Genomic DNA, 40676 nt, shown 5'->3' with positions numbered 1-40676 from the left:
TTTCTGCTCATTCTTAAAAATACGAAATTCTTCAAAAAAATGCAAAAAAAAAGACTGCCTTTTCAGACAGCCTCTTTCTTATGTGACTGCGAAGGGATTCGAACCCCCAACCCTCAGAGCCGAAATCTGATATTCTATCCAGTTGAACTACGCAGCCTAAATTATTTTTATATAAAATTCTGAAAACAAGTTCAGAATGACCTAATTTAAATTAGGTCAAATGCTTTTTAACTAGCATAGAAATTGTTTTGCCATCTGCTTGTCCTGTTAGTTTTTTAGATACCATTCCCATCACTTTTCCCATATCTTGCATTCCTGTAGCACCTAAACTATCTATCGTAGAAATTACAACAGCTTCTATTTCTTCCTCTGTTAAAGCTTCTGGCAAAAATTCTTCTAAGACAGCAATTTCTGCCAATTCTGGTTCCGCTAAATCTTGTCTTCCTTGTTTTAGAAAAATTGCAGCACTATCTTTTCTTTGTTTTACTTGCTTCTGAATAATCTTTACTTCTTGATCTTCTGACAATTCTTCTTTTATGCCAGTTTCTGTTTTTGCTAATAAAAAAGCAGCTTTAACAGCTCTTAAAGCTTGTAAAGCAACAGTATCTTTTGCCTTCATTGCTGCTTTCATCTTATCCATTACTTGGGTTTGCAAACTCATAATTTTATTTTTAATTAATTCTTAAACTACTTTTTCTTTTTCTTCAACTTTTTTAAATATAAAACATTATTATTATAATCTATAAATGCTTTTCCTTTTCGCAAAATATCTGCACCAATAATACCATCTACTTCTTTCGCATTATGTTGGGTTAACGCGGTATTCACATGAGATAAATCGAAAAGTACTAAATTACATTTATTGGTTTCCCAAGTTACAATTTTTAATAAATTATTTTCAGAAAGTTGTGTTTCCATATCTGTTGCTCCAGCACCAGCGGCTTTTGTTTCACTTTCTTCTGCAATCAAATTAAAATGTTCAATTGAATTTAAACCTACACAAGAATTAGATGCGCCAGTATCTAAAATAAAACGCCCCTTAACGCCATTTATTTTCGCCTTTAATTCTAAGTGATTTGTCGCAATCTTTTTTAGTGAAATTTTAATGTATTTTTTTTTTTTTAAAATCTTCTCTAAACGTTTCATATAAATTTATAAGATTTCAAAAATACAATTTATAAAATTTAGAAAATACTATCGTTCTAAAATTTCTTTTAATTTTTGTTTGTACAAATTATGTTCTCTACTATTATGATGCGTTCCATTCTCTATTTCTATAAAACAGTTTTGTCTCGATCTATTTAATGCTAATAATTTTTTAGCATCTTTAAAAGAAGTAATTTTATCTTTATTACCATGAAAAACAGTAATTGGCGCGGTTACTTTTACAATGTCTCTGTTTGTTTTAAATTGATACTTCAATAAAAAAGTGGGTGCAAGTATCGAATAATATTGAACTGCTTTTTTAAAACTGTAAAAAGGTGCTTCTAAAATAAGTTCTTTTGGTTTATTTTGAGCCGCAATTCTTGTTGCAAACGTACCTCCTAAAGAAAAACCATATACTACTATTTTATCTTCTTTAACAGTTCTTTTTATGTGTTTGTATACTAACAAAGCATCAGTAAACATTTTTTCTTCATTAAAATTTCCAGAACTCTTTCCGTAATTTCTATAATCAAAAACGAAAACGTCGTAATTATACTTTAATAAATAGGATATTCTTTTCCCCCATTTTGTAAGATTTCCGTTGTTTCCATGGCAAAATAAAAGAACTCCTTTTGGATTTTCTGTTTTGAAATGAAGCGCATTTATTTTTTTTTCATCTTTGGTTGTTAAGAAAATTTCTTCAAATTTATTTGAAAATTGGTATTGGTAATTTTTCTCTAATTTTTTTCCATTCTGAAATATCAGCTTTTCTTGAAAAGAATAAATGAGCGTAAAAATAATGGTCAATAAAGCTATAAAAAAAAAGAGGATGTAAATCATTTTAAAAATTGACGGTACGAAACTACTCATTTTTAAACATTCTAAATAAAAACTTTAACATTTATAGATTTGACTTCTATTTGAATTATTACTATTTTTAAATAATTTGTAAAAATAACGTATGAATACTCCAAAAAGACTCGAAAACGCACTTATAAAATTGTACAACGCCTTTCATAACAATAAATTAAATCCTGAAGATTGTACTGCTTGTGCTGTAGGTAATATTTTAGACAATCATGATAGCTGGAAACACCTTTCTGATCAACATGGCTCTCTGCAATTGAACTATGTTGGTACAGTGCATCAAAATTTAGGAAGGCGTTTTAATGGGTATTCTCCTTTAGAAATATTACAAATTGAAAAAATATTTTTAGAAGCTTGTGGTTTTAAAACTCCTTTGTGTCATTATAACTCTAAGCCTCGAAATTCTAAAAACAAAGAAGTTTTATTTACTGGCTTGTGTGATGTTGTTTCTTTTTTGTGTGAATTAGAAGGTATCGCAAATGTGATGGATTATTCGAAGTTATTTGAACACGAAAACGGGCAACCTGTTTACCATATAGAAACACTTTTAACCTAAAAATAAATATTTTTTATAGATTGAATAACGGAGGCATCAAAAGTGATTTCAAAATAATTTTACCAATTAATTTTAGTAATACGCAGTTGATACCTAAAAAGACTGTGCTTCTAAATAAACTAATTAATTAGCTTGCTTTTATAAAAAGGGTTAGATTGCAAAAATCTTAAACATCATATATGAAAAAATTAGTATTTGTGGCTTTTTGCCTAGCATTATCATTTACTTCTTGTAGAGAAGACAAGAAAAAAGAAACTACCGTAAAAACAGAAGCAGAAGCTAAGCGCAAGGTAGAAATTGAAACTTCTAAAGGTACCGTGAAAGCTGATGACAAAGGAAATGTTGACGTTAAAATTAAAGACAACAAATAAACATCATTACTACTCATTTTATAACAAAAAGAGTTTTTTAACCAACTTGATAGGTATTATTTCTTATAATAATACTTTGTTCTAACAAAAAAACCGATTCATTGCTGAATCGGTTTCTATTTTTAAGATTCCTGCCTTTAACCAATCAAGTTGGGCACAGGAGCAGGAATGACAAGTGGAAGATTATCCTCCAAAATCATCAAAACGAATGTTTTCATCTGGCATACCAAAATCTTCGCCCATTTTTTGAACTGCTTTGTTCATTAATGGTGGTCCACAGAAGTACAATTCTATATCTTCTGGTGCCTCATGATGATTTAAGTAGTTATCTATTACACAATTATGTATAAAGCCTACAAAACCATCACCTTCGGTATCATGAATATCTTTCTTCACTTTCCAATTGTCACTTTCTAAAGGATCTGACAATGCAATGTAAAAGTTGAAATTTGGAAAATCTTTTTCTAAAGCTCTAAAATGATCTATATAAAACAATTCGGCTTTAGAACGTCCACCATACCAATACGTTACTTTTCTACCCGTTTTTAGAGTTCTAAATAATTCATATAAGTGAGATCGCATTGGCGCCATACCTGCACCACCACCAACATATAACATTTCTGATTCAGATTCGTTGATGAAAAATTCACCATAAGGTCCAGAAATAATACATTTGTCTCCTTTTTTCAAACCGAAAATATAAGAAGAGGCAACACCAGGATTTACATCCATCCAGCCACCTTTTGCTCTATCAAATGGCGGAGTTGCAATACGTACGTTTAACATGATTTCTCTTCCTTCTGCAGGATAAGAAGCCATAGAATAGGCTCTTTCTACAGTTTCATTATTTTTCATTACCAATGGTCTCAATTTAAATTTGTCCCATTCTGCTTCAAACTTATCTGGACTATCGTGTTCTTCAGGGTGTGCTGTAATATCCATATCAGCAAACTTTACTTCACAAGGAGGAATTTCTATTTGAATATACCCACCTGCTTTGTATCCCATATCTTCTGGAATCTCCACAACAAATTCTTTAATAAATGAAGCAACATTGTAATTTCTTACAACTACTGCATCCCATTTCTTGATTCCAAATACTTCTTCAGGAATAGAAATGTTCATGTCTTGCTTTACCTTTACTTGGCAAGCCAAACGTGCACCTTCTTTTAATTCTTTTCTAGAAAAATGAGGAACTTCTGTTGGTAAAGCTTCTCCTCCACCTTCTAACACATGACATTCACATTGAATACATGTTCCACCACCACCACAGGCAGATGGTAAGAAAATTTTATTGCTCCCTAAGGTAGTTAATAAAGAATCTCCTGAAGCTACTTCTATTTCTCTTTCACCATTAATCATAATCTTTACAGGACCAGATGGTGATAATTTTTGTTTTACTACTAACAATAAAGTTATTAATAATAAAGCTATTATTAAAAATGCGACAACTGTTGCAATAACAGTTCCTGTTGTTCCTGCTGCTAAAATCATGTTACTTTATCGTTTTTATGTTTTTTGCTAATTCTTTTTTTGTTTCTTTCTGTTGTACTTTTTCAACAGTAACTTCTGGTTCTGTAGAAGGTTCTCCTTCTTCATCTCCTCCTGTTAACATGCCTCCAAAACTCAAGAAACCAATACCCATTAAACCTGTAATAATAAAAGTAATTCCTAAACCTCTTAATGCAGGTGGTACACTAGAATATCTAATTTTCTCACGAATCGCGGCAATGGCTAAAATTGCTAAAAACCAACCAATTCCAGAAGATACTCCATAATTTAAAGCCAGTCCTAAAGATTCTATCTCTCTGGCTTGCATGAATAAAGAACCTCCTAAAATGGCACAGTTTACTGCAATTAGCGGTAAGAAAATACCTAAAGAGTTGTATAATGATGGTGAAAATTTCTCTACAATGATCTCAACTAACTGAACCATGGTTGCAATGGTTGCAATAAACATGATAAAAGAAAGAAAACTTAAGTCGTATGCTGCATATTCATCACCCAACCAAACCAATGCACCTGGTTGTAATAAATATTGGTCTAACAGCCAGTTTAAAGGAACTGTAATTGCCAATACAAAAATTACTGCCGCTCCTAAACCTACTGCAGTTGTTACTTTTTTAGATACAGCTAAGTATGAACACATTCCAAGGAATACGGCAAATACCATGTTGTCTATAAAAATAGATTTGAAAAATAATTCTATATGTTCCATATTTTTTTTAAACTTTTAATACTGAACTTGTTTCAGTATCTTATTTAATTATTTCATTTCTGACAAAAACATCCTGAAATCAATTCAGGATAATCATACTGCGTATTGTTAATCTTCAATTAATGCTTTGTTTCTACTACGTTGTACCCAGATTAATAAACCCACTACAATTAGAGCCATTGGAGGCATTAACATAAATCCGTTATTTTCATAGCCTGTTGCATACAGTCCTGTTTTTTCAATTGGGTCTCCTAATACTGGAATTCCGAATAAAGTACCTGAACCTAATAATTCTCTAAAGAACCCTACAATTATTAAAATTACGGCATATCCTAAAGCATTTCCTATGCCATCTAAGAAAGATTTCCAAGGTCCGTTTGCCAGTGCAAAAGCTTCAAAACGCCCCATTATGATACAATTCGTAATAATTAAACCAACAAATACTGCTAGCGTTTTACTTAACTCATAAGCATACGCTTTTAAAACTTGATCTACAATAATTACTAAAGATGCAACCACAATAAGCTGCACAATAATTCTAATTTTAGAAGGAATGATATTTCTCATTAAAGAAATAACCACATTACCAACTCCTAATACAAATAGTACTGCAATACCCATTACTAGAGAAGCTTTTAATTCTGCAGTAATTGCTAATGCAGAACAAATTCCTAATACTTGTATTGTAATTGGATTGTTATCTGCTAAAGGATCTATGATTAACTTTGCGTCTTTTTTTGAAAGTAGTCCCATCTTAGTTTTTATTTTTTAAGTTTTGGAAGTATGGTAAATACAACTTTAAATCTTTTTTAATCATTGCAGCAACACCATCGCCAGTAATTGTTGCACCAGCCAAAGCATCTACTTCATAATCGTCTTTATCTTTATTTAAAGGATCGTTATTACCTTTAGCAACAGTAATTCCTTTAAAGACACCTGCTTCTGTTAGTAATTTTTCACCGTAAAAATCGTCCATAAAATAACGTTGCTTAATGTTTGCCCCTAAGCCAGGAGTTTCACCAGCATGATCAAAAAAGGTTCCTTTTACAACCATATCTGTATCTAACGCAACATACCCCCAAATAGCATCCCAAAGACCTTTACCTCTTATTGGAGCTACATACACCGTTTGTCCTTCTTGTTTGCCTTTAAATAAAGGTAAAAAACGAGACTCACCGTTTTTAGCTCTGGTTTGTTGTTTTTTAATATCTATTAAATAAGGCTCTTTGTTATTATTAGCAGCCATGAATTCTTGGCGATTCATTTCTTTAATAATGTTTCCATCCTTTACTTCTAAAACAATTTGTTCAGAAATTTTTGTAGCAAATGCTTCTGCTACTTTATCTGTAGAGATAAAGGTGATGCTTCCTTCTTCATTTTCATTAACACCCATTGCATACAAAATATTTTGCTGCGTTTCCATTCTTTCATTTTCCTTGATAGCAGGTTTTAATGAAGATGCTGTAAATGCTAATAATGAACCCACAACAAATACCATTACAATGGCAAATATGATGGTATAACTATTACTATCTGTTCTCTTACTCATAATTTAGGCAGTTTTAACTTTAGCACGCTTTAATCTTTTCTTGACGTTTCCTTGAACCACATAGTGGTCTATTGTTGGAGCAAATACATTCATTAACAGAATTGCTAAAAACACTCCTTCTGGATAGGCAGGGTTAAATACACGAATCATAATTGAAAAGAAACCAATTAAGAAACCGTAAATCCATTTTCCTTTATTTGTTTGAGATCCAGTTACTGGATCAGTCGCCATAAATACAGCTCCAAATGCCAAACCTCCAATGGTTAAATGTTCCCACCAAACGGTATTCATTAAGCCGTAAAACTTGCTAGATTCTGTAATCATATCTGCAGCAACCACTTGATTGAATATCAAACCCATAACGGCTGCTCCTACAAATGCTGAGAGAATAATTCTCCAACTTCCAATTTTTGTAAAAATTAAAATTGCGGCTCCTATAAGGATTAAAAATGTAGATGTTTCACCCACAGAACCTGGTATGAAGCCCATAAACTTATCAAAAGTAGAATACACTACTTCTTGATTTTGTGCATAACTTCCTAAAATCGTTTCACCAGAAATTGCATCTGCAGTTCCAGTTCTTTCTACAGCATCGTATACCCAAACTTTATCTCCAGACATCCAGGTTGGATATGCAAAAAATAAGAATGCTCTAATGGTTAATGCAGGATTTAAAATATTCATTCCTGTACCACCAAATACTTCTTTACCAATTACAACTCCAAAAACCACCGCAACAGATAACATCCATAATGGAGTATCTACAGGCACAATTAATGGCACTAACATTCCTGTTACTAAATACCCTTCTTCTACTTCATGTCCTTTAATAACTGCGAAGATAAATTCGACTAAAAGCCCAACTCCGTAAGAAACAATTACTAATGGTAATACTTTTATAATTCCAATCCAAAGATTATCAAACGTAAAAAAGTTAGCCAAAACATCTGCTCTTAAAGAGTTGTCTATAGCTGCATAATGTTGATAACCTGCATTGAACATTCCAAACAATAAACAAGGAACTAAAGCCATAATTACAATATTCATTGTACGCTTTAAATCGTCTGCTGCTTTGATGTGGGTTCCTCCTGCGTGAGTAACTTCGTTCGGTAAATATAAAAAAGTATGGATTGCATTAAACGCAGGTGCCATCTTGGTTCCTTTATATTTCTCTTTTAAATTGTGTAAGTTTTGTTTTAAGCTCATAACCTTATCCTAATTCTTCTCTCATTAAATCTAAACCTTCACGAATTATCTTTTGGTGCGGTTGTTTAGATACACAAATAAATTCTGTTAGTGCAAAATCTTCAGGAGCAACTTCATACCCTCCTAAAGCTTCCATCTCATCTAAATCTTTATACATAAATGCTTTTAATAATTGCATCGGATAAATATCTAAAGGAAACACTTCTTCATAAGCACCTGTTACTACAAAAGCTCTGTGTTCACCATTTGTGTTGGTGTTTAAGTCATATTTTTTCTTTGGATTTAACCAAGAAAAAGTCAAGGCTCTAGAAGTAGAAACTTTATTGAAAATTGGTTTGTTCCAACCAAAAAATTCATAATCATCTCCTTCTGGAATGGCTGTTATTTGATTGTCATAATAGCCTAAAAAACCATCTTCTTTTACTTCCTTTCCAGAAAGTACGTTTCCGCTGATTATTCTCGTATTGTCATCATTCAAATTATTTGCAGTTACATCTGCAACAGCAGCACCTGCAATTGCAGTTACATATTGCGGCTTGCTAAAGTGAGAACCTGTTAAAGCAACCGTTCTTGTTAATTTTAGTTTTCCCGTTAGCAATAATTCACCAATAACCACTAAATCTTGAGGAGTGATTACCCAAACAACTTCCCCTTTATTGATAGGATCTATTTTTGCAATTTGAGTTCCCACATTTCCTGAAGGGTGTGGTCCTGAAACCTTATGAATTTCTACGCCAGATAAATTTGCCAAAGCAGAGCTAGAATTTGCGCCAACTGAAACATGTACTTTTCCTTCAGTTAATTTAGAAACTGCTGTAATTGCAGCTTGTAATTCTGCTTCTTTTCCCGCCAAGGTGTAATCTAAATCTGCCGCTAAAGGTGCACTTGCATAAGCAGATACAAAAATAGCTTTTGGAGTTTGATTTGGGTTTGCAACCACGTCAAAAGGACGTTGTTTTATAAAGGGCCAGCAACCTGCAGCAAATAAATGATTTTTAACCTCTTCTGCAGACATTGTACTTGCAACTTTGGTTCCAAAATCTTTAAATCCTTGTATTGCATCGGCAACAATTTTAATTGCTAATACTTTTCTTCTTTCTCCACGTATGACCTCTGTAACTTTACCAGAAACAGGACTTGGAAATAAAATACGTTCGTCACTTTTCGAATGAAAAAGTGCTTCCCCTGCTTTTACTTCGGCGCCTTGCTTGGCTATAAGTTTAGGTATTATTCCGTGAAAATCTTCTGGCTTTACTGCATAAATACTACTTTGAACACTCTTAGTAGTTATTTTCTCCGCAACGCCAACCAGCTTAATATCTAAGCCTTTTTTAATACGAATGTCTTTTGACATAGTAAATTGGAATATTTAGTTATCTAAAAAAATCAAGCAAATTTAAAGATTTTGAGGATGAGGACTGATATATTTTTGTGTTAATCTTGCTTCATTTCACTTATTTATACTAATTCTAAATAAAGCTAAAGATAAAATATTTGTGCCTATTTACTTCACAAATAAAAACTTCATATCTAATTAAATGTGAGGTAAAAGCTAAAAAGAAGCTGAGAAAGTATAGGAAGTCAAAAAAATCACTTTCTGAAGATTGCTAAATAAAAAAATATTATATAAAATTTAATAATTTATTTAAAAGGAACAGTATTTGATATTATATTTACAATATAAGATTCAGTATTTATAAGACGCTTAAAATAAAGGTATGTACAAAAGGTTAATACTTGTTTTTTTACTTTTTTCAACTAGTTTTTATGCTCAAAACATAAAAACCATTCAGCTTAGACCTTTACAAGAAAATAATTTTTCTGCTATGGTTCCTTTAGGTACTGTTTTAGAATTATCTTTTGATGATTTAGACGCAGATAGTAAAGAGTATCAGTACAAAATTGAACACATGACCCACGATTGGCAAAAAAGCAGATTGCTTTCTAGCCAGTTTATTAATGGTTTTGACCAGAATACTATAATTAACGTAACGAATTCATTCAATACTCTACAAAATTACACACACTATTCCGTAAGAATTCCCAATGTAAATACTGTTCTTACAAAAAGTGGCAATTATCTATTATCTGTCTTAGACAGTTATGATGAGGTTGTTTTTACAAGAAAATTTGTGCTTTATGAGAATTTAGCAACGGTGCCTGTTTCTGTGGCAAGAAGTAGAAATACAAAGACTTTAAATACACAACAAACCATTCAGTTTGCAATAAATCACCCTGGAATTCAAATTAACAATCCTGGACAAGAAATACATGTTACCATTATAAAAAATAATAATTGGAATGAAATAATTACAGGTTTACAACCTACATTTTTTAAACCGAATCAATTATTATACACGTACACCAACAAAACTAATTTTTGGGGAGGAAACGAATATTTAAATTTTGATAGTAAAATTATCAGAAATAAAAGTTTGAATATTGTAAAGATTACTAAAGAAGATGTCTTTAACCATTATCTATATCCTTTTACTTATAATGAGTTTAGAGCGTATACCTACAACCCAGATATCAATGGGCAATTTGTAGTGAGAACTCTAGAAGGAAATGATAATAATACAGAAGCAGATTATGCTTTAATGCATTTTTCAGTTGAAGTAGCTGACATGATTGAGGAAAAAGAAATGTATGTATATGGTGCTTTTAACGATTTTTCTATTACTGATGAAAACAGGATGTATTACAATCCAGAAACCAAAACATACACCGCGAGCATTTTACTAAAACAAGGTTTTTACAATTATACCTTTGCCACTATTGGCACTGATAATTTTGTAAACACCCACGAAATAAATGGTACTTTTTTTGAAACCGAGAACGAATATACCGTAATTGTTTACTACAAACCTTTTGGTAGTTTATACGATAGAGTTATTGGTATTGGAAACGGTTTTTTTAACCAAAATAGGTAATTCTAAATTTGATTTGTAAAAACAAATCAAAAAAACTACTTTTACCTGAGTATGATTCAACAAATTACAAAGGGTATAAAAATTTCTGTAGAAACAAACTATAATGGCACCAATTATAGAGGTAACAAGTTGTACCATCTTTTTTCCTATACCATTACTATAGAAAATACCAGTTTAGATATAGTGAAACTAACAGACAGGTTCTGGACAATTTACGACTCTTTAAACGGAACAGAAATTGTAAGCGGAGAAGGCGTTGTTGGCCAAACACCTACATTATATCCAAACCAAAAATACACCTACAATTCTGGTTGTTTTTTAGCCTCTAATTTAGGCGCTATGAAAGGCTTTTATACCATGATTAATTTAGAAACTTTCGAACAATTTAAAGTATTCATTCCAACTTTTCAACTAACAACACCTGTATTATCAAACTAACAAAAACCAAAAAGAAAGTTGCTATAATTAAAGATCCAGCATGTTTAAATTGCGGACATCCTTTTAGCGGACAAGAAAAATATTGTCCAGATTGTGGACAAGCGAACAAAGGCGACAAAATAACTTTTGGAAGTTTTGTTCATGAAATGTTTAACGGATTTTTCTCTTTTGATGCGAAATTCTGGCGAACCATCATTCCGCTTTTAACAAGTCCCGGAAAAGTTTCTATCGATTATGTAGAAGGCAAAAGAAGCAGGTATTCGAATCCTTTTCGTTTTTATTTAACGGTTTCTATTTTCTTTTTTTTGTTGGTTGGTTTGTCTATCAGTAAAAATAAATTTGACGAACTCACTTCAGAAAGCAAAGCAGATATTGTTGAAACTTTTAAAGAAAGTTCTCATAAAAACACCAAAGACTTTACTAAAAAAGATATTGATTCTATAAAAAAGGAAGTAAAAGATAAAATGGAAAATTCGTATATTCCAATTCCAAAAATCGCACAAGAGAAAATTTTAGAAGATTTAGAAAAAGAAGTCAAAGACTCAACAGCCATAAAAATCTCTAGAGGAAATAGAATTTCTTTTGGAGGCGATAGCAGGTTAGATAAATTTATAGCTTATGAAAAAGAGTATCCAGACTCTAAGATAGACATTGCTTTAGATTCTTTGGGGTATGATAAAAATTTTACGAATAGATTTTTGTATACAAGGGCAAAAACCGCAAATTCTTTAGTAAAAAAAGACAGTCGAGATAAATATTTTAATGATTTGTTATCTTATGGCTCTGTTTCTTTATTTGTATTCTTACCCTTTTTTACACTATTCTTAAAGTTATTTTATATCCGAAGAAAATTTAATTATGTAGATCACTTAGTGTTTGTTTTTCATACGCAAACCGTATTTTTTATGCTATTAACTATTTTGTATTTAATTTCCTTTTTTACAGATGTAAAACATGCTTGGATCTTTATAATACTATTCTTACTGTATTTATTTATAGCCATGAAAAAATTCTACAAGCAAGGGTATTTTAAGACATTTATAAAATTCTTAATGCTAAATTTTGTCTATGTATTAATGGGAGGAATTGGAGTTGTAATTGTAGGGCTTATCTCTTTTGCATTTTATTGAAAGTAATTATTTCTTTAGCTATTTGGTTGTTCAAAAGATCATCATATATCAGACAAATATCATCTTCTTTTTTGATGGAAGTAATACTTACCGTTTCTACAAACTTTCGTTTCATTTTGGGCGAAGTTTCAGGAGTCCCCAAACTGTCATTTTGGTGAAATGCTATAATTTCTTTTTGATGGAATTCTTTGTGTTCTAAAACCCAAGTTGCAAACCAATCTTTTCGTACCATTTTCATCTCTTCTGTATACAAGGTAGATGAAGACCAGATCTTAGGTTCTTGAGGCAATTCTACAAAATGTTTTTTTAATCCATCCCAAACCAATTCATAGGTTTTTAATTCCTCTTTAAAATCAACAAAAATAAGTGTAAAAGGTTCTATCCCTTTAAAATCAAATGCTCTAATAAAAGCAACCGCATCTTTGTCTGTAAGAATTTTTTTTACAATAATACCTCTACTCATTTTGTAATATGCATTTCTTGTATGCTTTGTAAAGCCGCCGTTTAGCAAACAGACCAAACGTTTTTTACTACTAGTACCAATCCAAGTTCCACCAGCCAATGCATCTTTTGGGTAGACTAATTCTACACCATTTTCTAAATACCTTTTAGGTGGAATCGTTTTTCTTAATGGAGTTTCGTCTCTATTAGAAGTTAAAATAAAATTGTTTTTCCCTAAAGGAAGATAGGTAACTGTACACATGCATTTATCAAATAAAATTCATTTTAAAAGTCACAAAATCGATTGATAAAAATTGTAACTTTACATCTTCAAAATTAGTAGATTAATTTTTAAAAACGAACAAAATGACAAGAGGATTTTTTAATGTTCCAACTGCAGTAAATGAACCTGTAAAAGAGTATGCTCCTGGATCTCCAGAAAGAAAAGAGTTATTGGCAACCTATAAGTCTATGTACAATAGCAATATAGACATTCCGATGCATATAAATGGTGAAGAAATTAAAACAGGAAACACAAAAAATATTAGACCTCCTCATGATCATAAACACATTGTTGGGCAATACCATACCGCAGATAAATCTCATATAGATACTGCTATTTCTACAGCATTAGCTGCAAGACAAGCTTGGTCTAGTGTAAGTTGGATGGAACGTGCTTCTATTTTCTTAAAGGCTGCAGAATTATTAGCAGGACCTTACAGAGCAAAAATGAATGCTGCCACAATGATTGCACAATCTAAAAACGTACATCAAGCAGAAATAGATGCTTCTTGTGAAATGATCGATTTTTTCCGTTTTAATGTACAATATATGACGGATATTTTTAAAGATCAGCCAGCATCTGCACCAGGAATCTGGAACAGAGTTGAGTACAGACCTTTAGAAGGTTTTGTATATGCCATTTCTCCTTTTAACTTTACTTCTATTGCAGCAAATTTACCCGCAGCAGCAGCTTTAATGGGTAATGTTGTTGTTTGGAAACCTTCAGATCATCAAGCCTATTCTGCACAAGTAATTGTAGATTTATTTAAAGAAGCTGGTTTGCCAGATGGTGTTATAAATGTGGTTTATGGAGATCCGGTAATGATTTCCGATACTGTTTTAGCTTCACCAGATTTTTCTGGTTTGCATTTTACAGGTTCTACAACCGTTTTCAAAAATTTATGGAAACAAATAGGAAACAATATTCATAATTATAAAACATATCCAAGAATTGTAGGAGAAACAGGTGGTAAAGATTTTATTTGGGTGCACAATTCATCAAACCCATTACAAGTTGCAACTGCCATTACAAGAGGTGCTTTTGAATATCAAGGTCAGAAATGTTCTGCAGCTTCACGTGCATATATTCCTGCTTCTCTTTGGGAAGAAGTAAAAAGTCATTTAGAGAAGCAAGCGAATGAGTTAAAAATGGGTTCTCCAGAAGATCCATCGAACTTTGTAAACGCTGTTATTCACGAAGGTTCTTTTGATAAAATTGCAAAATATATAGATGCTGCAAAAGCAGATACAAATGCAGAGGTTATTATTGGTGGAAATCATGATAAATCTGTTGGATATTTTATTGAACCAACAATTATTTTAGCAAAATCACCAACATACGCAACAATGACTACAGAGTTATTTGGCCCTGTAATGACCATTTTTGTATATGAAGATGCAGCATGGGAAGCTTCTTTAAAATTAGTTGATGAATCTACGGAATACGCATTAACAGGAGCTATTTTCTCTACAGATAGATATATTGTTGAAAAAGCTTCTAAAGCTTTAGAAAACGCAGCAGGAAACTTCTATATTAATGACAAACCAACAGGTGCGGTTGTAGGTCAGCAACCTTTTGGAGGAGGAAGAGCTTCTGGAACAAATGACAAAGCAGGTTCTGCGCAAAATTTATTACGTTGGACTTCTGTAAGATTGATTAAAGAAACATTTGTAACTCCAACAGATTACAAATATCCATTTTTAGGATAATCACAACATTCTTATTTTATAAAAAAAGCCTCATTATAGTTACTGAAATAAATTCAGCTTACATAATGAGGTTTTTACTTTTATAAAACTATTTTCTAATTTACTGTAAAACTAAAAGTTTGTCCAATAGACTTCGCACCAGCATCGTCTATGACATTTACTTTCCAAGAATAGGTTTTGCCAGATGCTACAGCTACCGTATAGGTCTCTACGGAAAGAGCATCATCAACCAAGTTTAAGGTAGTATTTTCGCCAAAATATAATTCATAAGTTAATGTATCACTAGCATTTACATCTTCTCCTTTCCATATCAAATCTAAATTTCCAGCGCTTACACTTGTAGTATTTTCGGGACTTATTATCGTTGCCATAAAGGGTGCATAATTTGTTATCGCATCTCCTTTTGTATAGAAAGCAAATATTGATGAAGCAACTCCTTGATTATTATTTACATCTAAGGCATTCACCTTCCAGTAATAAGCCATAGATTTCTCTAAAATTATACTTAGCTGACTCTTAGTAACAGTTCTATTTTCTACGATATCAGTTAATTGTCTATCTTTTGCAATGATAATAGTATATTCTAAATCATCATTTTCAGGATCCGTTGCATCACTCCAATCAAAAGTAATTGTAGTATCTATACATAAAAGGTTTTCTGAAGGAAATAGTAGTTGCACAGCCGTTGGTGGCTGATTTACTGGATCTTCTTTTGAACACTGTAGACTTAGAAAACAGAAACTAAATAAGCTACATATAATTGCTATTTTTCTCATTGCTTCAATATTTTAATGGGTTTAGAGTCTATTGGTAGTTTTAAAATATAAAGCCCTTTTGCGTAATTCTGGAAAGGAATCGACATTTTGTTGTCTTCTACATCAACCATTTTTTTAAAGACTAATTTTCCATTAATATCGAAAATGATTGCTTCCATTTTAGAACTTTCTGTTCCTAGAGGAAGTAATAATTCTATTGAATTTACTACTGGATTTTTTAATACTAAAACATTTTCTATGGTTGTTTTATAAACTCCTTCACAATCTTTAGCCGTTTTTATTTCTAATTTACCTGTTTCTCTAACTTCAATTTCAAAAATATTTTCATTGGTAGTTCTCAATAAGTTATTATTTAGGTAGACACTATAAGGGGCGGTACCTTTTTCAATATTGAAAGCATATGTTTTTTTACTTTTATTCGCTATAGCTTTTAGAGCTATTGGTTGAGAGGCAATAATTTCTACTTCAAAACATTGTGTAAAGTTCAATTGTACTGTTTCTACACAGACTTCATACATACCAGGATCTAGGTTTATAAAAGAAGTGTTTGTTCCACTAATTTGCCTTGTAGAATTTGTTGAGTCCCCTGTTACTGTAACGTTATAATCAAAAGAAGTTTGTTGAATATTTACAGTAATAATTCCATCATTTTCATCTACACAAGTCTCTGAAATTGTTTCCACAGAAATATTGTTAGGATCTATTAATAGTTCTGTAACAGTTATTGAATAGTCTTCTGTTTCACCCCATTCTGTTAAATGATCCGCATCACAAGGGCCATCACCAAAGCCATCGTCTGGATCATCATATTCTAAAACAACTCGCATCGTGGTTTTTCCAAATCTTGCATCTGAAGGCACATTGATACTGAAAGTTGCAGTAGCAACATCCTCTATTTTTGATCCTAAATCATATCTTTCAGTATTCTTATCAAAAACATAATCTTGATTCCAATCTATAAAAACATAACAATGGTCTTGAAAACCACCAGTATCAAAAGTTACGCTAACTGTGTAATTTGATTCTTTAAATATGTTTGTGTTTATAGTAGTAAAATCTTGATAACCGTCTATTAAATCATTATCAGAATCATTATTTATAGAATTAAAAGTTACGTTTGTAATATGTTCTGAACCACCAGATTCATCTGTAAATGTTGATGTACAATAGGATGGCGTTTCTGTTGTAAAACTAAAAATATTAGAAAAAGAACCTTCATTGCAATTATTCTTTGGTTTTACCCTCCAAAAATAAGTTTCATCTATATCTAAGTTTGTGACTTTATAAGAATTTGTAGATGTTGTTCCGCTAGAAACAATGGTAGCAAATGTAGCATCGCTTGCAATTTCAACGTCATAAGAACTGGCATTTGTGTCTTCTTCCCAAAAAAGTGTTTCTATCAATGAAACATCAGTTGCACCGTTTGAAGGAGATGTTAATGTTACGGTTCCTAAATTTGAGTCTGTTACCATTAATAATACATCTATATTTTGAGTTACACTCGCAGAATTTCCTTGAATGTTTATGGTGTACTCTTGGGCGGTTATTCCATCTAAATTAGAAACGGTCATGGTTACACTTCCATCAGCATTTATTGAATTTGGACTAAATAAAACAGTAGCACCTGCTGGCTGTCCTGTTGTTGAAAAGCTTACCGATTCAGAAAATCCGTTGATAAAATCTAAATTCAAATTATAATTCACGGTTTGGTTTCCTGAGTTACAGGCAGACAAATTACCACTTGTATTTTCTAATATAAATGAGGGTACTGTAGATCTTATTTCAAAATTAATTGCATTTACATTGTAAAATATGTTTTCAACAGCTGCTACCATAATTCTAGCTTCTGTTGTTACATTATCTGGTACAATAATAGCTTCTGAACCGTCATTTGGTGTGCTTGCTAATAATGTAATTGGAAAAGTAATTCCACCGTCTTCAGACAGTTTAATGGTTACATTTTCACAATTTATTGGAGCTATATCTGTAGTTCCTTTGTTCCAAGTGATGGTTTGCGAACTGCCTGCATCCCAAATTGTAGCTGTATTTTGAGATGTAATTGTAAAAGCATCGGCTTCTGTTACTGTCACCGTCATGTTGTCTCTAAAAGTAGCTCCTCCAGTAACATTATTATCTCTAACCAATAAAGAAAAATTCATTTCTCTTGCAGTGCTTGGTATAACTTCCCAAGTAGAAGATGTACTTCCAGAAACAACTGTAGCGAGTTCTGGCATAAATCTATTAGGAGAAATATTTGAGGGTAAAGATCTAAACATGGGTCCTACAGCATTGGTTGCTGATGGAGGCATCGATCCAACCTCATTGTCTGTCTGTTCCCAATTATAAGTTAATGAAGAAACGCCGTCTGTATCTGTGCCAGTTCCTTTTAAAACAAAAGGTGTCGATTTTGGAATGCTATAATCTAAACCCGCGTTTGCAACAGGTGCATTGTTTCCGTTGCTTGTTAAGGTTGCACAGCTTGCAGAAGATTGTATAATTTGTTGCATTTGAGCAATACTTACGGCATGAAAATAATCATCACTTTGTCCTTGAACATTAGGCGAACAAATGCCTGCATATCCCATTAAAGTAGATGCACTTCCTGGTTCTACTGCTGATGGGTTTGATCTATTACAATCATTATTTTGTGTATGTGTGGCACCAAATTGATGCCCCATTTCATGCACTACAAAATCGATATCATAAGGATCTCCAATAGGCGAACTTCTCCCTGTAACTCCTCTTGCTTTTTGTCCTGTAAGACAAACCACACCCAAACCAGCAACACCATCTCCGCCAATACTAAAAATATGACCAATATCATAATTTGCGTTTCCTATTTGAGCATCTGCAATGGTTTGCACTTCATCAAGCATTTCATCAGGATCACCATCTGTAATATTATCTGTATCAGGATCTAAAAAAATTATTTTGTCATTGTCATCAACAATTACCATTTTAACAGCCAAATCTCTTTCAAACAAACCGTTAACTCTTGTCATTGATGTATTCATCGCAGATAAAACCGCTGCTTTTTTCTCTGCATCACTTGCGCTAGCAGAAATATTTTGATTATTTAAGTGAAACTGGGCATATTCTCCACTACAAACCAAAGCCAATCTATAGGTTCTAAGATTGCCATCGTTTACAACTTTTGCTTTGGTATTGGTAAATGCTTGTTTTCTTACGGTTTCTTCCACTTCACATTTAAAATTTACATCTTCTTCTTTTAAATCTGAAGTTTTATAAACAATGTATTCTTTATTGTCTTTTGAATACGGATCTATATAAACCGTTTTTCCTTTTGCAGAAAATATAACTGCATGAAAGCCATCTGTACCAATACTAATTTTTACATATGAAGTTGGGTTTTCTATTCCTACTGCTGTATACGATTTTATGGATGGATATTTTTTGGCTAACTTCTCACTAAGATTAGAAGATTCTCTAATTTTAAAAGACTCTAAAACACCTTCAGCATTTGGGAGTTGAATACTATTATTTATTGATTTTGATTGTTTATTTAAAGTAGTGTTCAGAACATGAGTATCTAAATGAAACAAGGTGTGTTTTGTAGGAAAATTTTTTATTCTCCTTACTTCTTTCTTTTGTAAAGAGTAGTTTTCTTTACTCAATTTTTTCCATAATTCCTGCGAATTACTTTTTAAAGAAAAAATAATTACAAAGACCAAAATAGAAAAACGAAATTGCTTTATTTTCATAGTAACATTTTAGGAGTATAAACGATTCCAAATATAACGAAATATTTATCTTTGTAGTCTATAAGATGAACAGAAACATACTACTAAAAGACTTAAAAGTTAAAGATTACAAAGATACTTGGGATTATCAATCTAAATTATTGCAAGAAATTGTTGATGTAAAGATTGAAAACCGAAGAAACGAGGCGAACAAAAAAACAGAAAATCATTTTTTATTTGTTGAACATCCGCATGTATATACCTTGGGAAAAAGTGGTGATTTGAGTAATTTATTACTAACCGAAAAACAACTTTCAGAAAAAGGGGCTACTTTTTACAAAATAAATCGTGGTGGAGATATTACCTATCATGGTCCTGGACAAATTGTAGGATATCCAATATTAGATTTAGAAAATTTCTTTACAGACATTCACAAATACTTACGTTTGTTAGAGGAAAGTATTATTTTAACCATTGCTGAATATGGTTTAAAAGGAGAAAGAAGTGACGGCGAAACGGGTGTTTGGTTAGATGTTGGCACTCCATTTGCAAGAAAAATCTGTGCTTTAGGAATTCGTTCTTCTCGTTGGGTCACAATGCATGGTTTTGCATTAAACGTAAATACCAACTTAGGCTATTTTGACCATATCATTCCCTGTGGAATTAAAGGAAAAGCTGTGGCTTCTATGGAATCTGAATTAGGTAAAAAATTAGACTTAGAAGAAGTAAAAGGAAAAATTTTAAAGCATTTTAAAACCCTTTTTGAGGTTGAAGAATTTGTAACTTCTTAATTTTAGATTTCTTTTTAAAATAAAACAATATAAATATCGTCATTGCGAAGCATGAAGCAATCTCTTTAAATACTTAAATAATAAAACAGTTTGCCACGTCCTGCGTCCTTGCAGTGACGCTTAATTTTATTTCTCTTCGTTAAAATACACTTTATAAAACTTCATTTTTTTCTCTTCATCATAACCTCTTTCTAAATATTCTGAAGCGGCTTCTGGTGCATCTACATCTAATTTTATATTGATGTTGGTATCTAATTTTATTTCAGTTTTAAGTTTGCTTTTTTCCTTCTTTAAAACCACTCCAGAAACATCAAAATTATTTCTAATTAACACATCATTTAAAGTTTCGAAGTGTTTTTTATATTCATCAAATTGTTCTTTGTGTTTTTCTTCCTCAAAAACCTCATCTTTAAAAGTAGCATAATCTACAGATTCGTTTTCTTTAAAATAATCTACCGTGCTTGCCAAGAAACTTCCTTGTTCTTGCATGCCCAATTCTGGCTTTATTACTTCTTCAGAGAATTCTTTACACATTTCTAAATAACTCTGAGTATGCGAATTATGATCGTCTGCTAATTTTATACTTAAGAAATTTTTAATCCAATATTGTGCATCGTAATTGTTATTATCTACAGACAAAACAACGGTTCCTTCTGTGTCTGAAGTATTTAAAATTAAACAGCCTTTGTCTATTTTTTTGGTTGAAATTCCTTTTTGAACCACTACGTCAAAACTTTCATTGTCATCTAAATAGGTTTGGAAAAAATCAATTTTATTTTCAATTTTAAAAACCCCAACAGCTTCTGTTAACACATCTTTGTATTCTATTCCTTCGATAAAAACCACAATAACATCACCTGTTTTTATTTGCGCAGAATTTGATTGCTCGTATAAGTGATTGACAATGTTTTTAGAATATTCTATAAATGAACCTTCTTCTTTAAACACTTCTGAAGCATAATTATTCAATTCATTTAAACGCACATCTGCATGATGAGAAAAACGATAGCTTTGTGTTAAACCTCCAAATGGTTTTAGTAGAAAATTTTTCATTAAGTCATACCCTTCTTGATCGAAACGAATTAAATCTTCAGAAAACACATTATGTCCGCTGTTAAATTTATTGGCTACTTTATGAAGAATGCATTTGGTAATTTCTGCGCGTGTTTTTTTAATCATCTTATAAAATTGAGAGCGTAAAAATAGTTGAACTTTTTAAATAAACGAATTAGTTTCTAAAATTAAAATGCTAAAAGCTCATAAATATGTTTCCCCATAGTTGAATCTTTCGACTACGCTCAAGACAGACTAATTGTTTGAGCTCTTTTTTATTTTTTTCTATAAAAAAAGCGAGTAGTGAAACCAGAAAACCTAACTACCAAAGGCAGGTAGCTTCTATAACAAAATACTTTATTTGATCTTCAAATCGAATTTTAGCTGTTCTGGCAACAATCTAAATGTTTTTCTATGGTACTCTGTAGTGCCAAATTCTCGAATGGCATTTCTATGTTCTTTGGTTGGATAGCCTTTATTTCTTGCCCAATTGTACATCGGGAATTCTTGATGAATCTTAGCCATATATTCATCTCTATAGGTTTTTGCTAAAACGGAAGCCGCTGCAATACTCAAATACTTTGCATCACCTTTTACAATGGTTTTATGCGGAATATCTTTAAAATCTCTAAATTTATTTCCGTCTACAATAATATATTCTGGAATTACATTTAAAGCATCAATAGAACGATGCATTCCTGTAATAGAAGCTTGTAAAACATTTATTTCATCTACTTCTTGCTGCCAAACAAAAGAAACCGCAAAAGCCAATGCATTCTCTTCTATAAAAGGTCTTAGCTCGTCTCTTTTCTTTTCTGATAATTGTTTAGAATCATTTAAAAAAGGATGGGTAAAATCTTTTGGAAGTATTACAGCAGCAGCTACCACAGGTCCAGACAAACAACCTCTACCGGCTTCGTCTGTGCCTACTTCTAAAGAAAAACCACTATAATTAAGTTTTAGCATCTTGCAAAGAAAAGAAAAATTCTACTACATTTCTCTTGTTTTATTCAGTTGAAAAAAATGAATAAAACAAGAATCTACAATTAACAATTTTCAGCATACTTATTAACAATAATTTTCGTTTAATTATTTTACATTTGTTCACGAAGAAATTCTATATGAAAAGTAAAATACTATTCACTTTCTTAATTGCTATTTTAATAGGAACAAATACGTTTTCACAGCAAATTCGTGGTCAAGGTGGATTTGGAAACGCAAGCGATATCCAAAGAGATTCCATCAATACTTCTGGAGAAGTAAATGTAACTTTATCTGGTAAAACGAAATATACAGATTATAAAGTGTTTTCTCACAAAAGAGATACAACTTACATAGACACAACTCTTTCACTTAAGAAAGACTATAAATTTAACTACCTAAGAAAAGATTTATTCGAATTTTTAGAATTTCATAATCAAGGGCAAACCTTAAACAATTTAGGCTACAGTTTTAATACTATTTCCAGATTTCCAGATATTGGTTTTTCTGCAAAACAAGTAAGTTATTTAGATGTTGAAGATGTAAAATATTACGAAGTACCAACACCCACTACAGAAATATTATACAGAACTGGTTTGCAACAAGGGCAAGTTTTAGATGCTTTGTTTACATTAAATTTTTCTAAAAGGCTAAATGTTTCACTTTCTTATAAAGGAATTCGTTCTTTAGGGGCTTACAGACAAGCCTTGGTGAGTAATGGTAATTTTAGAGGTGCTTTTCATTACAGAACAGAAAACAATCAGTACGAAGTTAGAGGCCATTTAACAACGCAAGACTTTTTTCACCAAGAAAATGGCGGTTTAACCGAAGAATCTTTGATTAATTTTATTGAAGATGACCCAAATTTTCAAACAAGAGCACGTTTAGATGTAAATTTAGACAATTCTGAAAGTCAGTTTGATGGCAACAGGGTTTATCTAGAACATAGTTATAAGCTGTTATCTAGCAAAGACACCATTAATAACAAAGATTTTAGCAATCTAAAAATTGGGCATGTTTTTACAAACGAGAATAAGTCTTATGAATTTTTTCAATCGAGTTTAACGACAGATTTCTTCGGAAGTGCAAATTCTTCCAACCCGAGAGATCAGAAAGCAAAAAGCAAAATTACCAACAACGAGCTAAACGTAGAATTTAACTCTAAATATGTTTTAGGTAAATTTAAAGCCAAAACTAATTTTACAAATTACACGTATGGTTATGATACTATTTTAAATAGTAAAAGTGCTATTAACAAATTAACAATTGAAGGAAATGCCATTTCTTTTGGTGCAGATTGGAATGCTAAAATAAAAAACTTTCAACTAAATGCAGCAGCTAATATTACTCCAGGAAGCGGCAGACTTTCTGGAAACTATTTAAAAGGGGAAGCTGTATTTAAAAAAGACAGTATTTTTAGCGTAAAAGGTACTTTGCTAATTAGTTCTAAATCGCCAAATTTTAATACGTTATTACACCAAAGTGAATATGATGATTACAATTGGCAAAATAATTTCAGCAATGTAAACACTAGAGATTTAGGCTTTGATTTTGCTTCTAAATGGCTGAATGCATCTTTAAACTTTACCAATCTAGACAATTACACTTATTTTGATGAAGATAGCCAACCACAACAATTTGCAGATCAGATTACCTATTTAAAGGTAAAAGCAAGCAGAGAATTTAAATTAGGTAAATTCGCTTTAGACAATACTTTTATGTACCAAAATGTGAGTAGTGGAAGTTCTGTTTTTAGAGTGCCAGAATTTGTGACGAGAAACACCTTTTATTACACAGATTATTGGTTTAAAGGCAAACCAATGTTGGTGAATATTGGCGTTACTTTTAAGTATTTTACAAAATACAATGCCAATGCTTACAATCCTCTTTTAGCTGAGTTTAGAATTCAAAATGATGAGCAAATAGGTTTCCCTGCTTTTGATGTTTTCTTTAATGCACAAGTGCGAAGAACACGTTTGTATTTAAAAGTAGACAATGCTACTTCTGGATTTACTGATAAAAATTATTTTTCTGCGCCCAATTATCCTTACAGAGATTTAACCATTCGTTTTGGTTTGGTATGGAATTGGTTTATTTAAAGGAGATATAAGTGCCTCTCAAAGAAAAGGTTTTTAGAAGTTAGTAAATATAAGCTACTGAAACTCATTCTCATTCTCGATTTTATGTGTTTGGATCTTTTTTAAAGACTTTTAATAAATTTAGTATCAGGATGCAAAAAATCACCCAAATAAAACCAGCAATAAAACCACCAGCAATATCTGAAGGAAAATGCACACCCAAATAAACTCTACTAATTCCAATACTTAAAATAAGCACTATTAGTAATGCAATAATGCTAAATTTTAAAATTTTACGGATTCTAAATGTGAATATCAAATAAATTAAAAAACCATAAAAAGCCATGGCTGTCATTGCATGTCCGCTAGGATAACTAAGCGTTTTTACGGTCACCAAATGCTCTAAAGTTGGTCTTGCTCTGTTTATGATTTGTTTTAAAAGAAGGTTAGAACTTAATGCCAAAAGTAATATCAATGTTATTTGAACCACATATTTCCATCTTTTAAACAATACGTAAAAAAGCAATGCGCAAAGAGTAAAAACAATAAGATAACCCCAAATATCTCCTACATCAGTTACAAATAAAAAATATTCAGTCAAAAAAGGAGATCTAAAGGAAGTAATATACTGGCTAATTGTAGTATCAAACTCTGCCAACAAATCTGTTTTTAAACTTTCGGTAAGTTCTACAAAAAGTTTTATACCAAAAATTACAATGAATAAACTTAGAAAAACGATAATAATATAAGGTAATTTATGATCGTATTTTTTGAATTTCTGAGATAAAAACTGGGTGAATTTATCTATAATTATTTTTAACTCTTTCTGCATATATTAATAAAAAAATGACTGCTTTTAGTGTCTTTAAAATGAAGGTCTAAAGCTAAAAATAATTTTAGCTGATACCAACTAGCTGCTTTTGTCTTTATTATTTTTTAACCAACTGTCTAATTTTAATATTTAAAGCTGCAAATAACAATGTTGTAAACGGACTTAAATAATTAAAAACTGCGTATACAAAATAATCTGCAACAGAAACGCCTAACACTCCAGATTGATAAGCTCCACAAGTATTCCAAGGAATTAAAACAGAGGTTACTGTACCAGAATCTTCTAAAGTTCTACTTAAATTTTCTGGTGCTAAACCTTTATCCTCGTAAGCTTTTTTAAACATTTTTCCAGGAATTACAATGGCCAAATATTGATCGGAAGCAATTGCATTTAAACCCAAACAACTAATTACTGTACTTGCAAACAAACCAAAAACAGAACTTGCAATTGCCAATAAACTTTTTGTGATTTTTGCTAAGGCACCAATGGCATCCATGATGCCTCCAAAGACCATGGCACAAACAATTAAAAAGATGGTCCATAGCATTCCATTCATTCCTCCTGCCGAAAATAATTCTGATAATTTATCATTATCTGTTTCAATATTGGTATCTGTTAAAACTGAATTTATAATTGATTGTAACTTAGAATCTGATAAACTTTCTAAAACATCACTTTGAAAAATAAAGGCAAAAACGGCAGCTAAAACAACCCCTGTTCCCAAAGCAATTAATGGTTTTGTTTTCATTAAAATCAATGCTATTACAATTCCTGGCACTAAAAATAACCAAAGAGAAATATTGAATGTATTGTCTATAGATGCTAATAAATTACTTATGTCTGTACTACCAGTAGTGTCTATGGTTCCGCTTAAAACGGCAAATACAATCAATGTTATTATAATTGTTGGTACCGTTGTATACGCCATGTATTTTATATGTGTAAATAAATCTGTTCCTGCCATTGCTGGTGCTAGATTTGTAGTATCAGAAAGTGGCGACATTTTATCGCCAAAATAGGCTCCAGAAATTACGGCGCCGGCAATCATTCCTGTAGGAATTCCTAGTGCGCTTCCAATACCAACCAAAGCAATACCAACGGTTGCAGAAGTTGTCCAAGAACTTCCTGTAGCAATAGAAATAATGGCTGCAATTATTACAGAGGCTGGTAAAAATATTTCAGGACTTAGCACTTGTAAGCCATAATAAACCATCGCAGGAATAATACCACTAACCAACCAAGTTCCTGCCAATGCACCCACTAAAAACAAAATCATTATAGGCACAAAAACACTTTTCCAGTTTTCCCAAACTTCAGAAATCATTCTTAAAAAAGAAACTTTGTTGAAAAAACCAACTGCTGCGGCAACCAAACCTCCCATTAATAAAATATATTGATTTGTATAAGCTCCAAACCATTCTTGTCCCTCAACAAAAAAGATGTTATATGCCAATAAGCACATTAAAATTACTACGGGAATTAAAGATTCTAATAAGTTTAATTCTTTATTGTCTGTGATTTTTTGATCTTCAATATGTATTTCTGATAGATTATTTTCGTCTTGCATTCTATAAGTTTAGTTATGTAATGTTACGATTTTAGGAGAAGTTATGCAAATTGATTTGGTTGACTTACTTTTGCCCTCATGGATTCATTAACACAAATTGTTTTAGGTGCTGCTTGTGGCGAAATTGCGCTTGGTAAAAAAATTGGAAATAGGGCAATATTGTTTGGTGCAATTGGTGGAACAATACCAGATTTAGACGTTTTTATGGGTCGCTTTTTATATAGTAATGAAATTCAAGCGATGGCTTTTCATCGCGGTTTTATGCATTCTATTTTATTTGCCGTTTTAGGAAGTTTTATTTTTGGTTACTTCGTTTACACTATTTATAATACAGGAAAGAGAAAAGAATCTACCACTCCAAAAGATTGGATCTGGCTTTTCTTTTTATCGATATTTACACATCCTATTTTAGATTGTTTTACGCCTTACGGCACACAATTGTTTGCGCCTTTTTCTGATTACAGAATAGCTTTTAATAACATTTCTGTTGTAGACCCTTTATATACGTTGCCTTTTTTAATTTGTATGATTGTGGTTTTATTCTTCAAAAGAACAAATTCAAAAAGATTAAAATGGACAAAAGCAGGAATTTATATCAGTGCTACTTATATGCTATTTACCATTGGAAATAAATTTTATATCGATACTGTTTTCAGAAAATCTTTTAAAAAAGCAGGAATTTCTATCGATCGTTTTTCGGCACAACCTTCAATATTGAATACTATTTTATGGTATGCAGTTGCAGAAACTAAAGATAAATATCATCTTACTTTTTATTCGCTATTAGATAAAAGTGCAACCGCAGATAAGATTATAACCATAGATAAAAATCACGATTTAATTGATATGCGTGATGAAAACTTAAAAACTTTGGCGTGGTTTAGCAACAACTATTATCGAATTTCTAAACAAGAAAAAATAGGCACTTATACCTATACAGATTTACGGTATCCGATGTTAAATCCTGAAGATATAAACACTTCGGTTTTTAATTTTACAATCTTCTTTGAAAATGGCGCTTGGGATATTTTGCCTTTTGATGGAAACCCGCCAAGTAAAGAAGATTTTGCTTTGTTTGTAAACCGTTTGAAGGGAATATAATTGTGGTTATTGGTTATTGGTTATTGGTTATTGGTTATTAAAGCTAAAAAAACTAACGAATCTTGAAAAGAGCTTTTAAATCTTTCATAAACTTCGTTTAATACTTTCAATCAAAAAGCATTTTAATTTCAGTAATGCTCAAGATAAACTAAATAGAAATCTCATAATTAAGATTCTTTCTCATGCTTCGTCAGAATGACATTCATTAAAGTCGTTTAAATTTGAAACTCTAAAGCTGAACTAAAAATCACAAAATATCAACCTCTTTCATACAAGATTTCATCATCTTATAAGTTCTTTCAATATCGTTATCTAAACCAATAGAAAACCTGATTAATCCATCACTTAAACCCATTGCTGTTTGTTCATCTTCTGGTATTTCTGACGATGTTGAACTTCCTGGAGCAGAAAATAAGGTTTTATAAAAACCCAAACTTACGGCTAAATAACCCAAGTTTTTATGCTGCATCAACTCCATCAACTCGTTTGCTTTTTCTAGAGTGCCAACATCAATAGTAAGCATACCTCCAAAACCATACTCAGTATTCATCATCGTTTTAAATAGTTGATGAGAAGGATGTGAAACCAATCCTGGATACACCGTTTTTAAACCATCAGCTTCAAATTTATTAGCTAAAAAAACAGCATTTTTACTGTGCTGTTTCATTCTAATATGCAAAGTTCTCATATTTTTTAAGATAGAGGAAGCTCGTAAACTATCCATCGTGGCACCTAACAACATACTTGCACCATCATTCACGTTTCGTAAATCATTGATAAATTCTTGAGTACCACAAACTACGCCACCAACCGTATCTGAAGAACCATTTATAAATTTTGTTAAACTATGAATTACAATATCTGCCCCTAATTTTGCTGGCGAAACAGAAAGTGGAGAAAATGTATTGTCTACCACTAATTTTAAATTGTATTTTTTTGCCAAAGCTGACAAACCAGCAATATCAGCAACTTCTAGTAACGGATTACTCACAGATTCACAATACAAAACTTTTGTTTTCTCTGTAATTGATGCCGCTACAAGATCTAATCTTGTGATGTCTACAAACGTTGTTTCAATGCCTAATCTTGGTGTGAAATTTTTTAAAAAAGCATAGGTTCCACCATAAATTGTTCTACTAGAAACAATATGATCTCCAGCGCCACACAATTGTAATAAAACGGGCGTAATTGCACCCATTCCAGATGCAGAAACATTTGCCGTTTCTGTACCTTCCATGGCTGCCAGTGCTTCACCCAAATACAAATTTGAAGGTATTGAATGACGTGAATACAAATAACAACCATCTGCGTTTCCTTCAAAAGTATCGAACATGGTTTTTGCCGAAATAAATGTATACGTAGATGAATCTGAAATTGATGGATTTACACCGCCAAACTCGCCAAAATATTGTAAATCTTGAATATTATTTGCTGGATTGAATTTCATGATAGTAGCTTTTTAGATATACAAAGAGACTACTAATTAGAAATAAAATCAATATATTATTTAAAATATAGATTATTTTTCTAAATTTGATTTGATTATTAGTTTTAAAAACTAAAACACCTTCTTTAAACTCCAATTTATAGAAAATTTATATGTTAGATTCCACAGATAAAAAACTCATTAATTTATTACAAAGAGATAGCAAACAAACTACAAAGCAATTGAGCCTTCAACTTAATTTGTCTGTAACAGCAGTGTATGAGCGTATTAAAAAGTTAGAACATCAAAAAGTGATTGAAAAGTATGTGGCCATCATCAATAAGAATAAAATAGAAAAATCGTTTTTAGTTTTTTGTCATGTGAAATTAATTCAGCATTCTAAAGAATATGTAACTACTTTTGAACGTGAAATCTTAAAATTAGAGGAAGTTTCTGAATGTTTTCATGTAAGTGGTGACTATGACTATATTTTAAAAATATATGTAAAAGATATGGAAGAATATAGAAGTTTTATGGTCACTAAACTAACTGCTATAAAGTACATTGGTAGTACACACAGTACTTTTGCCATTGAACAAGTTAAAAATACTACTGCAATTAGAGTTTGACAATATGCGATCTAAAAATTATAAAATTACTGAATTAATGATCATCTTTATCTTGATTCCTTTGAGCTATCTTTTTGAGTATTCATTGGTGATAAAACTAGTAATAGGAATCTTAGGTTTTGGATATATTCTTTTTGTTTTAGTAAGAGTTGAAAAAAACAGGTTCAAAATTGGAAAGCATCTTAAATGGAGACTTTTTTGGAAAAGAATTCTCATCAACTTATTAATTATCGCAATTGTAACTTCAGCTTTTGTCTGGTTTACAAATAAAGAGAGTCTTTTTGCAATAGTTCTTAACAAACCAAAAATATGGATTTTAATTTTATTTTTCTACTCCTTTTTTTCTGTGTATCCTCAAGAACTTATTTATAGAACGTTCTTCTTTCAACGTTATAAAAAGCTATTTAAAAATGATATTTTGTTTATTTTAATAAATGCTTTGCTATTTTCTTTAGCTCATATTTTTTTCAAAAACGCTTTGGTACTATTACTTACTTTTATTGGTGGAATTTTATTTGCACTTACGTACAGAAAAACAAAATCTACACTTTTAGTTGCAATTGAACACAGTATTTATGGTTGCTGGCTGTTTACTGTTGGTATGGGAAGTATGCTTGGGTTTCCTTCTTAGGAATTAATATTATAATATTTTATTTTGCAGAAATTTTAAATAAAAAAAGATCCAAAAATAAAATTTTGGATCTTTTTACTAAAATGAAGTATTTTAAATACTACTTATTTTGTTTTTACGGTAAATGATAACTCCATCAAATCATCGATAAATTTATCTTTTAAATTGTCAAAGAATTTTTTTGACCCATATTTTACATTAAAATCTGCTCTATCAATTGTAAATGTTTCACTTTTAAAAGTAGTAACATCTCCTTCTGTCATTAACATTGCAGGAATTGTAATACTTTTAGTAACATCTTTTAATGTTAAATTTCCGGTTACGTGAAGTTTGTCTTCTTTTTCTTCAACACTTGTAATGACAAATTTAGACATTGGATATTTCGCAACATCAAAAAAGTCTGGTGACGTTAAATGACCTACTAGTTTCGCACCGCCTTTTGCATCTAAATCTTCATTTTTTATAGAAGACATGTCGACTACAAATTCTCCTCCTTCTAAATTACCATCTTCTAAAACTAAAGAACCTTCACTTAACATAATTGTTCCATTATGTGCTCCTGTTGGCTTTGTACCTTTCCAAGTAATTACAGAACTCGTAACATCTACATTGTTTAAATCTGCTACTTTTTCTATGATTACTTCTTCTTTAACTTCTACCTTTTCTTTTTTCTCACCTTTACAAGCAGTTAAAACTGATGCTACAACTGCTAATGTTAAAAATACTTTTTTCATATGATTCTGGATTAATTGGTTTTGGAATTGTTTTCCATGGCAAAGATACAATTCTTTTATTTTCCAAGGGAAATAAAATTCATCTTTTTTAGATATCGTTAAAACGTAATAAGCTACTCTTTATTTTTTGAATCTATAATAATTGTTACAGGACCATCATTTAGTAATGCTACTTTCATAGCTGCACCAAATTGACCAGTCTGTACTTTTTTGCCGATTTCTTTTTCTAAGGATACAACAAAACTATCATACAAAGGAATGGCAATTTCTGGTTTTGAAGCTTTTAAATAGCTAGGTCTATTTCCTTTTTTTGTTGAAGCTTGCAGCGTAAACTGACTCACTACAAGTACTTCTCCATCAACCTCTAAGAGCGATTTGTTCATCACTTTATTTGCATCATTAAAAATGCGCAGATTCGCAATTTTTCTAACCAACCAATTGATATCTTCTTGAGCATCTTCGTCAACAATACCTAATAAAATGAGCAGACCATTTTTTATTGCAGCTACTTTTTTATTATCAATACTTACACTTGCTTTTAAAACTCTTTGAATAACAATTTTCATAACCCCTAAATCCCCAAAGGGGACTTTTATTTTTAAAAATTTTAAATACTTTTAGTATTCACCTATTTGATATGATCTTTTTACTATTCTTAGCCACTTTTCTTATTTTTAGTTTTTCCCCTTCGGGGAAACGTCTGAAAGACAAAGGGGCGCTATTCTTCTTCCCAAACATCTGTTCTAAAGTGTTCTTTCTCTTGTGCTCCTTCTATAATTTGAAGGTAACTTTTGTAACGAGACCAAGAAACTTCTTCTTTTTCTAATGCCTCTTTTACAGCACAATGTGGCTCTTTTATATGAATGCAATTATTGAATTTACAATCATGTTTCAACTTAAAGAACTCTGGAAAATAATCTCCCAATTCGTATTTATCAATGTCTACAACGCCAAAACCTTTAATTCCTGGTGTGTCTATAATTCTTGCATCGAAACTTAAATCGAACATTTCTGCAAACGTAGTTGTATGTTTTCCTTGATTGTGTTGGTCAGAAATTTCTTTCGTTTTTAAATCTAAAGTAGGTTCAATTGCATTTACCAAAGTTGTTTTACCAACCCCTGAATGCCCAACAAACATAGACGTTTTGCCTAGCATTAGGTCTTTAATTTCAGCTACATTTTTATGTTGGGTTGCAGAGACTTCTACACATCTATATCCAATTGCTTCATAAATATCTTTTAGGTATAAAATTTCTGCCCTTTCTTCAATTTCGTAAGCATCTATTTTATTAAAAACAAGTATAACATCTATTCTATAAGCTCTTGCAGAGACCAAAAAACGATCTATAAACGTAGCAAATGTTGGTGGATTATTGATGGTAATCAATAAAAAAACTTGATTTATATTAGAGGCAATTATGTGCGTTTGCTTCGATAAGTTTACAGATTTACGTACTATAAAATTATCTCTATCTAAAATAGTTTTAATAACGCCTACTTCTTCATCTCCTTTTTTTTCTAAATCGAACACAACTTTATCTCCAACAGCAATTGGATTGGTGCTTTTGATATCTTTTATTCTAAATTTTCCTTTTATTCTACACTTGTAAAATGCTCCTTGGTCAGATTTTACGTGATACCAACTTCCTGTAGATTTGTATACGGTTCCAGTCATTACTACAAAGATGCTATTAATTATTTAAATGAAAAAAATAATTCATTTATATCGAAAAATATCCTATCTCATTTATAAGGTTTCTTAAAAATAAAACTATATTCGTTTTGAATTTAAAAAAATGAAAATGAAAAAAATAATTACTTTATTGGCTTTCGTAATTTTTATCACAGTAACAAATGCACAAACAAAACTATATGTGCATCCAGATGCCAAAACCTATGTTGCCAATACTAAAACAATCGCTATTTTACCTTTAAATGTTCAAGTAAAATTAAGACCTAAACAATTAAAAGATTTTACTTCTGAACAAATAATTGAAATGGGCAAAAATGAATCATTAGATATTCAAAAAGCAATGTATTCTTGGTTTCTAACAAGAAAGAAAAGAGGTACTTTACTAGTTGATGTGCAAAATCCTAAAAGAACTAATGCATTACTTCTAAAGAAAGGTATTGATGTGCATTCATATGATGAATATTTGCCAAGTGAATTAGGTGAGATTTTAGGAGTAGAAGTGATAATTACTGGCTCATATGAAACTTCAAAACCAATGTCAAATGGAGCTGCAATTGGATTAGCTGTTCTAACTGGAGGATTATTTGCTACAAATAGTGCAACCATGAATATGGATTTTATGAGTACTACAGATGATGAATTGGTAGTTAATTATCTTAAAAAAGTAAAAGGAACGCTCGGTTCTGATGCACAAGATTTAATTAATGTTTTAATGAGAAAAGTCTCTCGAAGAATTCCTTACACTAAATAATAAAAAGTTATATAAAAAAAACCGCCAATTGGCGGTTTTTTTAGCTGTAAACTGAATGGGAAAAAAGTGTGTTTGCTATTGATTAAAAGACCTTTCGGGTTTTAAAAACATGAAGAGTGTGAATAATTGTAAAAATAATTCAGCATTGAATAAAAGATATAACAAAAAGGCTGACCTCTTTTTTCTGCATGGTAACCAGTAAAAAAAGATGCAGAATTAATATTGATTTATGAAAAATTGCAGTAAAATGAGCCATTTTTATTTTACGACATAGGCAGATAGAAAATACAGCGTTGATGTAGAAATTGACTTAAATTCACAGGTTTTAATGGTTTGATGATAATAACTCCTAAAGGGTTTGAAACCCTTTAGGGGTTGGAATTTCGAACGCACAAAAAACCTCAAAAGGTTTAAAAACCTTTGAGGTTTGCAAAAATTCTAAAAGTAATTTTTAATAACTTTCTCTTTTAGGTTTGCGCTATGCGTTAAGGATTGAGTGGCCTGTTTGAGCTCTTTTTTGTTTTTCTCAAAAAAAGCGAGTAACGAAAGCCTGACTTTATGCTGATTTTTCTTCAGAATAAAGGAACGCTCAAAAATTATCCTTTAATAATTTTTTCTTGATGATTGATAGATTCTTGATGAATTGCTTTAAACATTTTTAAAACAAACTCTTCACTTAGACCTTTATTTTCACCCTCTAAAATCATGTTTCCAAGAATTTCGTTCCAACGTTTTGATTGTAAAACCGCAACGTTTTTCTCTTTCTTTAAAGCTCCGATTTGATCAGAAACTTTCATTCTTTTCCCTAATAATTCGATTAATTGATCATCTGCAACATTAATTTGAGCACGTAAATTATTTAAAGAATCTCTGTAATCTGAATCGGTTTCTGTTTCTTTTCTAATCTTTAAATCTTCCATAATTTGCTTCAAATTTGTAGGTGTAACTTGCTGTGCAGCATCACTCCAAGCATTTTCTGGATCGAAATGAGTTTCTATCATTAAACCATCAAAATTTAAGTCTAAAGCGGTTTGAGATACATCAAAAATCATTTCTCTATTTCCTGTAATGTGAGAAGGATCGCAAATTAAAGGTAAGTCTGGAAATCTATTTTGAAATTCAATGGCCAATTGCCATTCCGGAATGTTTCTGTACTTTGTTTTTTCATAGGTAGAAAATCCTCTATGAATTGCACCTAAATTTTTAATTCCTGCGGTGTATAATCTTTCAATACCACCTAACCACAAAGCCAAATCTGGATTTACCGGATTTTTTACCAACACAATTTTATCGGTTCCTTGCAACGCATCTGCAATTTCTTGCATAATAAAAGGTGAAACTGTAGAACGCGCACCAATCCATAATAAGTCTACATCATTTTCGATTGCTAATTTTACGTGAGCAGCATTTGCCACTTCTGTACAGGTTTTCATGCCTGTTTCTTCTTTTACTTTTTTTAGCCATCTTAATCCAATTTCTCCAACACCTTCAAACATTCCTGGTCTTGTTCTTGGTTTCCAAATTCCTGCCCTAAAATAATTTACATCAGAATCTTTTAATTCGTGTGCAATTTTTAAAACCTGTTCTTCGGTTTCTGCACTACAAGGCCCTGCTATTACTAGTGGATGCTCTAATTTCATGTCATCCAACCAAGTTCTTAATTCTTTTGTATTCTTCATCTTTCTATTGTTTTGGCTTTTAATTTATGCCGTTTAAAATTTGTTTTATATAATTTGTGTTCTCCATTTCGTTAAAAATTTCAGAGAAATTATCTTGTTCCATCAACTTTTTAAAATGTTGTAAATTGTTGATGTATTCTTCTAATGTTTCAATAACATTTTCTTTATTTTGCTCAAAAATGGGTGTCCACATTGCTGGCGAACTTTTTGCCAAACGCACTGTAGATGCAAAACCTGAACCTGCCATATCGAAAATATCACGTTCGTTTTTTTCTTTTTCTAAGACCGTTTTTCCCAACATAAATGCGCTGATGTGCGACAGATGCGATACATAAGCAATATGTTTGTCATGCGATTTTGCATCCATATAACGAATTCGCATTCCTAATTTTGCGAAAATCTCTAATGCTTTTTCCTGTAATTTAAACGCTGTTTTTTCTACTTCACAAATAATGTTTGTTTTGTTTTTATACAAACCTTTTAAAGCTGCTTTTGGTCCTGAAAACTCAGTTCCGGCAATAGGGTGTGCTGCTAAAAAATTCCTCCTTTTCGGATGATTTTCTAATACTTTACAAATCTGTTCTTTTGTAGAACCTGCATCTATAACCAAACAATTGTCATTGATATGCTCTAAAACTTCAGGAATTACCTTTAACTGCGCATCTACAGGAATAGAAATAATTACAATTGCTGCTTTGTCTAAATCTGTAAAAGTTGCTTTTTTATGAATAATACCTAATGCTAAAGCTTCTTCTAAATTGGCTTTATTTGTATCTATCCCGTAAATAATTGCTTTTGGATATTGTTCTTGAATATCTAAAGACATGCTTCCGCCAATTAAACCAACTCCAATTATAAATATATTTTTCATTTAATTTATTTTCAATGGATAAAAACCCTGCTATTGAACATCAATGGGTAAAAATCCATTGCTATTAACATCAACGGGTTAAAACCCATTTCTATTAACATCAATGGGTTGAAACCCATTGCTATTTATTTTTAAAATCTACTTATCGCCTCTCTTATTACTTCTGAGGTTACACACAATGAAAAACGAATGTATCCTTCTCCTTGAGAACCAAAAACGGTTCCTGGTGTAATAAAAATATCTTTATCATATAAAATTGCATCTGTAACTGCTGTAGATTTTTTTCCTTTAGGAATTTTCGCCCACACAAACAGTCCCGTTGAATTTCTATCATAAACACAATTTAATGTATCTGCTAGTTCCCAAATTAAATTTCTTCGATCTTCGTATATTTTATTTTGCTCAAAAAACCAATTGTCAGATAAATTTAAAGCTTCGATTGCACCTTTTTGAATTCCGTAAAACATGCCAGAATCCATATTAGATTTTACTTTTAATATTTCATTAATATACCTCTCATTTCCTAAAACCATACCCACTCGCCAACCTGCCATATTAAAGGTTTTGCTTAAAGAATTCAATTCTAAAGCAATGGCTTTTGCACCTTCAACTTGTAAAATACTAATCGGGTTGTCATTTAATATAAAACTATAAGGATTGTCATTAATGATTAAAATTTGATGCTTTTTCCCAAATGCAACCAACTTTTCAAAGGTTTCTATAGTCGCATTGGTTCCTGTTGGCATGTGCGGATAATTGACCCACATGATTTTTACTTCCGTTAAATCTTGACTTTCTAGTTCATCAAAATTTGGCTGCCAATTGTTTTCATCACTTAAATTATAAAAAAGTGGCACTGCACCTACTAACTTACTAACAGATGTATAGGTTGGATATCCAGGATTCGGAATCAATACTTTATCACCTTCATTTAAAAAAGCCATCGAAATGTGCATAATTCCTTCTTTGCTTCCCATTAAAGGCAACACTTCATTTTCTGGATTTGAAGCTACAGCAAACTTGTTTTTATAAAAGTTAGAAATTGCAGTTCTTAATTCTGGTAAACCTTGATACGATTGGTATTTATGTGCAGTAGCATCCTTCAAACTTCCTTGAATGGCGTCTAAAACAGTTGCCGGTGGTTGTAAATCTGGAGATCCAATTCCCATATTGATAATTGGTTTTCCTTCAGCCATCAATTCTCTTACCTCTCTTAATTTTTTAGAGAAATAATATTCTTGAACCGTATTTAATCTTTTTGCGGGTTGAATCATATTTTTATTATTGTGAATCTGAAACATTTATCCTGAATGTAGTTCAGGAAGTTCAGAACGACGGCGGCGTCATTTTCTACCGTTTTTATAAGTTCCTAAAATTTTGAATTCTTCTGCCATGAGTTCTATAATTGCTTTCGCTTTCTGGTAATCTTTATAATCATCAAAAGTTACATCCACAAAAAATGAATACTTCCAAGGCATTTCTATCACTGGAAGCGATTGTATCTTAGTTAAATTCATCTTACAATCACTTAAAACATTTAAAATTGCGGCCAAACTGCCTCTTTTATGATTTAGTTGAAACTTGATGGATGCTTTATTTATTTGATCAATTCCATTATTAGGTGCATCAGTTTGTACCATTACAAATCTTGTCGCATTGTCTTTTATGGTCTGAATTTCATCTTCAATAACTTCTAAATTAAAAATTTCTGCTGCAATTTTTGGCGCAATGGCAGCAATTCCTTTTAAATTTTCTTTAAAAATTCTTTTAGCAACTTCAGCTGTATCTACATCTTCCACCAATTTTATATGTGGATATTTTTTAAAGAACTCTTTACATTGTAACAACGCCATAGGATGTGACCAAACTTCTTTGATATCGTTAATTTTCTGACCTTTTAGTCCCATTAAATGATGATGAATGTTTAAATATTCTTCACCCGTTATATGTAAATTATGTTTATCAATTAAAGCATAATTAGGTATAATAGAGCCTGCAATGGTATTTTCTAATGCCATAATTCCCAAATTTGCAGAATTATTTAACAAGCTTTCTACCAAGGCATCAAAAGACATGCATTCTTTTAATTGAATGTTGTCTCCATAGAAGTCGCGTGCAACTTTATAATGATTTGAGCCCTCTGCTCCTTGTATGGCAATTATCGTGTTCATTGATGATAAAATGATATCAAAAAAAAAGCCTCGAAGTAAATTCGAGACTTTATATATTTTAAATGCTTGTTAACAACATGATACAAAGTCTCTTCTCTTACTAAAAAAGTAAAAGTAAAAATAGAAACGTACCCAAATATTGTTTAACATCTTTGTGCTCTTTGTTTGTTCTGACAAAACTAAAGATTAAATTTATATAAACAAATATTATATGAAAGAATATAAAAGAATTGGCAATTTGTTAAAAAAGATGCAGTAAAAATGAAAATATTTATGAATTTCTTTAAGAAACTGGAAATCAATCATAAATATCAGAAAATTGATGTCAAATTCTCGTTAAAAATATAATAAACTATTCTGATAATCAACCCGTAAGACCTCAGAATCCTAAAGAAATTACTTTTTAAAAATATAATCTAATAAATAAAATAATAGTATATTTGCACGTTCAATGAAAAAATTTCGTTGACATACATAAAAATCATTTAAATAATATTGGCATGTACTTAACTAAAGAAGTAAAAGAAGGTCTCTTCGAAAAACACGGTAAAGGAAAAAACGATACGGGTTCTTCAGAAGGACAAATTGCGTTGTTTACGCACAGAATTAACCACTTAACTGAGCATTTAAAAAATAATCGTAAAGATTATAATACAGAGCGTTCATTAGTAATGTTAGTAGGTAAACGTAGAAGTTTATTAGATTATCTAAAGAAAACTGAAATCAACAGATATCGTGCGATTATCAAAGAATTAGGAATTAGAAAGTAATTCTTACTAAAAGAGACTCTATAAACGAGTCTCTTTTTTTATAAAAAATCATTTGAAGCTCAGCTTCAAAACAAAAAATTGTTCTTCCTGCGAAAACAGGAATCTAAATAATATTCTCTGTCTCACTAGCAGATTCTATATAAAAAATCAAAAATACCAACAATATTTTTGAATTTCCATTGCAACAACAGATAACAACACAACTACAAACAGTATTAAAAATTAGAATTAAAATTTATGATTCCAAAAGTATTTAGAGAGGTTATAGACCTTGGAGATGGTAGAGAAATTTCTATCGAAACCGGAAAATTAGCAAAACAAGCTCATGGTAGTGTTGTTGTGCAATCTGGAAAATGTATGATGTTGTGTACAGTTGTTTCCAATTATGAGCAAAAAGATCTAGGTTTTTTACCATTAACGGTAGACTATAGAGAGAAATTTGCTGCTGCAGGACGTTATCCTGGTGGTTTCTTCAAAAGAGAAGCGAGACCAAGTGACGGTGAAGTTTTAACAATGCGTTTAGTAGACCGTGTTTTACGTCCGTTATTTCCAAAAGATTATACTGCAGAAACCCAAGTGATGATTCAGTTAATGTCTCATGACGAAGATGTGATGCCAGATGCAATGGCAGGTTTAGCAGCATCAGCAGCTATTCAATTATCAGATTTCCCATTTGAATGCGCCATCTCTGAAGCAAGAGTTGGTCGTATAAACGGAGAATTTGTAATCAACCCAACTAGAGCGCAATTAGCAGCATCTGACATCGATATGATGATTGGAGCATCTGCTGATTCTGTAATGATGGTGGAAGGTGAAATGGATGAGATTTCTGAAGAAGAAATGGCTGACGCTATTAAGTTTGCACACGAAGCTATTAAAGTACAATGTGCTGCTCAAATAAGATTAGCAGAAGCATTTGGTAAGAAAGAAGTTCGTGAGTACGAAGGTGCAAGAGAAGATAAAGATTTAGAGAAGAAAGTTTATGATATGGCATACGATAAAGTATATGCCATCGCAGAAGCTGGATCTGCTAAACATGAAAGATCGGATGCATTTAAGCAAATAAAAGAAGATATTAAAGCATCATTTTCTGAAGAAGAAATGGAAGATTACGGTGGTTTAGTTTCTGATTATTATCGTAAAGCAGAAAAAGCTGCGATTAGAGATTTAACCTTAAATGTAGGTTTACGTTTAGATGGTCGTAAGACTGATGAAATTAGACCAATTTGGTCAGAAGTAGATTATTTACCATCAGTGCATGGTTCTTCAATCTTTACTCGTGGAGAAACCCAAGCTTTAGCAACCGTTACGTTAGGAACTTCTAGAGAGGCAAATAAAATAGACATGCCATCTTACGAAGGTGAAGAAAGTTTTTACTTACATTATAACTTCCCTCCTTTTTGTACAGGTGAAGCGAGACCAATTCGTGGAACCTCTCGAAGAGAAGTTGGACATGGTAATTTAGCACAACGTGGTTTAAAAGGAATGATTCCTGATAGTTGTCCTTATACAGTAAGAGTAGTTTCTGAAGTTTTAGAATCGAATGGTTCTTCTTCTATGGCAACTGTTTGTGCGGGTACAATGGCATTGATGG

38 protein-coding genes and 1 tRNA gene (1 of these 39 cut by a window edge) are annotated in these 40676 nt (G+C 31.5%); 14 read left to right on the top strand and 25 right to left on the bottom strand.

Annotation, left to right across the window (positions count from 1 at the left end; all coding sequences use genetic code 11):
• Positions 1–83: 83 nt before the first annotated feature.
• From Q0998_RS03520 to Q0998_RS03505, 4 genes are all read right to left on the bottom strand, one after another.
• A tRNA-Arg gene (locus Q0998_RS03520) sits at positions 84–157 on the bottom strand.
• A 54-nt stretch (positions 158–211) separates the two neighbouring features.
• A complete protein-coding gene (locus tag Q0998_RS03515) occupies positions 212–661 on the bottom strand; it encodes a GatB/YqeY domain-containing protein (RefSeq protein ID WP_299666329.1) in 450 nt (149 codons plus the stop codon).
• Positions 662–687: 26 nt separating this feature from the next.
• A complete protein-coding gene (locus Q0998_RS03510; protein ID WP_299666326.1) occupies positions 688–1146 on the bottom strand; it encodes a retropepsin-like aspartic protease in 459 nt (152 codons plus the stop codon).
• Between the two features lie 48 nt (positions 1147–1194).
• Entirely contained in the window at positions 1195–2016 is an 822-nt protein-coding gene (locus tag Q0998_RS03505; RefSeq protein WP_299666322.1) for an alpha/beta fold hydrolase, read from the bottom strand.
• A 91-nt stretch (positions 2017–2107) separates the two neighbouring features.
• On the opposite strand from Q0998_RS03505, the gene Q0998_RS03500 reads away from it, so the two are divergent.
• Both Q0998_RS03500 and Q0998_RS03495 read left to right on the top strand, forming a co-directional pair.
• The gene (locus tag Q0998_RS03500; protein ID WP_299666319.1) at positions 2108–2569 is read left to right on the top strand and encodes a Na(+)-translocating NADH-quinone reductase subunit F; all 462 of its coding nucleotides are present in this window, start codon (positions 2108–2110) and stop codon (positions 2567–2569) included.
• A 179-nt stretch (positions 2570–2748) separates the two neighbouring features.
• The gene (locus Q0998_RS03495) at positions 2749–2940 is read left to right on the top strand and encodes a hypothetical protein (RefSeq protein ID WP_299666316.1); all 192 of its coding nucleotides are present in this window, start codon (positions 2749–2751) and stop codon (positions 2938–2940) included.
• A 183-nt stretch (positions 2941–3123) separates the two neighbouring features.
• On the opposite strand, the gene nqrF is transcribed toward Q0998_RS03495, so the two are convergent.
• From nqrF to Q0998_RS03465, 6 genes are all read right to left on the bottom strand, one after another.
• Complete coding sequence (gene nqrF, locus Q0998_RS03490) at positions 3124–4434, bottom strand: NADH:ubiquinone reductase (Na(+)-transporting) subunit F (protein WP_299666313.1); 1311 nt, start codon at positions 4432–4434, stop codon at positions 3124–3126.
• Between the two features lies 1 nt (position 4435).
• Positions 4436–5158, bottom strand: a complete 723-nt coding sequence (nqrE, locus tag Q0998_RS03485; RefSeq protein ID WP_299666310.1) for an NADH:ubiquinone reductase (Na(+)-transporting) subunit E — start codon at positions 5156–5158, stop codon at positions 4436–4438.
• Between the two features lie 108 nt (positions 5159–5266).
• Positions 5267–5911, bottom strand: a complete 645-nt coding sequence (locus Q0998_RS03480; RefSeq protein ID WP_299666307.1) for an NADH:ubiquinone reductase (Na(+)-transporting) subunit D — start codon at positions 5909–5911, stop codon at positions 5267–5269.
• A 1-nt stretch (position 5912) separates the two neighbouring features.
• The gene (locus Q0998_RS03475) at positions 5913–6707 is read right to left on the bottom strand and encodes a Na(+)-translocating NADH-quinone reductase subunit C (protein WP_299666305.1); all 795 of its coding nucleotides are present in this window, start codon (positions 6705–6707) and stop codon (positions 5913–5915) included.
• A 3-nt stretch (positions 6708–6710) separates the two neighbouring features.
• On the bottom strand, positions 6711–7913 hold the full coding sequence (locus Q0998_RS03470; RefSeq protein ID WP_299666302.1) for an NADH:ubiquinone reductase (Na(+)-transporting) subunit B: 1203 nt from the start codon (positions 7911–7913) through the stop codon (positions 6711–6713).
• A 4-nt stretch (positions 7914–7917) separates the two neighbouring features.
• Positions 7918–9267 carry a Na(+)-translocating NADH-quinone reductase subunit A gene (locus tag Q0998_RS03465; RefSeq protein ID WP_299666299.1) on the bottom strand — a complete coding sequence of 450 codons (1350 nt, stop codon included), beginning with the start codon at positions 9265–9267 and terminating at the stop codon, positions 7918–7920.
• 364 nt (positions 9268–9631) lie between these two features.
• Here Q0998_RS03465 and Q0998_RS03460 point away from each other — a divergent pair, with 364 nt between their 5' ends.
• The 3 genes from Q0998_RS03460 to Q0998_RS03450 all read left to right on the top strand — a co-directional run bounded on the left by Q0998_RS03460 (position 9632) and on the right by Q0998_RS03450 (position 12414).
• Positions 9632–10846 (top strand): DUF5103 domain-containing protein, encoded by a 1215-nt coding sequence (locus Q0998_RS03460; RefSeq protein WP_299666296.1) that lies wholly within the window; start codon positions 9632–9634, stop codon positions 10844–10846.
• A gap of 51 nt (positions 10847–10897) precedes the next feature.
• Positions 10898–11284, top strand: a complete 387-nt coding sequence (gene apaG / locus Q0998_RS03455; protein ID WP_299666293.1) for a Co2+/Mg2+ efflux protein ApaG — start codon at positions 10898–10900, stop codon at positions 11282–11284.
• A gap of 146 nt (positions 11285–11430) precedes the next feature.
• Entirely contained in the window at positions 11431–12414 is a 984-nt protein-coding gene (locus Q0998_RS03450) for a DUF3667 domain-containing protein (protein WP_299666290.1), read from the top strand.
• Here the strand turns inward: Q0998_RS03450 and Q0998_RS03445 are convergent.
• The gene (locus Q0998_RS03445) at positions 12392–13117 is read right to left on the bottom strand and encodes an NRDE family protein (RefSeq protein ID WP_299666287.1); all 726 of its coding nucleotides are present in this window, start codon (positions 13115–13117) and stop codon (positions 12392–12394) included. The two genes, Q0998_RS03450 and Q0998_RS03445, sit on opposite strands and share 23 nt — an antisense overlap.
• A 104-nt stretch (positions 13118–13221) precedes the next feature.
• Between Q0998_RS03445 and pruA the strand changes: the two genes are divergently transcribed.
• Positions 13222–14847 carry an L-glutamate gamma-semialdehyde dehydrogenase gene (pruA, locus tag Q0998_RS03440; protein ID WP_299666284.1) on the top strand — a complete coding sequence of 542 codons (1626 nt, stop codon included), beginning with the start codon at positions 13222–13224 and terminating at the stop codon, positions 14845–14847.
• A 95-nt stretch (positions 14848–14942) separates the two neighbouring features.
• Here the strand turns inward: pruA and Q0998_RS03435 are convergent, their stop codons facing one another.
• Positions 14943–15623 carry a hypothetical protein gene (locus Q0998_RS03435; protein ID WP_299666281.1) on the bottom strand — a complete coding sequence of 227 codons (681 nt, stop codon included), beginning with the start codon at positions 15621–15623 and terminating at the stop codon, positions 14943–14945.
• Positions 15620–19345 carry a reprolysin-like metallopeptidase gene (locus tag Q0998_RS03430; protein ID WP_299666278.1) on the bottom strand — a complete coding sequence of 1242 codons (3726 nt, stop codon included), beginning with the start codon at positions 19343–19345 and terminating at the stop codon, positions 15620–15622. The genes Q0998_RS03435 and Q0998_RS03430 overlap by 4 nt, the downstream gene beginning before the upstream one ends.
• A 65-nt stretch (positions 19346–19410) precedes the next feature.
• On the opposite strand from Q0998_RS03430, the gene lipB reads away from it, so the two are divergent.
• A complete protein-coding gene (gene lipB / locus Q0998_RS03425) occupies positions 19411–20115 on the top strand; it encodes a lipoyl(octanoyl) transferase LipB (protein ID WP_299666276.1) in 705 nt (234 codons plus the stop codon).
• A 126-nt stretch (positions 20116–20241) separates the two neighbouring features.
• On the opposite strand, the gene Q0998_RS03420 is transcribed toward lipB, so the two are convergent.
• Positions 20242–21294 carry a nucleoid-associated protein gene (locus Q0998_RS03420; RefSeq protein WP_299666272.1) on the bottom strand — a complete coding sequence of 351 codons (1053 nt, stop codon included), beginning with the start codon at positions 21292–21294 and terminating at the stop codon, positions 20242–20244.
• A gap of 231 nt (positions 21295–21525) precedes the next feature.
• Positions 21526–22134, bottom strand: a complete 609-nt coding sequence (locus Q0998_RS03415) for a ribonuclease HII (protein ID WP_299666270.1) — start codon at positions 22132–22134, stop codon at positions 21526–21528.
• 155 nt (positions 22135–22289) lie between these two features.
• Here Q0998_RS03415 and Q0998_RS03410 point away from each other — a divergent pair, with 155 nt between their 5' ends.
• On the top strand, positions 22290–24248 hold the full coding sequence (locus Q0998_RS03410; protein ID WP_299666267.1) for a putative porin: 1959 nt from the start codon (positions 22290–22292) through the stop codon (positions 24246–24248).
• A gap of 82 nt (positions 24249–24330) precedes the next feature.
• Here the strand turns inward: Q0998_RS03410 and Q0998_RS03405 are convergent, their stop codons facing one another.
• The gene (locus Q0998_RS03405) at positions 24331–25059 is read right to left on the bottom strand and encodes a phosphatase PAP2 family protein (RefSeq protein ID WP_299666264.1); all 729 of its coding nucleotides are present in this window, start codon (positions 25057–25059) and stop codon (positions 24331–24333) included.
• A 97-nt stretch (positions 25060–25156) separates the two neighbouring features.
• A complete protein-coding gene (gene nhaC / locus Q0998_RS03400; protein ID WP_299666261.1) occupies positions 25157–26626 on the bottom strand; it encodes a Na+/H+ antiporter NhaC in 1470 nt (489 codons plus the stop codon).
• A 78-nt stretch (positions 26627–26704) separates the two neighbouring features.
• On the opposite strand from nhaC, the gene Q0998_RS03395 reads away from it, so the two are divergent.
• Positions 26705–27727, top strand: coding sequence for a metal-dependent hydrolase (locus Q0998_RS03395; RefSeq protein ID WP_299666258.1), 1023 nt, complete (start codon positions 26705–26707; stop codon positions 27725–27727).
• A 247-nt stretch (positions 27728–27974) separates the two neighbouring features.
• Here Q0998_RS03395 and Q0998_RS03390 read toward each other — a convergent pair whose 3' ends face one another.
• Entirely contained in the window at positions 27975–29174 is a 1200-nt protein-coding gene (locus Q0998_RS03390) for an aminotransferase class I/II-fold pyridoxal phosphate-dependent enzyme (protein ID WP_299666255.1), read from the bottom strand.
• 152 nt (positions 29175–29326) lie between these two features.
• Between Q0998_RS03390 and Q0998_RS03385 the strand changes: the two genes are divergently transcribed.
• Both Q0998_RS03385 and Q0998_RS03380 read left to right on the top strand, forming a co-directional pair.
• A complete protein-coding gene (locus tag Q0998_RS03385; RefSeq protein WP_299666252.1) occupies positions 29327–29782 on the top strand; it encodes an Lrp/AsnC family transcriptional regulator in 456 nt (151 codons plus the stop codon).
• 37 nt (positions 29783–29819) lie between these two features.
• Complete coding sequence (locus tag Q0998_RS03380) at positions 29820–30413, top strand: type II CAAX endopeptidase family protein (protein WP_299666250.1); 594 nt, start codon at positions 29820–29822, stop codon at positions 30411–30413.
• A 104-nt stretch (positions 30414–30517) separates the two neighbouring features.
• Here Q0998_RS03380 and Q0998_RS03375 read toward each other — a convergent pair whose 3' ends face one another.
• The 3 genes from Q0998_RS03375 to rsgA all read right to left on the bottom strand — a co-directional run bounded on the left by Q0998_RS03375 (position 30518) and on the right by rsgA (position 32822).
• Positions 30518–31147 (bottom strand): YceI family protein, encoded by a 630-nt coding sequence (locus Q0998_RS03375; protein ID WP_299666248.1) that lies wholly within the window; start codon positions 31145–31147, stop codon positions 30518–30520.
• Between the two features lie 113 nt (positions 31148–31260).
• The gene (gene dtd / locus Q0998_RS03370; RefSeq protein ID WP_299666245.1) at positions 31261–31713 is read right to left on the bottom strand and encodes a D-aminoacyl-tRNA deacylase; all 453 of its coding nucleotides are present in this window, start codon (positions 31711–31713) and stop codon (positions 31261–31263) included.
• Between the two features lie 152 nt (positions 31714–31865).
• Positions 31866–32822 (bottom strand): ribosome small subunit-dependent GTPase A, encoded by a 957-nt coding sequence (gene rsgA, locus Q0998_RS03365; protein ID WP_299666241.1) that lies wholly within the window; start codon positions 32820–32822, stop codon positions 31866–31868.
• 127 nt (positions 32823–32949) lie between these two features.
• Between rsgA and Q0998_RS03360 the strand changes: the two genes are divergently transcribed.
• Entirely contained in the window at positions 32950–33591 is a 642-nt protein-coding gene (locus tag Q0998_RS03360; protein WP_299666238.1) for a hypothetical protein, read from the top strand.
• A 596-nt stretch (positions 33592–34187) separates the two neighbouring features.
• Here the strand turns inward: Q0998_RS03360 and Q0998_RS03355 are convergent.
• The 4 genes from Q0998_RS03355 to Q0998_RS03340 all read right to left on the bottom strand — a co-directional run bounded on the left by Q0998_RS03355 (position 34188) and on the right by Q0998_RS03340 (position 38312).
• Positions 34188–35270 carry a bifunctional 3-deoxy-7-phosphoheptulonate synthase/chorismate mutase type II gene (locus Q0998_RS03355; protein WP_299666235.1) on the bottom strand — a complete coding sequence of 361 codons (1083 nt, stop codon included), beginning with the start codon at positions 35268–35270 and terminating at the stop codon, positions 34188–34190.
• Positions 35271–35289: 19 nt separating this feature from the next.
• Positions 35290–36141, bottom strand: a complete 852-nt coding sequence (locus Q0998_RS03350) for a prephenate dehydrogenase (RefSeq protein WP_299666232.1) — start codon at positions 36139–36141, stop codon at positions 35290–35292.
• Between the two features lie 131 nt (positions 36142–36272).
• Entirely contained in the window at positions 36273–37415 is a 1143-nt protein-coding gene (locus Q0998_RS03345; protein WP_299666337.1) for an aminotransferase class I/II-fold pyridoxal phosphate-dependent enzyme, read from the bottom strand.
• 69 nt (positions 37416–37484) lie between these two features.
• A complete protein-coding gene (locus Q0998_RS03340; RefSeq protein ID WP_299666229.1) occupies positions 37485–38312 on the bottom strand; it encodes a prephenate dehydratase in 828 nt (275 codons plus the stop codon).
• 500 nt (positions 38313–38812) lie between these two features.
• Here Q0998_RS03340 and rpsO point away from each other — a divergent pair, with 500 nt between their 5' ends.
• Both rpsO and Q0998_RS03330 read left to right on the top strand, forming a co-directional pair.
• Positions 38813–39082, top strand: coding sequence for a 30S ribosomal protein S15 (gene rpsO, locus Q0998_RS03335; protein WP_299666225.1), 270 nt, complete (start codon positions 38813–38815; stop codon positions 39080–39082).
• Positions 39083–39319: 237 nt separating this feature from the next.
• Positions 39320–40676 carry the 5' portion of a polyribonucleotide nucleotidyltransferase gene (locus tag Q0998_RS03330; protein ID WP_299666222.1) on the top strand. The gene runs 884 nt beyond the window's last position, so only the first 1357 of its 2241 coding nucleotides appear in the window; the start codon lies at positions 39320–39322; the stop codon falls past the right edge of the window.

Source organism: uncultured Polaribacter sp. (assembly GCF_947501385.1).
Taxonomy (GTDB): domain Bacteria; phylum Bacteroidota; class Bacteroidia; order Flavobacteriales; family Flavobacteriaceae; genus Polaribacter.
The sequence above is the reverse complement of the archived record's forward strand: the minus strand, read 5'-3'. Positions and strand labels throughout refer to the sequence as shown.

Coding starts and splice junctions, on each gene's coding strand:
- nhaC (WP_299666261.1), bottom strand. CDS start 26,626: ATGCAAGACGAAAATAATCTATCAGAAATACATATTGAAGATCAAAAA.
- Q0998_RS03355 (WP_299666235.1), bottom strand. CDS start 35,270: ATGAAGAATACAAAAGAATTAAGAACTTGGTTGGATGACATGAAATTA.
- Q0998_RS03410 (WP_299666267.1), top strand. CDS start 22,290: ATGAAAAGTAAAATACTATTCACTTTCTTAATTGCTATTTTAATAGGA.
- Q0998_RS03470 (WP_299666302.1), bottom strand. CDS start 7,913: ATGAGCTTAAAACAAAACTTACACAATTTAAAAGAGAAATATAAAGGA.
- Q0998_RS03495 (WP_299666316.1), top strand. CDS start 2,749: ATGAAAAAATTAGTATTTGTGGCTTTTTGCCTAGCATTATCATTTACT.
- Q0998_RS03350 (WP_299666232.1), bottom strand. CDS start 36,141: ATGAAAAATATATTTATAATTGGAGTTGGTTTAATTGGCGGAAGCATG.
- Q0998_RS03450 (WP_299666290.1), top strand. CDS start 11,431: ATGTTTAACGGATTTTTCTCTTTTGATGCGAAATTCTGGCGAACCATC.
- Q0998_RS03415 (WP_299666270.1), bottom strand. CDS start 22,134: ATGCTAAAACTTAATTATAGTGGTTTTTCTTTAGAAGTAGGCACAGAC.
- Q0998_RS03445 (WP_299666287.1), bottom strand. CDS start 13,117: ATGTGTACAGTTACCTATCTTCCTTTAGGGAAAAACAATTTTATTTTA.
- nqrE (WP_299666310.1), bottom strand. CDS start 5,158: ATGGAACATATAGAATTATTTTTCAAATCTATTTTTATAGACAACATG.
- Q0998_RS03390 (WP_299666255.1), bottom strand. CDS start 29,174: ATGAAATTCAATCCAGCAAATAATATTCAAGATTTACAATATTTTGGC.
- Q0998_RS03375 (WP_299666248.1), bottom strand. CDS start 31,147: ATGAAAAAAGTATTTTTAACATTAGCAGTTGTAGCATCAGTTTTAACT.
- Q0998_RS03430 (WP_299666278.1), bottom strand. CDS start 19,345: ATGAAAATAAAGCAATTTCGTTTTTCTATTTTGGTCTTTGTAATTATT.
- Q0998_RS03340 (WP_299666229.1), bottom strand. CDS start 38,312: ATGAACACGATAATTGCCATACAAGGAGCAGAGGGCTCAAATCATTAT.
- Q0998_RS03475 (WP_299666305.1), bottom strand. CDS start 6,707: ATGAGTAAGAGAACAGATAGTAATAGTTATACCATCATATTTGCCATT.
- rpsO (WP_299666225.1), top strand. CDS start 38,813: ATGTACTTAACTAAAGAAGTAAAAGAAGGTCTCTTCGAAAAACACGGT.
- Q0998_RS03505 (WP_299666322.1), bottom strand. CDS start 2,016: ATGAGTAGTTTCGTACCGTCAATTTTTAAAATGATTTACATCCTCTTT.
- Q0998_RS03385 (WP_299666252.1), top strand. CDS start 29,327: ATGTTAGATTCCACAGATAAAAAACTCATTAATTTATTACAAAGAGAT.
- rsgA (WP_299666241.1), bottom strand. CDS start 32,822: ATGACTGGAACCGTATACAAATCTACAGGAAGTTGGTATCACGTAAAA.
- Q0998_RS03500 (WP_299666319.1), top strand. CDS start 2,108: ATGAATACTCCAAAAAGACTCGAAAACGCACTTATAAAATTGTACAAC.
- Q0998_RS03460 (WP_299666296.1), top strand. CDS start 9,632: ATGTACAAAAGGTTAATACTTGTTTTTTTACTTTTTTCAACTAGTTTT.
- Q0998_RS03360 (WP_299666238.1), top strand. CDS start 32,950: ATGAAAAAAATAATTACTTTATTGGCTTTCGTAATTTTTATCACAGTA.
- Q0998_RS03380 (WP_299666250.1), top strand. CDS start 29,820: ATGATCATCTTTATCTTGATTCCTTTGAGCTATCTTTTTGAGTATTCA.
- Q0998_RS03395 (WP_299666258.1), top strand. CDS start 26,705: ATGGATTCATTAACACAAATTGTTTTAGGTGCTGCTTGTGGCGAAATT.
- pruA (WP_299666284.1), top strand. CDS start 13,222: ATGACAAGAGGATTTTTTAATGTTCCAACTGCAGTAAATGAACCTGTA.
- nqrF (WP_299666313.1), bottom strand. CDS start 4,434: ATGATTTTAGCAGCAGGAACAACAGGAACTGTTATTGCAACAGTTGTC.
- Q0998_RS03515 (WP_299666329.1), bottom strand. CDS start 661: ATGAGTTTGCAAACCCAAGTAATGGATAAGATGAAAGCAGCAATGAAG.
- apaG (WP_299666293.1), top strand. CDS start 10,898: ATGATTCAACAAATTACAAAGGGTATAAAAATTTCTGTAGAAACAAAC.
- Q0998_RS03480 (WP_299666307.1), bottom strand. CDS start 5,911: ATGGGACTACTTTCAAAAAAAGACGCAAAGTTAATCATAGATCCTTTA.
- Q0998_RS03435 (WP_299666281.1), bottom strand. CDS start 15,623: ATGAGAAAAATAGCAATTATATGTAGCTTATTTAGTTTCTGTTTTCTA.
- Q0998_RS03420 (WP_299666272.1), bottom strand. CDS start 21,294: ATGATTAAAAAAACACGCGCAGAAATTACCAAATGCATTCTTCATAAA.
- Q0998_RS03510 (WP_299666326.1), bottom strand. CDS start 1,146: ATGAAACGTTTAGAGAAGATTTTAAAAAAAAAAAAATACATTAAAATT.
- Q0998_RS03345 (WP_299666337.1), bottom strand. CDS start 37,415: ATGATTCAACCCGCAAAAAGATTAAATACGGTTCAAGAATATTATTTC.
- lipB (WP_299666276.1), top strand. CDS start 19,411: ATGAACAGAAACATACTACTAAAAGACTTAAAAGTTAAAGATTACAAA.
- Q0998_RS03405 (WP_299666264.1), bottom strand. CDS start 25,059: ATGCAGAAAGAGTTAAAAATAATTATAGATAAATTCACCCAGTTTTTA.
- dtd (WP_299666245.1), bottom strand. CDS start 31,713: ATGAAAATTGTTATTCAAAGAGTTTTAAAAGCAAGTGTAAGTATTGAT.
- Q0998_RS03465 (WP_299666299.1), bottom strand. CDS start 9,267: ATGTCAAAAGACATTCGTATTAAAAAAGGCTTAGATATTAAGCTGGTT.